59 protein-coding genes (2 of these 59 running past the window's edge) are annotated in these 53,957 nt (G+C 67.3%); 30 read left to right on the plus strand and 29 right to left on the minus strand.

Annotated elements, in window-relative coordinates:
• Positions 1-1,103, plus strand: partial view of an aminotransferase gene (locus M529_RS27130; RefSeq protein WP_021316414.1) — the 3' portion only. Its footprint begins 79 nt before the window's first position; only the last 1,103 of its 1,182 coding nucleotides appear in the window; the start codon falls outside the window, past its left edge; the stop codon is at positions 1,101-1,103.
• Here the strand turns inward: M529_RS27130 and M529_RS27135 are convergent.
• Genes M529_RS27135 through M529_RS27145 form a run of 3 tightly spaced genes read right to left on the minus strand, consistent with a single transcriptional unit; the run spans position 1,058 to position 3,292 of the window.
• Entirely contained in the window at positions 1,058-1,576 is a 519-nt protein-coding gene (locus M529_RS27135; protein ID WP_021316415.1) for a hypothetical protein, read from the minus strand. The two genes, M529_RS27130 and M529_RS27135, sit on opposite strands and share 46 nt — an antisense overlap.
• 31 nt (positions 1,577-1,607) lie before the next feature.
• Positions 1,608-2,402 carry an SDR family NAD(P)-dependent oxidoreductase gene (locus tag M529_RS27140; RefSeq protein WP_021316416.1) on the minus strand — a complete coding sequence of 265 codons (795 nt, stop codon included), beginning with the start codon at positions 2,400-2,402 and terminating at the stop codon, positions 1,608-1,610.
• Between the two features lie 59 nt (positions 2,403-2,461).
• A complete protein-coding gene (locus M529_RS27145; RefSeq protein WP_021316417.1) occupies positions 2,462-3,292 on the minus strand; it encodes an alpha/beta fold hydrolase in 831 nt (276 codons plus the stop codon).
• Positions 3,293-3,422: 130 nt separating this feature from the next.
• On the opposite strand from M529_RS27145, the gene M529_RS27150 reads away from it, so the two are divergent.
• Both M529_RS27150 and rmuC read left to right on the plus strand, forming a co-directional pair.
• Positions 3,423-4,406 (plus strand): GlxA family transcriptional regulator, encoded by a 984-nt coding sequence (locus M529_RS27150; RefSeq protein WP_021316418.1) that lies wholly within the window; start codon positions 3,423-3,425, stop codon positions 4,404-4,406.
• Between the two features lie 84 nt (positions 4,407-4,490).
• The gene (gene rmuC / locus M529_RS27155) at positions 4,491-5,954 is read left to right on the plus strand and encodes a DNA recombination protein RmuC (protein ID WP_021316419.1); all 1,464 of its coding nucleotides are present in this window, start codon (positions 4,491-4,493) and stop codon (positions 5,952-5,954) included.
• 12 nt (positions 5,955-5,966) lie between these two features.
• Here the strand turns inward: rmuC and metW are convergent, their stop codons facing one another.
• Positions 5,967-6,560, minus strand: a complete 594-nt coding sequence (metW, locus tag M529_RS27160; protein ID WP_021316420.1) for a methionine biosynthesis protein MetW — start codon at positions 6,558-6,560, stop codon at positions 5,967-5,969.
• Positions 6,557-7,693, minus strand: a complete 1,137-nt coding sequence (metX, locus tag M529_RS27165) for a homoserine O-acetyltransferase MetX (RefSeq protein ID WP_021316421.1) — start codon at positions 7,691-7,693, stop codon at positions 6,557-6,559. Before metX ends, metW begins: the two co-directional genes overlap by 4 nt.
• Positions 7,694-7,812: 119 nt before the next feature.
• Between metX and M529_RS27170 the strand changes: the two genes are divergently transcribed.
• A complete protein-coding gene (locus M529_RS27170) occupies positions 7,813-8,760 on the plus strand; it encodes a 2-hydroxyacid dehydrogenase (RefSeq protein ID WP_021316422.1) in 948 nt (315 codons plus the stop codon).
• Between the two features lie 266 nt (positions 8,761-9,026).
• Here M529_RS27170 and M529_RS50685 read toward each other — a convergent pair whose 3' ends face one another.
• Positions 9,027-9,350: an SEC-C metal-binding domain-containing protein gene (locus tag M529_RS50685; RefSeq protein ID WP_084490761.1), complete on the minus strand. Its 324-nt coding sequence runs from the start codon at positions 9,348-9,350 to the stop codon at positions 9,027-9,029.
• A 37-nt stretch (positions 9,351-9,387) separates the two neighbouring features.
• Here M529_RS50685 and M529_RS27175 point away from each other — a divergent pair, with 37 nt between their 5' ends.
• The 3 genes from M529_RS27175 (at position 9,388) to M529_RS27185 (ending at position 12,615) form a co-directional block, all read left to right on the plus strand.
• Positions 9,388-10,278, plus strand: a complete 891-nt coding sequence (locus tag M529_RS27175; RefSeq protein ID WP_021316423.1) for an AraC family transcriptional regulator — start codon at positions 9,388-9,390, stop codon at positions 10,276-10,278.
• A gap of 331 nt (positions 10,279-10,609) precedes the next feature.
• Positions 10,610-11,707: a histidinol-phosphate transaminase gene (gene hisC / locus M529_RS27180; protein WP_021316424.1), complete on the plus strand. Its 1,098-nt coding sequence runs from the start codon at positions 10,610-10,612 to the stop codon at positions 11,705-11,707.
• Positions 11,708-11,709: 2 nt separating this feature from the next.
• Positions 11,710-12,615: a prephenate/arogenate dehydrogenase family protein gene (locus M529_RS27185; RefSeq protein ID WP_021316425.1), complete on the plus strand. Its 906-nt coding sequence runs from the start codon at positions 11,710-11,712 to the stop codon at positions 12,613-12,615.
• On the opposite strand, the gene M529_RS27190 is transcribed toward M529_RS27185, so the two are convergent.
• From M529_RS27190 to ftsE, 4 genes are read right to left on the minus strand one after another with little or no spacing between them, the layout of a single operon-like run.
• Positions 12,612-13,307, minus strand: a complete 696-nt coding sequence (locus M529_RS27190; RefSeq protein WP_021316426.1) for a lysophospholipid acyltransferase family protein — start codon at positions 13,305-13,307, stop codon at positions 12,612-12,614. The two genes, M529_RS27185 and M529_RS27190, sit on opposite strands and share 4 nt — an antisense overlap.
• An 8-nt stretch (positions 13,308-13,315) precedes the next feature.
• On the minus strand, positions 13,316-13,846 hold the full coding sequence (locus M529_RS27195) for a YdcF family protein (RefSeq protein ID WP_021316427.1): 531 nt from the start codon (positions 13,844-13,846) through the stop codon (positions 13,316-13,318).
• Positions 13,843-14,745, minus strand: coding sequence for a cell division protein FtsX (locus M529_RS27200; protein WP_031294151.1), 903 nt, complete (start codon positions 14,743-14,745; stop codon positions 13,843-13,845). The genes M529_RS27195 and M529_RS27200 overlap by 4 nt, the downstream gene beginning before the upstream one ends.
• Positions 14,746-14,747: 2 nt before the next feature.
• Positions 14,748-15,458: a cell division ATP-binding protein FtsE gene (ftsE, locus tag M529_RS27205; protein ID WP_021316429.1), complete on the minus strand. Its 711-nt coding sequence runs from the start codon at positions 15,456-15,458 to the stop codon at positions 14,748-14,750.
• A gap of 154 nt (positions 15,459-15,612) precedes the next feature.
• Here ftsE and M529_RS27210 point away from each other — a divergent pair, with 154 nt between their 5' ends.
• Positions 15,613-16,446 carry an MJ0042-type zinc finger domain-containing protein gene (locus M529_RS27210; protein WP_021316430.1) on the plus strand — a complete coding sequence of 278 codons (834 nt, stop codon included), beginning with the start codon at positions 15,613-15,615 and terminating at the stop codon, positions 16,444-16,446.
• 22 nt (positions 16,447-16,468) lie between these two features.
• Here the strand turns inward: M529_RS27210 and M529_RS27215 are convergent, their stop codons facing one another.
• Positions 16,469-17,176 (minus strand): glutathione S-transferase, encoded by a 708-nt coding sequence (locus tag M529_RS27215; RefSeq protein WP_021316431.1) that lies wholly within the window; start codon positions 17,174-17,176, stop codon positions 16,469-16,471.
• A 47-nt stretch (positions 17,177-17,223) separates the two neighbouring features.
• Positions 17,224-17,511, minus strand: a complete 288-nt coding sequence (locus M529_RS27220) for a BolA family protein (protein ID WP_021316432.1) — start codon at positions 17,509-17,511, stop codon at positions 17,224-17,226.
• 44 nt (positions 17,512-17,555) lie between these two features.
• Here M529_RS27220 and M529_RS27225 point away from each other — a divergent pair, with 44 nt between their 5' ends.
• The 5 genes from M529_RS27225 to M529_RS27245 all read left to right on the plus strand — a co-directional run bounded on the left by M529_RS27225 (position 17,556) and on the right by M529_RS27245 (position 22,060).
• On the plus strand, positions 17,556-18,173 hold the full coding sequence (locus M529_RS27225; RefSeq protein WP_021316433.1) for a J domain-containing protein: 618 nt from the start codon (positions 17,556-17,558) through the stop codon (positions 18,171-18,173).
• An 86-nt stretch (positions 18,174-18,259) separates the two neighbouring features.
• Entirely contained in the window at positions 18,260-19,267 is a 1,008-nt protein-coding gene (gene cobS / locus M529_RS27230) for a cobaltochelatase subunit CobS (protein WP_021316434.1), read from the plus strand.
• Between the two features lie 36 nt (positions 19,268-19,303).
• On the plus strand, positions 19,304-19,723 hold the full coding sequence (locus M529_RS27235) for an OsmC family protein (protein WP_021316435.1): 420 nt from the start codon (positions 19,304-19,306) through the stop codon (positions 19,721-19,723).
• Entirely contained in the window at positions 19,720-21,546 is a 1,827-nt protein-coding gene (gene cobT, locus M529_RS27240; protein WP_021316436.1) for a cobaltochelatase subunit CobT, read from the plus strand. Before M529_RS27235 ends, cobT begins: the two co-directional genes overlap by 4 nt.
• Positions 21,547-21,589: 43 nt before the next feature.
• On the plus strand, positions 21,590-22,060 hold the full coding sequence (locus M529_RS27245; RefSeq protein WP_021316437.1) for a GreA/GreB family elongation factor: 471 nt from the start codon (positions 21,590-21,592) through the stop codon (positions 22,058-22,060).
• Between the two features lie 42 nt (positions 22,061-22,102).
• Here the strand turns inward: M529_RS27245 and M529_RS27250 are convergent, their stop codons facing one another.
• The 3 genes from M529_RS27250 to M529_RS27260 form a co-directional block, all read right to left on the minus strand.
• Positions 22,103-22,594 (minus strand): Dps family protein, encoded by a 492-nt coding sequence (locus tag M529_RS27250; protein ID WP_021316438.1) that lies wholly within the window; start codon positions 22,592-22,594, stop codon positions 22,103-22,105.
• A gap of 120 nt (positions 22,595-22,714) precedes the next feature.
• Positions 22,715-23,281, minus strand: a complete 567-nt coding sequence (locus tag M529_RS27255) for a TMEM165/GDT1 family protein (protein WP_021316439.1) — start codon at positions 23,279-23,281, stop codon at positions 22,715-22,717.
• Between the two features lie 14 nt (positions 23,282-23,295).
• A complete protein-coding gene (locus tag M529_RS27260) occupies positions 23,296-23,616 on the minus strand; it encodes a hypothetical protein (RefSeq protein WP_021316440.1) in 321 nt (106 codons plus the stop codon).
• 202 nt (positions 23,617-23,818) lie between these two features.
• Between M529_RS27260 and rpmG the strand changes: the two genes are divergently transcribed.
• Positions 23,819-23,986, plus strand: coding sequence for a 50S ribosomal protein L33 (rpmG, locus tag M529_RS27265; RefSeq protein WP_021226203.1), 168 nt, complete (start codon positions 23,819-23,821; stop codon positions 23,984-23,986).
• A 158-nt stretch (positions 23,987-24,144) separates the two neighbouring features.
• Here rpmG and M529_RS27270 read toward each other — a convergent pair whose 3' ends face one another.
• Together M529_RS27270 and M529_RS27275 are read right to left on the minus strand one after the other, a co-directional pair.
• Positions 24,145-26,013: a PhoX family protein gene (locus tag M529_RS27270; RefSeq protein WP_021316441.1), complete on the minus strand. Its 1,869-nt coding sequence runs from the start codon at positions 26,011-26,013 to the stop codon at positions 24,145-24,147.
• Positions 26,014-26,162: 149 nt separating this feature from the next.
• A complete protein-coding gene (locus M529_RS27275; protein ID WP_021316442.1) occupies positions 26,163-26,525 on the minus strand; it encodes a response regulator in 363 nt (120 codons plus the stop codon).
• Positions 26,526-26,587: 62 nt separating this feature from the next.
• On the opposite strand from M529_RS27275, the gene M529_RS27280 reads away from it, so the two are divergent.
• From M529_RS27280 to M529_RS27300, 5 genes are read left to right on the plus strand one after another with little or no spacing between them, the layout of a single operon-like run.
• Complete coding sequence (locus tag M529_RS27280) at positions 26,588-26,878, plus strand: DUF3572 family protein (RefSeq protein ID WP_021316443.1); 291 nt, start codon at positions 26,588-26,590, stop codon at positions 26,876-26,878.
• Positions 26,875-27,531: a hypothetical protein gene (locus tag M529_RS27285; protein ID WP_021316444.1), complete on the plus strand. Its 657-nt coding sequence runs from the start codon at positions 26,875-26,877 to the stop codon at positions 27,529-27,531. The genes M529_RS27280 and M529_RS27285 overlap by 4 nt, the downstream gene beginning before the upstream one ends.
• A complete protein-coding gene (locus M529_RS27290; RefSeq protein WP_021316445.1) occupies positions 27,528-27,992 on the plus strand; it encodes a RidA family protein in 465 nt (154 codons plus the stop codon). Before M529_RS27285 ends, M529_RS27290 begins: the two co-directional genes overlap by 4 nt.
• Positions 27,961-28,698 (plus strand): glycerophosphodiester phosphodiesterase family protein, encoded by a 738-nt coding sequence (locus M529_RS27295; RefSeq protein ID WP_021316446.1) that lies wholly within the window; start codon positions 27,961-27,963, stop codon positions 28,696-28,698. The genes M529_RS27290 and M529_RS27295 overlap by 32 nt, the downstream gene beginning before the upstream one ends.
• Positions 28,691-29,827, plus strand: a complete 1,137-nt coding sequence (locus tag M529_RS27300) for a GNAT family N-acetyltransferase (RefSeq protein ID WP_021316447.1) — start codon at positions 28,691-28,693, stop codon at positions 29,825-29,827. The genes M529_RS27295 and M529_RS27300 overlap by 8 nt, the downstream gene beginning before the upstream one ends.
• Before the next feature lie 7 nt (positions 29,828-29,834).
• Here the strand turns inward: M529_RS27300 and M529_RS27305 are convergent, their stop codons facing one another.
• Positions 29,835-30,131, minus strand: coding sequence for a hypothetical protein (locus tag M529_RS27305; RefSeq protein ID WP_031294155.1), 297 nt, complete (start codon positions 30,129-30,131; stop codon positions 29,835-29,837).
• A gap of 187 nt (positions 30,132-30,318) precedes the next feature.
• On the opposite strand from M529_RS27305, the gene M529_RS27310 reads away from it, so the two are divergent.
• Positions 30,319-31,587 (plus strand): multidrug effflux MFS transporter, encoded by a 1,269-nt coding sequence (locus tag M529_RS27310; RefSeq protein WP_021316449.1) that lies wholly within the window; start codon positions 30,319-30,321, stop codon positions 31,585-31,587.
• Positions 31,588-31,626: 39 nt separating this feature from the next.
• Here M529_RS27310 and M529_RS27315 read toward each other — a convergent pair whose 3' ends face one another.
• Positions 31,627-33,243 carry an amino acid permease gene (locus M529_RS27315; protein WP_021316450.1) on the minus strand — a complete coding sequence of 539 codons (1,617 nt, stop codon included), beginning with the start codon at positions 33,241-33,243 and terminating at the stop codon, positions 31,627-31,629.
• Positions 33,244-33,395: 152 nt separating this feature from the next.
• Here M529_RS27315 and pgeF point away from each other — a divergent pair, with 152 nt between their 5' ends.
• Positions 33,396-34,157, plus strand: a complete 762-nt coding sequence (gene pgeF, locus M529_RS27320) for a peptidoglycan editing factor PgeF (RefSeq protein WP_021316451.1) — start codon at positions 33,396-33,398, stop codon at positions 34,155-34,157.
• A gap of 3 nt (positions 34,158-34,160) precedes the next feature.
• Here the strand turns inward: pgeF and M529_RS27325 are convergent, their stop codons facing one another.
• The 5 genes from M529_RS27325 to M529_RS27345 all read right to left on the minus strand — a co-directional run bounded on the left by M529_RS27325 (position 34,161) and on the right by M529_RS27345 (position 39,045).
• Positions 34,161-34,946 carry a PhzF family phenazine biosynthesis protein gene (locus M529_RS27325; RefSeq protein ID WP_021316452.1) on the minus strand — a complete coding sequence of 262 codons (786 nt, stop codon included), beginning with the start codon at positions 34,944-34,946 and terminating at the stop codon, positions 34,161-34,163.
• A gap of 311 nt (positions 34,947-35,257) precedes the next feature.
• Positions 35,258-36,325, minus strand: coding sequence for a chorismate synthase (gene aroC / locus M529_RS27330; RefSeq protein WP_021316454.1), 1,068 nt, complete (start codon positions 36,323-36,325; stop codon positions 35,258-35,260).
• A gap of 9 nt (positions 36,326-36,334) precedes the next feature.
• Positions 36,335-37,144, minus strand: coding sequence for an enoyl-ACP reductase FabI (gene fabI, locus M529_RS27335; protein WP_021316455.1), 810 nt, complete (start codon positions 37,142-37,144; stop codon positions 36,335-36,337).
• Entirely contained in the window at positions 37,141-38,097 is a 957-nt protein-coding gene (locus M529_RS27340; protein WP_021316456.1) for a YihY/virulence factor BrkB family protein, read from the minus strand. Before M529_RS27340 ends, fabI begins: the two co-directional genes overlap by 4 nt.
• 15 nt (positions 38,098-38,112) lie before the next feature.
• Entirely contained in the window at positions 38,113-39,045 is a 933-nt protein-coding gene (locus M529_RS27345; RefSeq protein ID WP_021316457.1) for a DnaJ C-terminal domain-containing protein, read from the minus strand.
• Positions 39,046-39,176: 131 nt separating this feature from the next.
• Here M529_RS27345 and pdxH point away from each other — a divergent pair, with 131 nt between their 5' ends.
• The 3 genes from pdxH (at position 39,177) to M529_RS27360 (ending at position 42,722) form a co-directional block, all read left to right on the plus strand.
• On the plus strand, positions 39,177-39,752 hold the full coding sequence (gene pdxH, locus M529_RS27350; protein WP_021316458.1) for a pyridoxamine 5'-phosphate oxidase: 576 nt from the start codon (positions 39,177-39,179) through the stop codon (positions 39,750-39,752).
• Positions 39,753-39,939: 187 nt separating this feature from the next.
• Positions 39,940-41,271: a dicarboxylate/amino acid:cation symporter gene (locus M529_RS27355; protein WP_031294159.1), complete on the plus strand. Its 1,332-nt coding sequence runs from the start codon at positions 39,940-39,942 to the stop codon at positions 41,269-41,271.
• 140 nt (positions 41,272-41,411) lie between these two features.
• Entirely contained in the window at positions 41,412-42,722 is a 1,311-nt protein-coding gene (locus tag M529_RS27360) for a dicarboxylate/amino acid:cation symporter (RefSeq protein ID WP_031294160.1), read from the plus strand.
• On the opposite strand, the gene M529_RS27365 is transcribed toward M529_RS27360, so the two are convergent.
• On the minus strand, positions 42,715-42,897 hold the full coding sequence (locus M529_RS27365) for a Myb-like DNA-binding domain-containing protein (protein WP_021316461.1): 183 nt from the start codon (positions 42,895-42,897) through the stop codon (positions 42,715-42,717). The genes M529_RS27360 and M529_RS27365 overlap by 8 nt on opposite strands.
• Before the next feature lie 5 nt (positions 42,898-42,902).
• Entirely contained in the window at positions 42,903-44,192 is a 1,290-nt protein-coding gene (locus M529_RS27370) for an adenylosuccinate synthase (protein ID WP_021316462.1), read from the minus strand.
• Positions 44,193-44,403: 211 nt separating this feature from the next.
• Between M529_RS27370 and M529_RS27375 the strand changes: the two genes are divergently transcribed.
• A complete protein-coding gene (locus M529_RS27375) occupies positions 44,404-45,282 on the plus strand; it encodes an alpha/beta hydrolase (RefSeq protein WP_021316463.1) in 879 nt (292 codons plus the stop codon).
• Here the strand turns inward: M529_RS27375 and M529_RS27380 are convergent.
• From M529_RS27380 to M529_RS27390, 3 genes are all read right to left on the minus strand, one after another.
• Entirely contained in the window at positions 45,276-46,406 is a 1,131-nt protein-coding gene (locus M529_RS27380; RefSeq protein WP_021316464.1) for an ATP phosphoribosyltransferase regulatory subunit, read from the minus strand. The two genes, M529_RS27375 and M529_RS27380, sit on opposite strands and share 7 nt — an antisense overlap.
• A 54-nt stretch (positions 46,407-46,460) precedes the next feature.
• The gene (serA, locus tag M529_RS27385) at positions 46,461-48,044 is read right to left on the minus strand and encodes a phosphoglycerate dehydrogenase (protein ID WP_021316465.1); all 1,584 of its coding nucleotides are present in this window, start codon (positions 48,042-48,044) and stop codon (positions 46,461-46,463) included.
• Between the two features lie 113 nt (positions 48,045-48,157).
• Complete coding sequence (locus M529_RS27390; RefSeq protein WP_021316466.1) at positions 48,158-49,321, minus strand: phosphoserine transaminase; 1,164 nt, start codon at positions 49,319-49,321, stop codon at positions 48,158-48,160.
• Between the two features lie 160 nt (positions 49,322-49,481).
• On the opposite strand from M529_RS27390, the gene M529_RS27395 reads away from it, so the two are divergent.
• From M529_RS27395 to M529_RS27415, 5 genes are all read left to right on the plus strand, one after another.
• Positions 49,482-50,186 (plus strand): extensin family protein, encoded by a 705-nt coding sequence (locus M529_RS27395; RefSeq protein WP_031294163.1) that lies wholly within the window; start codon positions 49,482-49,484, stop codon positions 50,184-50,186.
• A 41-nt stretch (positions 50,187-50,227) separates the two neighbouring features.
• Positions 50,228-51,115 carry an LOG family protein gene (locus M529_RS27400; protein WP_021316468.1) on the plus strand — a complete coding sequence of 296 codons (888 nt, stop codon included), beginning with the start codon at positions 50,228-50,230 and terminating at the stop codon, positions 51,113-51,115.
• A gap of 65 nt (positions 51,116-51,180) precedes the next feature.
• On the plus strand, positions 51,181-51,852 hold the full coding sequence (locus tag M529_RS27405; RefSeq protein WP_021316469.1) for a pyrimidine 5'-nucleotidase: 672 nt from the start codon (positions 51,181-51,183) through the stop codon (positions 51,850-51,852).
• Positions 51,849-52,688, plus strand: coding sequence for a 2,3,4,5-tetrahydropyridine-2,6-dicarboxylate N-succinyltransferase (dapD, locus tag M529_RS27410; RefSeq protein ID WP_021316470.1), 840 nt, complete (start codon positions 51,849-51,851; stop codon positions 52,686-52,688). Before M529_RS27405 ends, dapD begins: the two co-directional genes overlap by 4 nt.
• 59 nt (positions 52,689-52,747) lie before the next feature.
• A protein-coding gene (locus M529_RS27415; protein WP_021316471.1) for an ABCB family ABC transporter ATP-binding protein/permease crosses the window boundary here: on the plus strand, positions 52,748-53,957 show its 5' portion. 635 nt of this gene lie beyond the right edge of the window; only the first 1,210 of its 1,845 coding nucleotides appear in the window; it begins with the start codon at positions 52,748-52,750; its stop codon lies beyond the right edge, outside the window.

Consider the following 53,957-nt stretch of genomic DNA (forward strand, 5'->3'; position numbering starts at 1 on the left):
CACGGGCGCGGGAAACCGGCGCGATCAACCTGGGCCAGGGCTTTCCCGAGGGGCCGGGCCCGCGCGAGATACTGGAGGCGGCGGCGGACGCCCTGCTCACCCGCTCCAGCCAATATGCGCCGATGGCCGGCCTTGCCGAGCTGCGCGCGGCGGTGGCGGCCCACTATGCCCATTTCCAGGGGCTGGACCTGACGCCGTCCGAGGTGATCGTCACCTCCGGCGCGACCGAGGCGCTGGCGGCAAGCCTGCTGGCGCTGGTGCGGCCGGGCGACGAGGTGCTGGTGCTCGCTCCGCTCTACGACGCCTATCTGCCGCTGATCGAGCGCGCGGGCGGGGTCGCGCGGATCGTGCGGCTGACGCCCCCCGACTGGCGCATCACGCGCCGGGCGCTGGAGGCGGCGATCACCGGCCGCACCCGCTTCCTGCTGATGAACAATCCCGTCAACCCGACCGGCGTCGTTCTGCGCGGGGAGGAGCTGGCGCTGCTGGCCGAACTGTGCGTCGCGCATGGGCTGATCGCGATCTGCGACGAGGTGTGGGAACAGGTGACCTTCGACGGCATCGACCACCAGCCGCTGATCGGCCTGCCCGGCATGCGCGACCGCACGGTCAAGATCGGGTCGGCAGGCAAGATCTTTTCCGTCACCGGCTGGAAGGTCGGCTGGATGTGCGCCGCCCCGCCGATCGCCACCCTGCTCGCCCGGGCGCACCAGTTCCTCACCTTTGCCACCCCGCCCGGCCTGCAATGGGCGGTGGCCGACGGGCTGGCCAGGCCCGACGCCTGGTTCGCGGCGCAGCGCGACGCCTATCAGGCGTCGCGCGACCGGCTGGCGCGTGGGCTGGAAGCGGCGGGCTATGCCGTCCATCCGGGCGGCGGCACCTGGTTCCTGACCATCGACCTGCCCGCATCGGGCATCGCCATGGACGACGTCACCTTCTGCGACCGCATCGTCGGCGAGGCGGGGGTGGCGGCGATCCCGATCTCCGCCTTCTACCCCGCCGACCCGATAACGCATCTGGTGCGCCTGTGCTTTTCCAAGAGCGACGCCACGCTGGATCAGGCGGTGGCGCGGCTCGCCGGGTTCAGGGCCTCGCTCGGCTGACGGCGCCGCACGATCGCGGCACCCAGCACCAGCATGGCGATCAGCAGCAATGCCTGCGCGGCCAGGAAGGGCGGCTCCGTCCCGGTCGGCGCCAGCACGTTGAGCGCCGGCACCTTCAGGAAGCCCTGCACCACCAGCACGAACAGGTTCAGCCACAGCGCCACCGTGGCGGTGACGGCATAGACGATCCGCGCCACGCCCCTGCGGGCGAAGCCGTAGAGCGCCGCCAGCGCGGCCACGAGGACGATGGTGGAGATCACCCCCACCCCGATCGCCGGTGTGAAGCCGCGGAAGGGAAAGAGGAAGCCGGTCAGGCTGGTGAGCAGCGTCGTCGCGAGGAACAGCGCGTGCATCCGGGGATGGAAGCGCCCAGCGGCAAGCGCGCCGAGGGCGAGGAGACCGCTCGCGATGCCGACCAGGCTGATGGCGACATGGAACGCGATGAACTGCGGAAGGCTGAGACCGAGGATCATGGGACTTCTCCTTGTGAAGCAGGACAGCGATTCATTCCGCTCCGGCGGCAAGGCCGTAGCGCGGCGCGGCATGGGCCAGCGACAGGTTGGGGCGCAGCGCGGCGCGGGCGGCCAGATAGGCGTCGAGCTGCGCGATGTCCGGCAGCGCCGGGATGGTGATGGCTTCGCCGAGGTCGAGGCCGGCCAGCGCGGCGTCGACCATCTCCTCGACGTCCATCACCATATGGGCGGGAATGCCGGCGAGCTGCTCTTCGGTCCAGATCGGCGTGCGGGTGATGCCCGGCAGCACCGCCTGGACGCGCACGCCCTGCGGCCCCAGCTCCGCCCGCAGCGCCTCGGTGAAGGCGAGGACGAAGGCCTTGCTTGCGGGATAGGTCGCGGTGAAGCCGTCGGGCATCAGCGCCGTGATCGACGTCATGTTGATGATCGTGCCCGCACCCCTCGCCGCAAGGCGCGGCGCGATGGCGGCGCTGAGGCGGGTGACGGCCAGGATGTTGAGGTTGATCAGCCCGGTGAGATAGGCCGGGTCCGCATCGACGAAGCGCCCTTCGCCGGCAATCCCGGCATTGTTGACCAGGCCTGTGATCGCCTCGTCCTCGCGCAGCCGCGCCTCGATCCGGGCGAGGTCGCCGGCATCGGCCAGGTCGGCCGCCAGCACCTCGACGCCGACTCCGGCTTCCGCCCGCAGCCGCTCGGCGAGCGCGGCGAGCTTTTCCGCGCGCCGGGCGACCAGGATCAGGTTGGCGCCGCGCCGCGCGAGGCGATCGGCATAGACCGCGCCGATGCCGTCCGAGGCGCCGGTGATGAGAATGGTGTCGTTGCTCATGGGAAATCTCCTCCAGTCCTTCTCCGTCCGGGCCCGGCCCGAACGGAGGCGAACAGCTTTCAGCCCTTGATGAAGTCCAGCAGGTCGGCGTTGAACCGGTCCTGGTGAGTCTGCGTCAGCCCATGGTCGGCGCCCTTGTACACCTTCAGCACCGCCTGCGTAACGATCTTGACGGTGGACAGGGCGGATGCGCCGATGGGGACGATCTGGTCGTCGTCGCCGTGCAGCACCAGCGTCGGCACGTCGACTTTCGCCAGGTCCGCATGGAAATCGCTTTCGGAAAAGGCGCGGATGCTGTCGAGCTGGCCTTTCAGGCCGCCCATCATCCCCTGCCGCCAGAATTCCTCGCGAATGCCCTCCGAAATCGTCGCGCCTTCGCGGTTGTAGCCGTAGAAGGGCAGGGTCAGGTCGCGAAAGAACTGGCTGCGATTGTCGAACGTGCCCTTGCGGATGCCGTCGAACGCGTCGATCGGCAGGCCGATCGGGTTCGCCTCGGTCTTCAGCATCAGCGGCGGCACCGCGCCGATCAGCGCCAGCTTCGCCACCCGCGCCGTGCCGTGGCGGCCGATATAGCGGGTCACCTCGCCGCCGCCGGTCGAATGGCCGACCAGGATCACGTCGTGCAGGTCCAGCGTCTCGATCAGTTCGGCCAGGTCGTCGGCATATTGGTCCATGGTGTTGTTGTCCCACACCTGGTCCGACCGCCCATGGCTGCGGCGGTCATGGGCGATGGTGCGGAAACCGGCATTGGCGAAGAACACCATCTGCGCGTCCCAGGCATCGGCCGTCAGCGGCCAGCCATGGGAAAACAGCACCGGCTGTGCATCCTTCGCACCCCAGGCCTTGTAGAAGATGCGGGTGCCGTCCTTGGTGGTGATGAAATTGCTCATGTGAAATTCCCTTCCCTTGTCCGAAAGGGCGTCCTTCACGCCCTGTGCTTGCGGAATTACGGCGTCTGGGCGAGGATCGGGATTGGGGAACCCGACATTAAGCGGGCCGATTCCGACAGGGAGCATGTCCATGGTCGCGACGGGCGAAATCAGGGCCGAAGTCGGCATCCTGCTCTATGCCGGATGCCAGGCCGCGATGGTGCACGGCATCACCGACCTGTTCGACATTGCCGGGCAGTTTTCCGCGCAGCGGGCCGGGCCGGTGCTGCGGACCAGCCATTGGGGAATGACCGATGACGGCGGTTTCGTCCGCACCTTCGACACCCATGATGGGCAGGGCGGCATGCCGGAAATCTGGCTGATCCCCGGCCGGCTGACGGGCGTGCCCGACGCGGTGGAGGCCGCGCCCTATGCCCGCTGGCTGCTGGACCGCCACGCGCAGGGCGCGACTCTCGCCTCCAATTGCGGCGGCGCCTTCCTGCTGGCGGCGACCGGCCTGCTCGCCGGGCGGCCGGCCACGACGCACTGGCTGTTCGCCGAACCCTTTCGCGACCGCTTCCCCGACGTCCGGCTCGACTGCGACCGGATCGTCATCGACGACGGCGACATCCTGACCGCCGGCGGCCTCATGGCCTGGACCGACCTCGGGCTGCGGGTCGTCGACCGGCTGCTGGGGCCGACGGTGATGATCGACACGGGCAAGTTCCTGCTGGTCGATCCGGCCGGCCGCGAGCAGAAGCATTATGCCCGCTTCATGCCGCGCATGACCCATGGCGACGAGCCGATCCTGAAGGTGCAGCACTGGCTCCAGGCGCGCGAGGCGAAGGCTGCCAGCGTGGGCGAGATGGCCGCGCAGGTGGGAATGGAGGAACGCACCTTCCAGCGCCGCTTCAAGGCGGCCACGGGTATGACCCCGATCGAATATGCCCAGCATCTGCGCGTCGGCAAGGCGCGCGAGCTGCTGGAATTCACGAAGCGCACGGTGGACCAGATCGCCTGGAGCGTCGGCTATGAGGACGCCGCCGCCTTCCGCAAGCTGTTCCACCGCATCGTCGGCCTGTCGCCCGGCGACTATCGCCAGCGCTTCGCCGCGCCGGCAGCGCGGGCCGCCTGACGCACGGCAAGGGGGCCGGCCCTTAACGCTTGCGGCGAAGAAGGGGGGCGGCTAAGTTCCCTTTTCGTTCTGCAAGGGATCATCATGGACAGTCTCGCCGCCCTTCTCATCGTCGTCGCGCTGCTCGCGGGCCTTGCCGCCGGCTGGCTGCTGCGCGGCCGGGCGCTCGCGCCGCTGGCGGCGGACAAGGCGGATCTGGCCGCGAAGCTCGACGTCGCCACCGCGCAGCGCAACGCGGCAATCGCGGAACTCGCCGTCGCGCAGGAGCGCGCGACCCAGGCGAACGCCCATGCCGACCGGCTGGAAGCGGCGCAGGCGGCGCTCGCGTCGCGGCTCGAGGGCGTGCAGGCCGAACGCGAGGGCGCGTTGCGCGATCTCGCCGCGCTCCGCTCCGATGCGCAGGCCCGCGCCGAGGCGTTCGAGGCGCAGATCGCCGCGCTGAAGGATGCCCGGGACCAGCTTTCGGCCCAGTTCAGCGAGATCGGCGGCCGCCTGCTCGAACATGCCAAGGCCGATTTCCTGACCCGCGCCGACCAGCGCTTCGCCCAGGCGAGCGAGAAGAGCGAGGCGCAGCTCAAGACCCTGCTCGCCCCGGTGGAAACCACGCTCCGGCGCTATGAGGAAGGGCTCGCCCGGGTCGAGAAGGACCGCGTCGGCAGCTATGCCGAGCTGCGCGAGGCCGTGGCGCAGATGCAGCAGGGCCAGGGCCAGGTGCGGGATGAGACCGCGAAACTGGTCAACGCGCTGCGCGCCGCGCCCAAGACCCGTGGCCGCTGGGGCGAACAGCAGTTCAAGAACCTGATCGAGACCGCGGGCCTCTCCCCCCATGTCGATTTCCGGGAGGAAGTGTCGGTCACCGTCGAGGCCAATGAAACCGAGACTCGGCTGCGCCCCGACTTCATCATTCGCCTGCCGGGCGGCCAGCAGCTGGTCGTCGACGTCAAATGCTCGCTGGAGGCCTATCTGAACGCGGTGGACCAGGTCGATCCCGCGCTGCGCGATCGCCACATGGCCGACCATGCCCGGGCGGTGCGCACCCATGCCGACGCGCTCGGGCGCAAGGCCTATTGGGAACAGTTCGAACGCGCGCCCGACTTCGTCATCATGTACGTGCCGGGCGACAATTTCGTCACCGCCGCGCTGGAGGCGGACATGGAGCTGTGGGAGCGCGCGGCGCGCAACCGCGTCATCATCTGCGGCCCCGCCACCTTCCTGCCACTCGCCCGCACGCTCGCCGGCCACTGGCGGCAGGCGAAGATGCAGGACCAGGCGCGCCAGGTCGGGCTGCTCGGCAAGGAACTGTACGAGCGGCTGTCGGTCGCCGCGACGCATCTCAAGCGCCTCGGATCCGGCCTCAATAGCGCCGTCGCCAACTATAACAGCTTCGTCGGCAGCTTCGAAACCCGCGTCCTTTCCACCGGCCGCAAGTTCCGTGACCTCGATATCGAGACCGGCGGCAAGGAGATCGAGTCGGTGGAGCCGCTCGACCTGCTGGCGCGCGAAAGCCAGGCGGACGAGGCCCGCGCGCTCCCAGACGCGGCGGAATAAGAGCCGGCCGCGTCAGCGGCGCAGCAGGAACACCGCATGCTCGGCGAACAGGTTGGCGTTCGCATGGGTCGTCTCGCGGTCGCCCTTCAGGAACCACTGGCCGTCGATATGCCAGCCCCGCTCCTTCACCAGCGCGCGGAAGTCGTCGATCGTCACATGGTGGATGTTGAGCGTGTCGTACCAGGTGTCGGGCAGCAGCCGCGTCACCGGCATCCGCCCGCCCAGCATCAGCGACAGCCGCCCGCGCCAGTGCGCGAAATTGGGGAAGGACACGAACGCCTGCCGCCCGATGCGCAGCAGCTCCTCCACCACCAGGTCGGGCCGCCGCGTCGTCTGCAGCGTCTGGCTCAGGATCGCATAGTCGAAACTGGCGTCGGGATAATAGCGCAGGTCGGAATCGGCATCGCCCTGCACCACCGACAGCCCGCGTCCTACCGCCGCCGCGACATTGCCGCCGTCGATCTCCAGCCCGCGCGCGTCCACCTGCTTGGCGTCGCGCAGCGCCGCCATCAGCGCCCCGTCGCCGCAGCCCACGTCCAGCACCCGCGCGCCGGCCTTCACCGTCCGCGCGATCAGGGCCAGGTCCGGCCGCAGCGCCTCGCTCACGCCCGCCCGCCCTTCAGGAAGCCGTCGACCACCCGGTTGAGCTCCGGGCATTCCAGCAGGAACGCGTCATGGCCGAACGGGCTCGACAGCTCGACGAAGCTCGCCTGCGCCCCTGCGGCGTTCAGCGCATGGACGATGATCCGCGATTCCGCCGTCGGATAGAGCCAGTCGGTATCGAAGCTGACGAGGCAGAAGCGCGCCCGCGTCCCGGCGAAAGCGCTCGCCAGGCTGCCGCCATGGTCCTCGGCGATGTCGTAATAGTCCATTGCCCGGGTGATGTAGAGATAGCTGTTGGCGTCGAACCGGTCGACGAAGCTCAGCCCCTGGTGGCGCAGATAGCTTTCCACCTGAAAATCGGCGTCGAAGCCGAAGGTCTTGGCCTCGCGCCCCTGCAGGCGGCGGCCGAACTTCTCGGTCAGCCCCGCCTCGGACAGATAGGTGATGTGCGCCGCCATGCGCGCCACCGCCAGCCCCGCGCTTGGCACCCTGCCATCGGCATAATAGTCGCCGCCGCGCCAGTGGGGATCGGCCATGATCGCCTGCCGCCCGACCTCGTGGAAGGCGATGTTCTGCGCGCTGTGCCGCGCGGTCGAGGCGATGACGACGCAGCTTTCCACCCGCTCGGGGAACAGCGTCGGCCAGGTCAGCGCCTGCATGCCGCCCATCGACCCGCCGATCACCGCCGCCAGCCGGTCGACGCCCAGATGGTCGAGCAGCATCGCCTGCGCCCGTACCATGTCCGCGATGGTCAGCACCGGGAAGCGCATCGCATAGGGCTCGCCCGTGGCGGGATCGGGGCTGGCCGGGCCGCTCGATCCCAGGCAGCTGCCGATGACGTTGGCGCACACGATGAAATGCCGCGCCGGATCGACCGGCTTGCCTTCGCCCACCATGCGCCACCACCAGCCGGGCTTGCCGGTGATGGGATGCTCCGACGCGACATATTGGTCGCCGGTCAGCGCATGGCAGATCAGGATGACGTTGGAGCGGTCCGCGTTCATCGCGCCATAGGTCTCATAGGCGATGTCGAGCGGCCCCAGGCGCGCCCCGCTGACGAGCGGCAGCGGGCCGGGAAGCCGGACCTGCCGGCGCAGCCCGAAGCGGCTGTCCTCCGTGATGGATATGGTCGCCATGGTGGAGCGGCGCTAGGACCGGCGACAAGCGCTGTCAATCGAGCGGCGCTTCTCCCCGCGCGCCGGAAAGCCGCGGAGGGGTGGTTCCCCCCGCGGCGGACAGCCTCTAAAGGAGCCCCATGACCGACCGCACCATCCCCGTCATCGCCTACGGCCCGCTCTCGCCCTATCTGCTGGAGGGCCTGGAAAGCCGCTTCGCTGTCCACCGCCTCGCCGCCGATGCCGCCCCCGATGCCCTGCCTGACGCAGTGCGCAATGCCCGCGCCCTCGTCTCCTTCGGCGCGCTCGGCGCCTCGGCCGCGGTCATGGATGCGCTCCCGGCGCTGGAGATCGTGTCGCTCTTCTCGGTCGGCTATGACAAGGTCGATGTCGACCATGCGCGGGCGAAGGGCATCCGCGTCACCAACACGCCCGACGTGCTGACCGACGACGTCGCCGACCTGGCGGTGGGGCTGCTTTTCGCCACGGTGCGCAACATCGCGGCGAACGACCGCATGGTGCGCGCGGGTGCCTGGGCGCGGGGCGAATCGCCCGCCCTCTCCGCCCGCGTCACCGGCCGCCGCATCGGCATATTGGGCCTCGGCCGCATCGGCCGCGCCATTGCCGCCCGGTTGGAGCCGGTGGCGGGCGAGATCGTCTATCACAACCGCCGCCCCGCGCCGGACACCGGTTATCGCTACATCGCCGATCCGATCGCCTTCGCGCGGGAAAGCGAGGCGATCATCGTCGCAACCTCGGGCGGGCCGGAAGCGGCGAAGCTGGTCGATGCCGCGATGCTCGACGCGCTGGGGCCGCAGGGCGTGATCGTCAACATCAGCCGCGGCAGCGTGATCGACGAGCCGGCGCTGGTCGCCGCGCTCGCCGAACGGCGCATCGCCGGCGCGGGGCTGGACGTCTTCGCCGACGAGCCGCATGTGCCCGAAGCGCTGCTCGCCATGGACCATGTCGTGCTCCAGCCGCACCAGGGCAGCGCCACCGTCCTCACCCGCCAGGCGATGGCCGACCTCGCCCTCGCCAATCTCGACGCGCACTTTGCAGGGAGGGAGTTGCTGACGCCGGTGGTGTAAGGCGGGGCCGGCCATCTCAACACGGAATGGCGGCCCGGGGTGGGGAGCTGCCGCTAGCTTCCCGCCGTCATCCCGGGCTTGACCCGGGATCCCGCTTCTTTCTTTGCGCGCCGCAAAAGAAAAGCGAGACCCCGGCTCAGGGCCGGGGTGACGGGGGAAATTGTGACCGCCTCCGGCCGTCCGCCCCCCAATGCGAACCCGGGACGAGCCACCCCCTCAATCCCGCCAATAGTCGTGCCGTTCGGCCCCATCGGAAGCGGCCCGATTCAAGGCAGCACCGCTTGAAATCTGAGCCCGGACCCGCACGGGCATGGATCGTTGCGGCCGAGTTTCTCGACCAGTTCCTTGTCGCCGTGGACGAAGCGCAGGCCGCGCTTCACGCTGGTTTCGGACGGATAGCCCCTGCGCCGCTTAGACGTGCGCTCGAAAGCAGGGCTGATCGAAGGGATCGCGATGATGTGCCATGGTCGCCTCCTGTCTTTTTGACGCGGGGCGGATAGCAGATTTCGGCTCCTTCGACACGCCCGTCCGGCGCGACGGGGCCGCCCCCATCCGCGCACCCCAACAACCGCAAGATCGGTCGAGCGCATCCAGGCCGCCCGCGATATCCTGCCCTCACAACAGCGGATGAAGATGATGACGGCGCCACTCGACCCCTATCATGCCCGGATGCGCAGGGTGCTGGATCATATCGACCGGCATCTCGACGGCGATCTCGACCTGGAGACCGTCAGCAGCGTCGCAGCCTTTTCGAAGTTCCATTTCCACCGGCAGTTCAAGGCGACCTTCGGCCTGTCCCTGCACCGCTATGTACAGCTCGCCCGGATGCAGCGGGCGTCGAAATCGCTGGCAGGCGGGGAGGAGGCGAGCGTCACCGCCATCGCCATGGACGCCGGATACGAAACGCCCGACGCCTTCGCCCGCGCCTTCCGCCAGCGGCTGGGGCAATCGCCGTCCGACTTCCGCAAATCTCCCGACTGGGAACCGTGGCTTGCGGCTTTCAGGCCCCTCAACGCCGCCAGGAGCAGGATCATGCAGACCATCTTCACCCCCGACCAAGTGACCCTTCGCGATGTCGCCCCGGCCCGCGTGGCGATCTTCGAGCATCGCGGCGACCCGGCCACCCTCGACGCCACGATCCAGCGGTTCATCGCCTGGCGGAAGGCCGCCGGGCTATCGCCCCGGACCAACCCCACCTTCAACATCTGGCATTCGGAGCGCCGCCCCGCCGATCCCGCCGACTATGCCATGGACCTGTGCGTCGGCCTGCGCCCGGACGATGCGTTGCACGCGGGGGAGGAGGCGGTCAAACTGGGAGAAATCCCCGGCGGTCGCTGCGCCGTGCTGCGCGTGACCGGCGACACCCATAATCTGGAGCCGGCGGCGCTCTACCTCTACCGCGACTGGCTCCCTGCCAGCGGCGAGGAGATGCGCGACTTTCCCATCTACTGCCAGCGCTTCTTCCTGGATCAGCCGGAACGGGGCACGGCGGCGGACCTCTTCCTGCCGCTGAAATAGGCGGGCGAAGAAGCGGGCGATAAGGAGAGACTTCCAAAATAGGATTTGCTCTGTTCTACCCTGTCCGATGGACCGGCTCTTCCCCCCTCGCATCTCCCGCATCGCGTGTCGCGTCGGTGGCGCGTCGCTGTCGCCTCGCTGTCGCGTGGGTGTGACCTTGGAGGCGCTTCGGTGTGACCCGACTGTCGCGTCGGTGTCGCGTCGCCGTGACCTTTCCGTTACTTTAGCGCCCAGATCGGCGCGGAATGCCCGACAACGGTGTGAACTTCGGCGGTGGCGCGTCGGTGCAGCCGCTTTGCCTTTGGCGCGGAAGCCGCTAAAGCCCGCCTCCATGACAAAACCGCTTCCCAAGGACTGGATCCTCGGCATCTCTCCCTATGTGCCGGGCAAGTCGGCGGCCGACGACGGCCGTCCCCTCATCAAGCTGTCGGCGAACGAAAATCCGCTCGGCACCGGCCAGGCGGCGCGCGCCGCCTTCCTCGCGGCGACGGCCGACATGGCGACCTATCCCGACCCGTCGGCCAGCCTTCTGCGCGAGGCGATCGCCGCGCATCACGGGCTCGATCCGGCGCGGGTAATCTACGGCACCGGCTCGGACGAGCTGCTGCACCTCGCCGCCAGCGCCTATGCGGGGCCGGGTGACGAAATCCTCTACGTCCGCTACGGCTTTTCGGTCTATGACATCGCCGCCCGCCGCGTCGGCGCGACGCCGGTGGTGGCGCCCGACGCCGACTATGCGACCGATGTCGACGCGCTGCTCGCCAGCGTGACGGAGAAGACGAGGGTCGTTTTCCTCGCCAATCCCAACAACCCCACCGGCACCATGACCCCACGGGCCGAGATCGCCCGGCTGCATGCGGGCCTGCGCCCCGACATCCTGTTCGTGCTCGACCAGGCCTATGCCGAATATCTGGAGGCGGACGAGGATGACGGCGGGCTGGATCTTGCCCGGAACGCCGCCAATGTGCTGGTGACCCGCACCTTTTCCAAGATCTACGGCCTCGCTGCCGAGCGCATCGGCTGGGGCTATGCCAGCGCCGAGGTAATCGACGTGCTGCACCGCATCCGCGCGCCGTTCAACGTGACCACGGCGGGGCAGGCGGCGGCCATCGCGGCGATCGACGACACCGCCTGGGTCGACGCCAGCCGCGCGCACAATGCCCAATGGCGCGACTGGCTGGCGGGCGAGGTCGCCTCACTCTCCAACCATGGCCTGCGCGCCGTGCCGAGCAAGGCCAATTTCCTGCTCATCCTGTTCGAGGGCGCGCTGACCGCCGAGGCGGCGATGAAGGGGCTGTGGGACGAAGGCTATGCCACCCGCTGGCTGCCGGGCCAGGGCCTGCCCAACGGCCTGCGCATCACCATCGGCACGGAGGAACAGACCCGCGCCGTTGCGGCGAAGCTGCGGGCGATGGCGGAAGCCGCCTGACGATGCTGCCCTTCGCCCGCGTCACCATCATCGGCCTCGGCCTCATCGGCTCGTCGCTCGCCCGCGCCATCCGCGAAACGATGCCGACCGTGCGAGTCACGGGCTATGACGCCGACGCGGAAGTGCGGCTGGTCGCCCGTGCCATCGACCTGTGCGATGACATCACCGACACGGCCGGCGCTTCGGTGACGGACGCGGACCTGGTCGTGTTGTGCGTGCCGGTGCGGGCGATGGGCGCGGCGGCGGCGGAGTTCGTGGACGACCTGCCGGCCGATGCCATCGTCAGTGACGTCGGCTCGTGCAAGGCGGACGTGCTGGCACAGCTCAGCGCCGCGCTGCCCGGCCGCACCGTCATCCCGGCGCATCCCGTGGCAGGCACCGAGAACAGCGGACCGGAAGCCGGCTTCGCCAGCCTGTTCCGCGGCCGCTGGTGCATCGTGACGCCGCCCGCCGACGCCGATCCGACGGCAGTGGAGCGCATCGCCGAACTGTGGCGGCGCGTCGGGGCGGAGGTGGATATGATGGACCCGGCGCATCACGACCTGGTGCTGGCGGTGACCAGCCACCTGCCGCACCTGATCGCCTACACCATCGTCGGCACGGCCAGCGACCTGGAGAGCGTCACCCAGTCGGAAGTCATCAAATATTCGGCGGGCGGCTTCCGCGACTTCACCCGGATCGCCGCCTCCGACCCGACCATGTGGCGCGACGTCTTCCTCGCCAACAAGGATGCGGTGCTGGAAATGCTGCAACGTTTTTCGGAGGACTTGTCGGCCTTGCAGCGGGCGATCCGCTGGAACGACGGCGACACGCTGTTCAACCTCTTCACCCGCACCCGCGCCATCCGCCGGTCGATCATCGAACAGGGCCAGGACGATCCCAAGCCCGATTTCGGGCGGCGGCACTAGGCTGGCGGGTTCAGCGCGTTGATCGCGGCATGGACCCGCGCCTCGGCCTCCTTGCGGTCGAGGCCTGTGGGCACGATCTCCCCCACCCGGTAGGTGATGGTGCCCGCCCGCTTGAGGAAGCTGCCGCGCGGAGACAGGCGCCCGCTGTCCACCGCCACCGGCACGACCGGCAGCCTGAGCAGCGCATAGAGGCCGGCGAAGCCGGACTGGAGCCGGGGCCGCTCGCCATGCGGCACCCGCGTTCCTTCCGGAAAGAGGCAGATCGCCCGCCCCTCCGCCGTCGCCTCCGCCGCCGCCTGCCGCAGGGCGCGCAGCGCCTTGGCCCCCGCGCTGCGCTCGACCGGGATCAGGCCATAGCGTCTTGCGATGCCGCCCCAGAGCGGAATGTCCAGCAGTTCCCGCTTGGCGACGATCGCCGGCCGGTCGAACAGGCACAGCAGGTCCAGCGTCTCGAACATGGATTCATGCTTGAAGATGTAAAGATAATGGCCTTGCGGCAGCACGCCCTCCACCCGCACCTTCTGCCCCAGCAGCCAGCGCGCGCACGCGCGATGGAAATGGCTCCAGCGGGTTGCGATCCAGCGGATATAGCCGCGCCCGAATAGGGGGAACAGCAACGCCGCCAGAACGAACAGCACCGACCCGCCATAGAAGACCAGCAGGAACAGGAACGAGCGGAGAGCGGTGAGCATGAACCCCGTCAGATGCCGATCAGCGCGGCGGCGCGCCGCAGCAGATATTTGTTATACTCGCGCGCCAGCATGGTCAGGCTGGGGCGGCTGGGAACGGCGTCGTAGACCAGCGTCACCCGCGAAGGCAATGCCTGCCGCAGCTCCAGCGCGGCGCGGCGCATGTGCCAGTCGGTCGTGATCAGCCGCACGGTCGCATAGTTGCGCCGCTCCAGCCAGTGCGCCGTCTCGATCGCGTTGGATCGAGTGTCGATCGCCTCCCGGCCCAGCGTGATGCAGCAGGTGAACAATTCCTCCGGCGCCTTGTACTGCACAGCAAGTTCGGAGGGACGAACGGAACGGTCGACGCCCGAGATCAGCATGCGCTTCGCGGCGCCCTCGCGCAGCAGGGCGATCCCGCGATCGATCCGGCCGGCCCCGCCGGTCAGCACGACGATCGCGTCGGTCGCCCGGCCATCGAGCGGCTGGGGCAGGAAAATCGCGAACCAGGCGAAACCCAGCATCCAGCCGAGCACCGCCAGGGCAAGAAAGCGGACGATCACAGCGATCGCCCCAGGGCGCGCAGCACCGTCCAGCGCGCCGCGAAGGTCGCGAGCAGCACGCCGCCGACCGGCAGCACCACCAGCAGCGCCCAGCCGGCCCACGGCAGGTCGATAGCGCTGATCAGTTCCGATCCCGTGGCCGAGAGGCGCGTGCCGACAAGCAGCACCACCGCGACAGCCACGGAGAATCCCGCGGCACTGCCGAGCGCCGCGTCCAGGCCGATCCGGCGCTGGAACAGGCGGGCGATCTGCGCGTCGGTGGCGCCCATCAGGTGCAGCACCTCGATCGTGCCGCGATGGCTGTCATGCGCGCCGCGCGCGGCAAGCACGACGACGGCGCCGGTCGCTAGCGCCATCAGCAGCACGATCGCGGCGGAAAGCCAACCAAGCGCGGAGAGCAGCCCTGCGAGGGGCAGCAGGAAGGCCGCATGCGGCTCGATCCGGAGCTTGGAGGACAGGCCGAGAAGCAGGTTGCGCACCCGCCCGACCTTCGCCGCCGCATCGCCGGGAGTCAGCTCGACATCGATCAGCGCGGGAATGGGAAGGTCGCCGCTCACCGCATCCTCGCCCAGCCAGGGCCGCAGCTGGTCGGCAAGGCGCTGGGGATCGACGGGCTGGACGGCGCGCACGTCATCCGACCCGCGAAGAGCCTGCGCCACCCGGGTACTCAATTCCGCGCGCGCCTGCGGATCGGCCTCCACCACCTGCACCGTGGCCCGTCCGGCGAGGTCGGCGCTCATCGCTCGGACGGCGGTGCCAAGTCCCAGGCCCGCGGCGGCGGCGAGGACCGTCAGGAACATCATGATCGCAATGATCCAGGGCATGGGGCCGGCCACCCGACCCTCGGGCAGCAGCCGGTGCCGGGCGGCGTTGGCGGCGCGGCGATCCGCCCTGCGCATGCTCATGCCGTGCCCTGCGGCCGGGGCGGGTAGCGCAGCGACCCGGTCGGATCGGCCAACCGTCCCCGGTCCAGCCGCATCATCTGCCCGCCTGCCACCTGCGCCATCAGCGGCAGGTCGTGGGTCGCGACGACGATGGTGGTGCCCAGGCGGTTGAGCGCCTCGAACAGCGTCATCAGGCGGCGGGCCATGTCGGCGTCCACATTGCCCGTCGGCTCGTCGGCGACCAGTATCTCGGGCCGGGCGATCACGGCGCGGGCGATCGCCACGCGCTGCTGCTCTCCGCCCGACAGGGTGGCGGGGCGCGCCTGGCCCCGGTCGCCCAGACCCACCCAGTTCAGCATTTCGGCGACCGGCGCATCGACCTCGCCCTCCTCCATGCCGGCGACGCGCAGCGGCAGGGCGATATTGTCATAGGCCGACAGGTGGGGGACGAGGCGAAAATCCTGGAACACCACGCCGATACGGCGGCGAAAGCCGGGCAGCCGCTTGCGCGGCAGCGTCACGACATCCTCACCGAACAGGCGGATGACGCCGCGGCTGGGCCGCTGAGCCAGGTACAGCAGCTTCAGCAGCGACGTCTTGCCCGCGCCGGAGGCACCGGTGAGGAAGTAGAAGCCGCCCGCATGCAGCGAAAAGCTGATGTCGGACAGGGTCTCGCTGTCCAGGCCGTAGCGCAGGCCCACATTCTCGAACTGGACGATGGCGGACATGATGGCGATCCGGCTGCTTCCCCGTGTGAAGAGCCATGGCACAGGGCGCGGGCGGGCGTAAAGCCCAAGCCCGCAATCAGGCTGAGCGCGGGTCCGGCGCCTACCCCGTCGTTGACCGCTTGCCCTTGAGTCAAAGCCATGCCTATGAAGCGAAATGATCCTGCTGTGCCCCAATTGCGCGACGCGCTATATCGTGCCGGACAGCGCCGTCGGCCCGAACGGGCGCCAGGTTCGCTGCGCCGCCTGCAAGCATAGCTGGTTCCAGGAGCCGGCCGCGATGCCGGAGCGGGAAACGGTCATCGAGCCCGCTGTCGCCGCGCCGCCTCCCCCTCCACCCCCCTCTCCTCCGCCACCGCCCGAGCCGCCTCTCCCTGTTGAGCGGGCGGCCGACGCCGTCGAAGCGCCGCCCGTGGGGGAAGAGGCGCAGGCGACGGAGAGCGAACCGGACACTGCCCTTCCTGCGGTCCCAGTCACCCAGCCCGACCACCGCTTCGACGACATCTATGCCGACGCGCCCGGCTTGGGCGAAGAAGCCCCGGCCGCGCCCGACGCGCCAGCGAAGCCGCGCCGCAACCGCCTGAAGCTGCTGACCTATGGGGCGGCGGGGTTCTTCCTCGCGGTCGCCGCGGCGGGCGGAGCGCTCTATTATCTCGGGCCGCCGGGATGGGCCGTGAACCTCGGCATCGTTCCCGACGAGGGCGACCCGGACCTGCTCTTCTATCTCGCCAAGCCGGCCGAGCGCCGCAAGCTGCCGACGGGAGAGGAATATTTCGCTTTCGGCGCGCGGATCGTGAACAGCGGGCAGACGACGTTGCCGGTGCCCCCTGTCCTGGTGCAGTTGCGCGACCGGCAGAACCGGCTGGTGTTCAGCTGGACGACCAAGGCGGACAAGAGCCGGCTCAAGCCCGGCGAGGAAGCGTCGATCAACGAGAGCCGGATCGACATCCCCAAAAATGCCGAGAATCTGTCGCTGACCTTCGTGCAATAGACCGCGCCCGCGAACCCACCGATCAGGGCGCATCCAGCTCCGGATAGTGCCGGAAGATGTCCTCCTCGCTGAAGGAAAGGCGGCGTGAGCTGGCGAGATAGTCGGAGAGTTCGGGCAGGGCTGCGACCCGGTCCTGAAGCGCGGCCAGCGCCCGATAACGGTCATGCAGGGCCGCCATGCGCAGGGGGAAGGCATAGCGCAGCCCCGCGAGGAGGTGGAAAAGCGAGAGGTCGGCATAGCTCCAGCGCGTTCCCCCCAGCCAATCCCCCGGCTGCGCGGCCAGGGCGCGACTGAAATAGTTGAGGAACTTGGGGATGCGCTGCTCGCGAAAGGCAAGGGCGCGGCGCTCCGCCTCTGGCTTCTGATCCTCGAAATAAAGATCGACGGCAATCGGGTGGTGGACGTCGTGCGCCTCCGCGACCATGTCCATCATCGTGAGCTGCAGCTGGGCGATCCAGTGGCGCTGACGGATACCGCCGGGAGCGCAATCGTGTCGGTCGCCGAGATAGAGCAGGATGTTGGCCGTCTGGGCGATGGTGCCGCCGTCCGTGACCAGATAGGGCGGGGCGAAGGCGGGCCCTGCGTCGTGACCCGTCATGTCGGCGATCAGCGCGTCCTCTCCCTCCTCCCGCGCGCGGTCTCGATAGGGGATACCGCCCGCCTCCAGCGCCAGTCGCACGAACTCGCCGCGGCCCGGGATAGTCGGCCAATACCAGAGATCATAGGGCATGCACGCCTCCTTCCTGGGGAGATAACGCGCAGCGCGGATCGAAGGGCTCAGGCTTCTTCCGGCGCGCGGGCCCGGATGGCAAGAGCGTGCACCTTGTCACGCAGCAGGTCGGCCAGCGCGGCGTTGACCATCCGCTGCCGGGCGACACGGCTCTGGCCCGTGAAGCGGCCGGACACGATCTCCACCGTGAAATGGCTTTCGCCCGCTCCGTCATGGCCGGCATGGCCGCGATGCTTCTCGCTGTCGTCGATCACGGCGAGCCGTTCGGGTGACAGGGCGGCGGTCAGGCGGGATTCGATTTCGGCGGCCACAGGGCCTTTGGCATGGTCGGTCATGCCGCCTATATAGAGCCTTTGCCCGCGGTTGCATCAGGACAGTCTTGGCCAACGATTCCTTCTCGACCCGTCGTTTCAACCGATTCCACGGCCGCGTGGAAAGCGATCGCCCGTGCTCGGTCGAAGGCTGCCCGGAACCCGGCGAGTTCCGCGCGCCGCCGCTGGAAGGCCAGGGATCGGGCGCCGACGGGCCGCGCTGGCGCTGGCTGTGCCTGGATCATGTGCGGGAGTTCAACCAGGGCTATAATTTCTTCACCGGCATGAGCCCGGAGGAGATCGCTGCGGCGCAGCGCCCCTATGCCGGCTGGGAGCGGGAGACGCGTGCCTTCTCCTCCAACGCGGCCAGCCCACCACCGCGCTGGTCCGACTTCGCCGATCCGCTCGACGCAATCGGCGCCAAGTTTCGCGAGCGGGTGGCGAAAGCCCGCGCCGACAGCCAGATGCGGCAGGACGGCAAGTTCCTGTCGAACGAGGACCGCCGGCAGCTGGCCGTCATGGGCCTGCCCATCGATGCCGACCGCAAGGCGCTGCGCACCCGCTATACCGAACTGCTGCGCCGCTATCATCCCGACCATAATGGCGGCGACCGCAGCCACGAAAGCGCGTTGCAGGGCGTGATCGAGGCCTATGGACATCTTCGCAAGGCCGAAGCGTTCGCCTGAACGCCATGGCCTCCGCCAGACCACTGGCCCCTCGACACCGGCCTCGGCGATGGATTAGGGCGGAAGGGACTCAAAGGAAGAAGAGCATGACCGATATTCCGAACGTCCAGCCCGACACGCGCGCGGAGACGCTGCTTGCGGCGCCCGACCGCGAGGCGGACGCGCGCGAGCTGTTCGGCGTCGACGTCGACATGAAGGTGCCGGCCTTCTCCGAAGCCGACGAGCGGGTGCCCGATCTCGACCCCGCCTATGTGTTCGATCCGGACACCACGCTCGCGATCCTGGCGGGCTTCGCCTATAATCGCCGTGTGATGGTGCAGGGCTATCACGGCACCGGCAAGTCCAGCCATATCGAGCAGGTAGCGGCGCGATTGAACTGGCCGTGCATCCGCATCAACCTCGACGCGCATATCAGCCGCATCGACCTGGTCGGGCGCGACGCCATCGTGTTGAAGGATGGCCAGCAGGTCACCGAGTTCCGCGAAGGTCTGCTCCCCTGGGCGCTGCAGCGTCCGGTCGCACTGGTGTTCGACGAATATGACGCCGGTAGGCCCGACGTGATGTTCGTGATCCAGCGCGTGCTCGAGACCGACGGCAAGATGACCTTGCTGGACCAGAACCGGGTCATCCGCCCCAATCCCTGGTTCCGCCTGTTCGCCACGGCCAACACCGTTGGCCTGGGCGACACCACCGGCCTTTATCATGGCACGCAGCAGATCAATCAGGGCCAGATGGACCGCTGGAACCTGGTGGTGACGCTGAACTACCTGCCCGCCGCGACGGAGGCACAGATCGTCCTCGCCAAGTCGGGCGAGTATGATCATGAAGGCGGCCGCAAGGAAGTGGAGAACATGATCAAGGTGGCGGAACTGACCCGCCAGGGCTTCATCAACGGCGACATATCGACCGTGATGAGCCCGCGCACCGTGATCAGCTGGGCGCAGAACGCGCTGATCTTCAAGAATGTCGGTTTCGCCTTCCGCCTCTCCTTCCTCAACAAGTGCGACGAGGCGGAGCGGCCGCTGGTGGCGGAATATTATCAACGCGTGTTCGGCAAGGACCTGCCGGAAAGCATCGCTCACCGCGCCGCCTGAACGCGCGGGCGGATCGCGGCAGGAGGAGGACAGCCGATGATCGTCGTGGAACGGATCGCCCCTGACGGCACGCCGCACCGGATCAGCATCCGCGCGCACGAACTGGTCGCCGACATGTCAGCGCCGGACGGCGTCGATGCTGGCCCCGATCCGCATGATCTCTACGATTCCGCGCTCGGCGCCTGCAAGGCGCTGACCATGCTCTGGTATGCGCAGCGCAATGGCATTCCGGTGGACGACATCCGCGTATCCGTGGTCCGCGACGCCAGCGCCGAACGGCAGGGCGTCTATCGCCTCTCCACCCGCGTCGCCGTCGAAGGGCCGATGAGCGACGAGCAGCATGCGAAGCTGGTCGCCGTCGCGGCGAAATGCCCGGTGCACAAGCTGATGACGGAAGTGGAGACTGAGATCGACACCATCGCCGTGCCGCGTGGCGAGGATCCCGAAGCGCGATGACCGAGCGCTCGCTCCTCGATGCGTTCAAGGACGTGCTGTCCGGCACGGCGCGCTCCATCGCGCGCGACGGGGAGGTCGAGGTCGGCTTCACCGCCGATGCGCCGCACATGGCAGGCAAGGCGATCAAGGTGCCGACGCCCTCTCGCGCTCTGCCCGCCGAACAGGTGGCACTGGCGCGCGGATTCGCCGACGCCAATGCGTTGAAGCTGCGCCATCACAACTCGAAGATGCACGCGGGGGCCGCGCCGGCCGACGCCGTGGCGCGTGCGGTCTATGATGCGGTGGAGCAGGCGCGGGTCGAGGCGATCGGATCGCGGGCGATGGAAGGCGTGCGCGTCAATCTGAACCAGGCGCTGGACATGCGGCTCAAGTCAGATCCCATCCGCCGGGCGCGCTCGGCTGACGAGGTGCCGTTGTCGACCGCACTGGCGCTCAAGGTGCGTGAGCGGCTGACGGGGCAGGCGGCGCCACGCGACGTGGCGCCCGCCATGGCGATGGTCGACCAATGGATCGAGGACAAGGCGGGCAGCGACCTGGACGCTTTGTCGATGGCGATCGACGACCAGCGCGCCTTCCAGAAGCTTGCCAATGCGATGCTGGAGCATCTGCAGCTGGTCGATAGCGACGTCCCGCCGGAAACCGACGAGAACGAGCCCGAGGACCAGGGCGAGGACGAGGAGGAACAGCAGGAAGAAGGCGACAGCGGCGAGGATCAGGCCGGCGACAGCGACATGAACGCGCAGGCCCGCGCCGAGGATCAGGGCGGCGAGACCGAGGAAGGCGAAACCGACTATAGCGAGGAGTTCGACGCCGACGCGGATGACGGCGCGGACGAGATGGGCGAGGACGGCATGATGCCGGTGCGGCCCAACCGTCCCATGTCCGACCTGCCGCCCGGTTTCGACTACAAGGCCTATACGGTGAAGCATGATGAGGTGGTGACCGCCACCGACCTATGCGACGAGGACGAGCTGAACCGGCTGCGCGGCTTCCTCGACCAGCAGCTGGTCAGCCTCCAGGGCGCCGTCACCAAGCTCGCCAACCGGCTGCAGCGGCGGCTGATGGCGCAGCAGTCGCGCAGCTGGGACTTCGATCAGGAGGAAGGGCTGCTGGACGCCGCGCGACTGGCACGGATCGTGATCGATCCCGCGCGTTCGCTGTCCTACAAGATTGAGCGCGATACCGAGTTCCGCGATACGGTGGTCACCCTGCTGATCGACAATTCGGGGTCGATGCGCGGGCGGCCGATCAGCATCGCGGCGATCAGCGCCGACATCATGGCCCGCACGCTGGAACGATGCGGCGTCAAGACCGAGATCCTGGGCTTCACCACCCGAGCATGGAAGGGCGGGCAGAGCCGCGAGGACTGGCTGGCGGCGGGTCGGCCGCCGATGCCGGGGCGCCTGAACGACCTGCGCCACATCATCTACAAGAAGGCCGACGAGCCGTGGCGGCGGGCGCGCCGGAATCTCGGCCTGATGATGCGCGAGGGGCTGCTCAAGGAAAATATCGACGGCGAGGCGCTGCTCTGGGCACACCAGCGGCTGATCGCGCGCAATGAGGAGCGGCGCATCCTGATGGTGATCTCCGATGGTGCGCCAGTGGACGATTCGACTTTGTCAGTCAACAGCGGCACCTATCTGGAGCGGCATCTTCGCCAGGTGATCGAATGGATCGAGAACCGCTCGCCCGTACAGCTGGTGGCGATCGGCATCGGCCATGACGTCACCCGCTATTACCGCCGCGCCGTCACCATCATGGACGCTGAACAGCTCGGCGGAACCATGGTAGAGCAGCTTGCGGGATTGTTCGACGACGATTGAAGCGCCCGAGCGTTTCGTCCCGGATCATTTCAGGAGAGGATGGATGAGTGTCGCCTTTCGTCGCGAAAGCGACGATGAGCATATGGAGCCGAAGTTCGAGCTGCCTATCCCGCCCGGCCCGAACTGGGTGACGGCGCGCGGCTATCGGCTGACCCGGGAGAAGGTGGAGGCCCTGGAAGCGGTCGATCTGTCTGCCTTGGAGGAGGGACCGGCGAAAAAGCTGCGGCGCGAGTTGCGCTATTGGCGCACCCGCTTGGCGACGGCGGAGGTACGACCGGTGCCATCGGGCGATGCCGTGGCGTTCGGTACGCGTGTCACCTATGAACTGAACGGCAGGAAGAACAGCGTCGCCATCACCGGCGACGACGAAGCCGATCCGAACGAAGGCCGGATCAGCTTCACATCCCCGCTCGCTCGCGCGATGATGGAGGCGGAGCCCGGCGAGAAGATCGACTTCGCCGGCAGGATCGGCGCGATCGAGATTCTGGCGATCGAGGCGGTCGACGAAGCATAGCCATCGCCCCCGCACTGGCGGAGGCGATGGCGCCAAGACCGGTTACGCGCCCCGGCTGGCTTCGAACAGGAACCACGCGCGTTCTTCCGCCTGGTCCGTCCAGTCGTCGATAATGCCCTCGGTCGCGTTATCGCCCGCTTCGGTTGCGGCGGCCTTGGCTACGCGCAGCGACTCGACCAGCTTCAGATTGTCCTCGCGCAGTTCCTTCAGCATGTCGGCGGGGCTGACATAATCGGCGTCATTGTCCACCACCGACTGGTGGCGCGCGATGTCGCCGATCGACCGGAGCGTCGTGTTGCCGGTCTTGCGCACGCGTTCGGCGATCAGGTCGGTGGTCGCCAGGATCTGCGTCGCCTGGTCGTCGAACATCAGGTGATAGTCGCGGAAATGCGGGCCGGACACGTGCCAGTGGAAATTCTTGGTCTTGAAGTAGAGCGCATAGCTGTCCGCCAGCACGCCGTTCAGCGCCTCCGCGACGCTCTTGGTCGCGTTGCTCTTGAGGTCGGTGGGGGTCTTGAGTTCGGGGGCGGTCATGGATGTCCTCCTGTTTGGCGGCATGGTTTCGGATATATAATGACCCGCCGTCAATAAGGTGCCATGCCCCACAGCAAATCGGCAGCCGAAAATATCTGTCAGAGTGATGGACGGGGCCGATCAGAAGAGTCCGAGCGCAGACAGTGCCGTCATGCCACCCGAAAGCAGAAAAATACCAGCGCCAACCAGCCTTATCGCGCGCACGGGCAGGAGCGCGAGAAAGCGACCGCGCAGCAGGACGACAGGGATCGATGCGGCGATAATGCCGGCCACGCCGCCGACTGCCGCCAGCACCGGTTCGCCCGTCCGGGTGGCGAGGCCCAGGATGAGGAACTGCGGACCATCGCCGAACCCCAATATGAACAGCCCCAGCGTCGTCGTGAGGAACGCGCCCAGCGGCCAGCCATCGAGCGGGTCGGGCGCCTTCACCCGCCACACCAGCCCCGCGCCGAGGAAAAGCAGCGCGAGCGCCAGGAAGAGCAGCCGGGCATCGCCACTCAGCATCGGGCCGAGTAAGGCACCGGCCGTCGCCGAGAGGGCCGCATTCGCGACCGTGGCGGCGATGAGCCCTGCGATGACCGCTGCGTTCCGGTCATAACGGGCCGCCAGCGCGAGCAGGAGCAGCTGCCCCTGTCCGCCGATTTCGCCCAGCAGGCAACCGAGCAGCGCGATCAGCAGGGCATCCATCGCTGGCTGGGTGTTCAGCCGTGCGCGGTAGCGGCGGGGCCGCGCACGGCCGGCAGGGGAAGGATGGTGGCGGAGGGCATGCCGTCGGCGATCCTCTCCCGCATCAGGTCCAGATAGGAAAGGATCACCGGCCCCTGGCCGTGCAGCGACAGCGCGGACTGGAGCGTGCCGGCGATCTGCTCGACGCCATCGAGGCGATAGGCGCGGGCGATGTGGCGGATGCAGTCCACCTCGTCCTGAAGGCGGGGCGGGGAGAGGTGGCCGCGTTCGCCCGCGATCCCGTCCACGCGGCGGAGCAGGTCCGCCAGGATCGCCAGCTTCGGATCATGTCGCATCGAACGGACTCCCTGTTGCCGGCCTGCCCCTGCCCGGAAAATCCATGATGCACATATCTGGTAAAGGCCGCGTAAAGGCCGGCGCGTTGCGGACCGAGCCTTGACATCACCCCGAATCTGACGCATGGGCCGCTGCTGAAACGGGGCGGTCCCACGGGGCCGCTTTTCTTTTTCACGAGATTCGAACAGGACTTCAAGGGCCATGGCCAAGCCAGCAACCGTCAAGATCCGCCTCGTCAGCTCCGCTGACACAGGCTTCTTCTACGTCACCAAGAAGAATCCGCGCACCAAGACCGAGAAGCTGAGCTTCCGCAAGTACGATCCGGTCGCGCGCAAGCATGTCGAGTTCAAGGAAGCCAAGATCAAGTGATCCGGCCGGGCGGCTGAGGCCGTCCGCGATCGCCTGACTTCCGGCTGCTCGTACAAGGAAAGGCCCGTCCCCATCAGGGAACGGGCCTTTCCTTGTTGGCCGATCCTGCATTGCGTTTCCGGATGAGAAGGGGCGCCTTGCAGCGCCCCTTCTCTCTGTCAGTTGCCGACCGGCTGGCCGTCGGTGCGGCGCACCACGATCGTGGACGAGCGCGGCTGCTGGCCCGCGACCGGCCAGTTGTCGGTCGGGTGCTGGATGTTGATGAAGAAGTTCTTCAGGTCCGGGGTATAGGCGATGCCGGTGATCTCGCAGCCGGTGGGTCCGACCAGGAAGCGCTTCGACTGCTTGCTGGTCTGGTCGATGTAGAACATCGCATTGTGACCGAAGACCTGCTCGATCGACGTGCTCGGCTTGCCCGACGTGCCGGGGACGCTGTGGTCCGTCTGGACCCACAGGCGCCCCTTGGGATCGATGCGGATGCCGTCGGGGCTGGAGAAAGTGTCGCCCTTGATGTCGCCTTCCAGCTTGTCGCCGAAGCCCGCCAGTGCGGGATCGCCCGCCAGCAGGAAGATTTCCCAGGTGAAGGTCGTCGCCAGCGGCGAATTGTCCTTCTCCTTGAACTTGATGATGTGCCCATGCAGGTTGCGGGTGCGCGGGTTCGCCTTGTCCGCGGTCTGGCGGCCGCTGTTGTTGGTCAGCGTGACGAAGATCGCGCTGTTATCGGGGGCGACCGTGATCCATTCCGGCCGGTCCATGACGGTGCCGCCGGCGACGCGAGCGGCGACGATGGTATCGACCAGCACTTCGGCCTGGTTGCGGAAGGCGACGGTCTTGGGGGCCGGCGGCGTCACGCTCTGGCTGACATTGCCCGGATCGGTCGCGGTTTCCGTCAGGCCGTTCTGGCCGTGGACGAGCGCGCGCCATTCGCCGGTGCCATCCGCATTGAAGCGGGCGACATAGAGCGTGCCATGGTCGAGGAAGTCGATGTTCGACGCGCGGTTGGTCGTGCTGAACGAACGATCGCCGACGAACTTGTAGATGCAGCCCGGCGTGCCATCATGGCCCATGTAGAAGGCAACGCGGTTGTTGCTGTCCGCCATGAAGGCCACGTTTTCATGGTCGAAACGGCCCAGCGCGGTACGCTTGGTCGCAGGCGCCAGTTCCTGATAGGGGTCGATCTCGACCACCCAGCCATAGTTGCGCTCCGGCTGCGTCGGATCGATATAGTTGTTGGTCGTTTCCTCGCAGGTCAGATAGGTGCCCCAGGGGGTCCGGCCGGACGCACAGTTGTTGAGCGTGCCCTTGATGGTAGCCGACAGCAGGCCGGACGCTGGGCCGCTGGCCTTGTAGCTGCTGTTACCGGTGTAGCGCTTGTTGAACTTCGAACCAGCCTTCACCGCCCATTTACCGTCCGATCCCTTGGTGATCTCGACGACGCCCACGCCGACGGCGGAAAGCGCCAGCGCCTTCTGGTCGGCGGTCGCCTTCGCCGGGTCATAATCCCCGCTCATCAGGATGTTGAGGTCGGGCGCCTCGAAATTGATCGCGAGCAGGCCACCGGCATTGGCATCCGTGCCTGACAGCTCGAAATATTCCATGCCGTCATGGTTGCCGCCCGACCATTTCTCCGCATCGGCCGGGGTAGGAAAGCCACCCGAATAAGGGGTGCCAGGCTCGATCGAATCGCCAGCCTTCAGCAGCACGTCGACGGTGTAGCCGTTGGGCACCGTGACTGTGTTCTGCTCGTTCGCCGCCACCGGCGCGAAGTTGATGGCATAGCTGGGCGGCGGGGTCGGGGTGGGTGTCGGCGTCGGGGTGGGCGTCGGCGAGCCTTCGTCATCGTCATCGCCGCAAGCGGCGAGCGCGCCCAGCATCGGCAGCACGGAGAGACCCAGCAGGCCGTTCTTCAGGACAGTGCGGCGCGCGGGATTGGCAGCGACGATGGCTTCCAGGCTGCCTTCGCCGCCGGAAATGACGGGCTGCGCGTCGCGATAAGGCGCGCGCATCTTGTCGGTCAGATGAGACATGGTTGTACCCCTGTGCAGACGGGACTGTCGGCCGGATGCCGCGTCCTTTGCGCCGGGGGGCGTGGCAGACCCGCGTGAAGTTTCGGCGGCGGAACCGTGACCGCCGCATGAAGATCGAATGACGGACAGATGACGCCCGTCGCAGAGGGTCAGAGCAGGGCGTTAACCTGCTCGATGAAACGCAGCACCGATATGGGCTTGGACACATAGGCTTCCGCGCCCGCCTCACGGATGCGCTCCTCGTCGCCCTTGCCGGCATAGGCGGTCACGGCCATGATGGGCACGGCCGACAGCCGTGCATCCCCCTTCAGCGAGATGATCAGGTCCACGCCGCTGACGCCGGGCAGGTGGATGTCGGTGATGACCAGATCCGGCTCGAACGTACGCGCCTGGGCCAGCACGTCACGCCCGTCGCATAGCGGCAGAACCTCATGACCATGGGCGCGCAGAAGATCGCAAAAAAGTTTGAGATTGAGTTCGTTGTCCTCGACAACGAGCACGCGCTTTGCCACCAGTCACCTGCGATCCACATATTGGACGGCGCGCGTACTCGCGCTTTTCCGTCGAGGACACCATGCGACCCGAGGTTCCGAATGGCAAGCAGGATAGTCGCGGCGGGGATGCCGCGACGCTGGCGCTGCTGGCATTGGCCTGGACCCTGGCCGACGACCGGCGGGCGGACCGGCTTCTGGCGCTGACCGGTCTCGACGGGGCGGCCCTGCGCGCGGGCGTGGGCGATCCGGCGGTGCTGGGCGCCCTACTCGGCTTCCTCGCGGATCACGAACCCAACCTGATCGCCTGCGCCGAGGCGATCGACTGCACGCCCGAGGCACTGATCGCCGCACGGGAGACATTGAGCCAATGAACCGACCGCTGATCATCACCGATTGCGACGAGGTGCTGCTGCACATGGTCGTACCCTTCCGCCAGTGGCTGGAGGAAAAGCATGACGTGCATTTCGACATGCGCGAGCAGGGTTTTACCGAAGCGCTGCGCCACAAGGACAGCGGCGAGCCCCTGGAACGGGAACTGGTCTGGGCGCTGCTGATCGGCTTCTTCGACAGCGAGATGCATCGCCAGGCCCCCATTGCCGGCGCGGTCCAGGCGCTGCGCCGGCTATCGGAAGTCGCGGATATCGTCGTCCTTACCAATATTGGCGAGCGGCATCACGAGCTTCGCGTCGCGCAGCTCGCAGGCCACGGCCTCCCCTTTCCGGTCTTCTGGAACCAGGGCGGCAAGGGTCGCCCGCTGGCGCGGATCGTCGCCGAGCGCAGGCCGCGCGCGGCCCTGTTCATCGACGACCTGGCGGAGCATCATCATTCGGTGGCGAAGCATGCGCCGCAGGTCTGGCGGCTGCACATGGTGGGGGAGCCGGAGATTGCCGGCGGCGTGCCAGCCGCCTCCCATGCCCATGCACGCATCGACGATTGGGCGACGGCGGAAGCCTGGATCGCCGCGCGGCTGGCGGACGGCCACGCTCCCTTCAACCCCGCAGAAACCACGGAGTCCCTTTCATGAGCATCGAAGCCCGGATCGCCGAGCTCGGCATCGTCCTGCCACAACCGGCCGCGCCGGTTGCGGCCTATGTGTCCTTCGTCGAGGCGAACGGACTGCTGCACATCTCCGGCCAGATCGCGCTGGCGCCGGACGGCCTGATGACCGGGCGGCTGGGCGAGGACCGCGACCTGGAATTCGGCGTCCTTGCGGCGCGCGTCTGCGGCCTCAATCTCGTCGCGCAGATGAAGGCCGCGCTGGGCAGCCTCGACCGCGTCGAACGGATCGTGAAGCTCGGTGCCTTCGTCACCAGCGCGCCCGGCTTCACCGACCAGCCCAAGGTCGCCAACGGCGCGTCGGAACTGATGGTCGAGATCTTCGGTGAAGCGGGCAAACATGCGCGCAGCGCGGTGGGCGTTCCAGCGCTGCCGCTGAATGCCGCGGTCGAGATCGATGCCGTCGTCCTCGTACGGCCGGCTGTCTGACGTCGGCTTCCTGACCGCGCGCCCCTTCGCCCATCGTGGGCTGCACGGCGCGCATGTCAGCGAGAACGGACTTGCCGCTTTCGATGCCGCCATCGCCGCCGGCGTTGGGATCGAATGCGATGTGCGGCCGAGCCGCGACGGCGTGGCGATGGTCTTCCACGACGCAGCGCTGACGCGCCTCACCGGCGCCGACGGCTTGGTCGCCGACCGGACCGCGCAGGAACTGGAAGAACTTTCGCTCGCCGACGGCGGAAGGATCCCGCGGCTCGCCTCCCTGCTGGAGCGATGCGCAGCGGGCACGCCGCTGCTGATCGAGGTCAAGATCGACGGGTGGGCGGTAGCGCCAGCCTGCGCGCCGGTCGCGGACGCGCTGGCGCAGCACTGCGGCGCGTCCTTCGCCGTCATGTCCTTCAACCCCTTCGCATTGCGCTGGTTCGCACGCCGGGGCTCGGCCTTCCCACGCGGGCTGGTCGTGACCGGGCAGGGCAAGGGCCGGTGGCGGGGCAGGATCGAAAGAGCCCTTGCAATGACACTGGCTAGGCCCGACTTTATCGCCTGTGACATCCGCGACCTGCCATCCCGCTTTGCGGCGCGTGCCCGTGCTCGGGGACTGCCCGTGCTGACATGGACCGTGCGCACCGATGCGCAGCGCGCCGTCGCAGCCATTCATGCCGACCAGATCATCTTCGAGGACATGCATGGCTGATGTGATCGCGCGCGTGGCGGGCGGCGTCGCAGAGCTGCCGCGCGACCAGTGGGATGCCTGCGCTGGATCGGCCAATCCCTTCGTTTCCTGGGATTTCCTTACGGCACTTGAGCGCTCGGGCAGCGTCGGGGAGGGAACGGGCTGGCAGCCGCTGCCGGTCGTTATCGAGGATGGCGACGGGCGCATCGCTGCGGCGGCGCCCGCCTATGCCAAGACCCACAGCCAGGGCGAATATGTGTTCGACCATGGCTGGGCCGATGCCTGGGAGCGTGTGGGCGGGCAATATTATCCCAAGATCCAGATCGCCGCGCCCTTCTCTCCTGTGCCCGGCCCCCGCCTGCTGCTACGCGATCCGCAGAGCGGCCCGGCGCTGATCGCGGCGCTGGAGACCTTGGTCGAGCGTAACGGCCTCTCCTCCGCCCACGCCACTTTCGTCGATCCGGGCCAGGTTCCGCTGTTCGAACAGACCGGCTGGCTGATACGAGAGGACAGCCAGTTCCATTGGACCAACCAGGGCTATCGCGAGTTCGAGGACTTCCTGGCCGGCCTGTCGAGCGCCAAGCGCAAGAACATCCGCAAGGAACGAGCACGTGCGGTCGAAGGGCTGGAGATCGTCCACCTGACCGGTAGCGACCTTACCAAGGCGCATTGGGACGCCTTCTGGACCTTCTATCAGGATACGGGCGCGCGGAAATGGGGGCGGCCCTATCTGACCCGCTCCTTCTTCTCCATCCTGGGGGAGACGATGGCGGACAGGGTGCTGCTGATGCTGGCGCTGCGCGACGGGCAACCCGTGGCGGGCGCGCTGAACCTGATCGGCGCGGATACGCTCTACGGCCGCTACTGGGGCTGCACGCAGGACATTCCCAACCTGCATTTCGAACTGTGCTATTATCAGGCGATCGACGTCGCCATTGCGCGCGGGCTGCGGCGCGTGGAGGCGGGCGCGCAGGGATCGCACAAGCTGGCGCGCGGCTATGCGCCCGAGCCGACCTATTCAGCGCATTTCATTCCCAACGCCAGCTTTCGCCGCGCGGTGGCGGATTTCCTGGAGGCGGAGCGGCTGGGCGTGCGGCGCGACCGCGAATGGTTGGCGCAGCACATGCCGTTCCGCAAGTCCGGCGACTGACCGCCGGTCAGGCGGCGCGCAGCTGCGTCGCGGCGATCACGGCGCGGGCCTGGCGCTGTGCTTCTGCGATCTCGCGCGCGGTCATCTCCTCGGCCACTTCGGCGCGCATCGCCTGCCCTTCCTCGCTGCCCTTGAGCGCGGCGAGATTGAACCATTTATGCGCCTCGATGAGGTCGATGGGCATGCCGCCCGTTCCGCAGCTGTGCGCCACGCCGCGATTGAAACATTCCTCCGCCGTCAGAGAAATCCCCTGCGGCATCCGACTTTCCATGAGAAAACGCGCACTGTTGAAACTGTTCGCCACGACCGAATTCCCCCTGATGGATTTCGACGCACACAGACATGCAGTGTCACGCGATAAAAAATGGTTAACGGCATCAGCCCGATCATCACGTCGGTGCCGGTGCCAGGGCGGGCCGTAAAGGTTAACCCAAGTCGGCGCGGGTGCTTTTGGGGTGGCGTGGCGCCGCCATAACCAGCATAGGCCCTGCATGCCTACGCCTCCGCGCCCGTCCCCGCCCGTTCGCGACATCGGCTTCCGCGAGTTCGTCCTTCTCTGCGCATGCCTGATGTCGATGAACGCGCTGTCGATCGATCCCATGCTGCCGGCTCTGCCGGACATCGGCCGCGACCTGCGCATTCCTCATCCCAATGATCGGCAGCTCATCATCGGCGTCTATTTCATGGGGATGGGTATCGGCTCGCTGTTCTTCGGAGTTCTGTCGGACCGGTTCGGGCGCAAGCCCGTACTAGCCGTGACGATCGCCCTGTTCGCCATCGCCTCCGCCTCCTGCGCGGGCGCGCACAGCTTCGCGATGATCCTGATCGCCCGCGCCTGCGCCGGATTCTTCGCCGGCGCGAGCCGAGTGGTCACCATCAGCATCATCCGGGACCGTTTCCGCGGCGACGCCATGGCAAGGGTCATGTCGCTGATCTTCGCTGTGTTCATGCTGATCCCTGTCGTGGCGCCCAGCTTCGGCCAAGCCATTTTGTGGCTCGCGCCATGGCGCTGGATCTTCTGGGCTCTGACGATCCTGGCCGCGTTGCTGTGGTTCTGGGTGATAACGCGCCTGCCTGAAACGCTCCGTCCGGAAAATCGGCTCGGGATCAGCCTGTCCTCGATCATCGCCACTGTCGCCATCGTGCTCCGCACCCGGGGCTCGATCGGCTATATGGCGGCGAGCGGCGTGATGATGGGCGGCCTCGTCGGCTTCATCATGTCGATCCAGCAGATCTTCTTCGACGCATTCGACGCCGCCGCGGTCTTCCCCCTCGGCTTCGCCGCCATCGCCGGCAGCATGGGAATCGGCAGTCTGCTCAACAGCCGGCTGGTCTCGCGCTTCGGCGCGCGGCGGCTGAGTCAGGGCGCTCTGATGGTCGTCATGGCGATTGCCGCCGTGCACTGCAGCGTCATCCTGCTGGGGTTGGAAGGCTTCTGGAGCTTCCTCTTCCTCCAGGCGCTGTCGATGCTGACGATCGCCTTCGTCGCATCCAACTTCAGCGCCATATCGATGGAGCCCTTTGCCAGGGGGGCGGGCGTTGCCTCGTCCTTCCAGGCATTCCTGACGACCGCGCTCTCCAGCGTGCTGGGCAGCATCGTGGGCCAGTCCTTCAACGGAACGCCGCTGCCGCTGGCTCTCGGTTTTCTGGTCTACGGCGCCTTTGCCCTGCTGATCGTCTTCTGGGCCGAGCGTGGCCGGCTGTTCACCCGGCCCGACAACAGCGCACTGCGCGATCCAGAGTTCAAAACGGTGCACTGAAAGAAAAGGGGCGATCGCTCGCCCCTTTTTCCACGGCTTTCAGGCGTCCTGCCCGCCCGGCGTATGCGCGCCCGGCATCGGCGGCACGGGCTGGGGCGGAATGCCGGCATCCTGCTCATGCGTTTCGATCAAGCCGCGGCCGACATGACTCTTGCGATAGCCATAGAGGAAATAGAGCACCAGCCCGACCCCGCCCCACACCGGCAGGACGAGCTGCGCATCGACCGGCAGGTTGAAGAACAGCCCGATGCAGCCCAGGGCGGCGGTCGGTGCGATCACCCAGACGATGGGCGTGCGGAACGGCCGCACGCGCGTGGGATCCTTCACCCGCAGCACCAGCACCGCGATCGACACCATGAAGAAGGCGAAGAGCGTGCCGGAGTTGGAGATGTCGGCGAGCTGGCCGACGGGCAGCAGCGCCGCGCCGATCGCGACGAAGATGCCGGTGACGATGGTCACGACGTGCGGCGTCTTGAAGCGGGGATGGATGCTGGCGAGCTTTTCCGGCAACAGGCCGTCGCGCGCCATCACGAAGAAGATGCGGGTCTGGCCGAACATCATCATCAGGATGACCGACGGCAGCGCCAGGTTGGCGGCGAGGCCAAGGGCATTGCCGACCACCGTCCAGTTGATCGAGCGCAGCACATGGGCGAGCGCCTCATTCGAGCAGACGAGGTCGCTCGCATGGGCGGCGGTGGCGCAGGCGGCCACGAAGCCCTGGCTGCCCGGCGCGACGACCGATCCGTCGGGTCCCAACACCGGCTGCGCACCGATCGCGCCGATCGCGCCGGCGGCGACCAGAAGGTAGAAGATGGTGCAGATCATCAGGCTGCCGATCAGTCCGATCGGCACGTTGCGCTGCGGGTTCTTGGTTTCCTCGGCAGCGGTCGAGACGGCGTCGAAACCGACATAGGCGAAGAAGATGGAGGCAGCGGCGCCGACCACGCCCATGCCGCTCGTCCCGGCGGGGCCGAACCAGCCATTGGGCGCGAAGGGCGAGAAATTGCCGGTGTCGAGCACCGGAAGGGTGAGCGCGATGAACACCGTGAGCGCCGTCACCTTGATCGCGACCAGTACGGCGTTGACGCGCGCGCTTTCCGTGGTGCCGATCACCAGCAGGGCGGTGACAGCCAGCGCCACGACGATCGCGGGAATGTTGATGATTCCGTGGGTGAAGTCGGCATGCGGCAGGAAACCGTTCATCGTCCAGACCGGCCCGGCCGACAGCGCCTGTGGTAACTGGAGCCCCGTCACGCTTTTGAGCAGGCCCATGAAATAGCCCGACCATCCCACCGATACCGCGCTGGCCGCCACGGCATATTCGAGGATCAGGGCCCAGCCGACCATCCAGGCCAGCAGTTCGCCCACCACGGCGTAGGTATAGGTGTAGGCAGAGCCCGACACTGGCACCATCGAGGCGATTTCCGAGTAGCAGAGCGCGGCGAAGGCACAGACGGCACCCGCGATCACGAAGCTCCACATCATGCCCGGTCCGGCCTTCTGCGCGGCAGCGGCGGTCAGAACGAAAATGCCGGTGCCGATGATGGCCCCGACGCCCAGCAGCGTCAGCTGGACCGGACCCAGCGTGCGGACGAGAGATTTCTTTTCCGCCGTGGCCAATATGGCGTCCAGAGGCTTGATGCGCCCGAATATCATGTATGGAGCCCTTTGTGCTTGATGTCTTTTGCCCGGACGGCCGTTCGCCCGTCCCCTTTTTGCTATGGGGGCGGAGACTATCGCCTATTCCGCCGCGCGCAAGTATGTTGCGCTCGGGAGACATGAGCTTCGCGCATCAAAGAAGGAACAGGATGATCGAATTGCTGCGATCGGACGCATTGCGCGACCTACCGCACGGCTTTGCCGGACGGCGCGGGGGCGTGTCCGGCGGAATCCACGCGGGGCTGAATGTGGGTTTGGGGTCGGAGGACGACCGGGAAGCGGTGCTGCGCAACCGCGACCTGGTGCGCGATGCGCTGCTCCCCGGCGCGACGCTGGTGACCGTGCGGCAGGTGCATTCGCCCGATGTCGTCACCGTCACCGAATCGATCGCGGAGGACGAGCGTCCGGCGGCCGATGCCATGGTGACGGATCGCCCCGGCCTGATCCTGGGCATATTGACGGCCGACTGCGTGCCGGTCCTGTTTGCCGACCCGCAGGCCGGAGTCGTGGGCGCGGCTCATGCCGGGTGGAAGGGCGCGCTTGCTGGCGTGACGGACAACACGCTTGCGGCGATGGAGGCGCTGGGCGCGTCGCGCGATCGCATCGTCTGCGCGATCGGCCCCTGCATAGGCCGCGCCTCCTATGAGGTCGGGACCGATTTCGCCTCGCGGTTCGCGGCCGAGGACGAGGAGAACGCGCGCTTCTTCAGCGAAGGACGCGAAGGGCATTGCCAGTTCGACATCGCCGGCTATGTCGCCGCCCGGTTGGCGAAGGTGGGCGTCGGCCGGATCGAGATGCTGGACGAGGACACCTACAGCCAGCCCGATCGCTTCTACAGCTACCGGCGCTCCTGCCACCGGGGTGAGCCGGATTATGGGCGACAGATCTCGCTGATCGCCCTGTCCGGCTGATACTCAGAGCAGGAACGTCCCCTCGATCACCGTGCGGCAGGCGCCGGTGAGCACGACGCGGTCGCCCTCCAGCCGACAGCCGATCCGTCCGCCGCGCGCCGATGCCTGAAAGGCGGTGAGACTGGTCTTCCCCAGGCGCCCGGCCCAGAAGAGGGTGAGCAGGCAGTGGGCCGATCCCGTCACCGGATCCTCGTCGATCCCGCTGCCGGGCACGAAGACGCGGCTGACAATGTCGCTGTCCTCGCCCGGGGCCGTGGCGATCAGCATGAGGCTGCCTTGCGTGCGCAGCGCTGCGAAATCCGGCGTCAGCGCGCGCACTGCCGCTTCGTCGGGATAGAGGAACAGGCTGTAGCCGCCATCCCGCCAGTGCGATTCGATCGGCGCGCCGCCAAGGCCGGCGGCCAGTTCGGGCAGCGCCCGCGGCGCCATCGACAAGGCTGGGAGCGAGAGCGCATATCCCTCGCCATCGCGCGCCACGGTCAGGATGCCGGCCTGGCGGGTGCGAAAGCGGATCGCATCCCCCTTCATCAGGACATGGCCGCTCGCCAGCGTCGCATGACCGCACAGCTTCACCTCTACGCCGGGCGTGAACCAGCGCAGCGCATAATCCGCCTCCGGATCATCGGGCGTGGGGACCAGGAAAGCGGTTTCCGACAGGTTGTTCTCCGCCGCGATGGCCTGGAGCACGGCATCGTCCAGCCAGGCGTCGAGCGGCATCACGGCGGCCGGGTTGCCGGTAAAGGGCGCATCGGCGAAAGCATCGACCTGGGTGAAGGGAAGGCTGGGCATGGCGGTCCTCGACAAGGGGATGGCGGCCCTAATGCGCCGAAGCGAGGAGAGGCGGGAGGGCCGGCCGCGTACAAATGGCCGTCCCGCTACGAAAGAGGCCAGCCATGTCGCCATGGCTGGCCTCGTGTCGCGGCGTGAGGGGACGCTTTGACCGTCAGTTCACGCCTGGCGTGATGACGCTCCCCTTGCTTTCGCGTTGCCGCTCACCCTCCCGCGGGTGACATGAGGGAAGCTACCCCTTTTCGAGCGAGTCGTCTCTAAACTTTCACATTTTCGGCGCGCGGTCGGGGCGATTCGGCGCGAATCCCTCGCTAGCCGCATTGAGCGCGGTGCAGCAGCTTCTGGTCGGCCAGCACGAGGGCCATCATCGCCTCCACCACCGGGACGCCGCGAATGCCGACGCAAGGGTCGTGGCGACCCCTCGTCACGATATCGGACGCCTCGCCCTCCCGCGTCACGGTTTCCACCGGGATCAGGATGGAACTGGTCGGCTTGAAGGCGACCCGGACCTTCACTGGCTGGCCCGTGGAGATGCCGCCGGCAATGCCGCCCGCATGATTGGCCAGGAAGACCGGTCCCTCATTGCCCGGGCGCATGGGATCGGCATTCTGCTCGCCGCGCAGCCGTGCCGCCGCGAATCCGTCGCCGATCTCGACGCCCTTGACCGCGTTGATGCTCATCATCGCGGCGGCCAATTCGCTGTCGAGCTTGGCGTACAGGGGCGCACCCCAGCCGGCCGGAACGCCCGAGGCCACGCACTCCACGACCGCGCCGAGCGACGATCCGTCGAGCCGGGCGTCGTCGACCAGCTTTTCCCACCGATTCGCCGCCACCGGATCGGGGCAGAAGAAGGGGTTGTTGGCGATCTCAGCCGGATCAAACTGCGCGGGATCGATGGCGTCGCCGCCGATCTCGCTCACCCAGGCGAAGATGTCGACCTCGGGCACCACCAACCGGGCGACGGCGCCCGCCGCGACCCGGCTCGCCGTCTCCCGCGCGGAGGAGCGCCCGCCGCCACGGTAATCCCGGAAGCCATATTTAGCGTCATAGGCATAGTCTGCATGGCCTGGGCGATAGGCCTTGGCCACGTCCGAATAATCCTTCGACCGCTGGTCGACATTCTCGATCATCAGGCTGATCGGCGTGCCGGTCGTCTTCCCTTCGAATACGCCGGACAGAATGCGCACTGCGTCCGGCTCGCGCCGCTGGGTGGTGAACTTCGACGTGCCCGGCCTGCGCTGGTCGAGAAAGGGCTGGATGTCCGCCTCGCTCAGCGCCAGGCCGGGAGGGCAGCCATCCACGACCGCACCGATGGCGGGGCCATGGCTTTCCCCCCAGGTCGAAAAGCGCAGGACGCGACCGAACGTGTTGAAGCTCATGCCCCGCGCTTACGGCCGGTCGAGCGCGATGTCAGGCGCGTCCTCGGCCTTCATGCCGATGACGTTATAGCCCGCATCGACATGATGGATCTCGCCCGTCACGCCGGACGCGAGATCGGACAGCAGGTAGAGTCCCGCCCCGCCCACATCCTCGATCGTGACGTTGCGCCGCAACGGCGAATTCAGCTCGTTCCACTTCATGATGTAGCGGAAGTCGCCGATGCCGCTCGCCGCCAGCGTCTTGATCGGCCCTGCGGAAATGGCGTTGACGCGGATATTTTCCGGCCCCAGGTCCATCGCCAGATATTTGACGCTGGTTTCCAGCGCCGCCTTCGCCACGCCCATCACGTTGTAGTGGGGGATGACCTTCTCCGCTCCATAATAGCTGAGCGTCAGCAAGCTGCCGCCGTCTGGCATCAGGTCGCGCGCGCGCTTCGCCACGGCGACGAAGCTGTAGGCGGAGATGTTCATCGTCAGCAGGAAGTTTTCGAGGCTGGTGTCGACATATTTGCCGCGCAGCTCGTTCTTGTCGGAAAAGCCGATGGCGTGGACGACGAAGTCCAGCGTGCCCCAGCGGCTTTGGATCTGGTCGAACGCCGCGTCGAGCTTCGCCATGTCCGAAACGTCGCAATCGATCAGGAAGTCGGAACCGAGCTCCTCGGCGAGCGGCCGCACCCGCTTCGCCAGGGCATCGCCCTGATAGGCGAAGGCCAGTTCCGCACCCTGCGCGTGCAGCGCCTTGGAGATGCCCCAGGCCAGCGACTTGTCGTTGGCGAGGCCCATGATGAGGCCACGCTTTCCTGTCATCAAGCCGTTCATGTGGTCGTTCCGTTCCCTTGATGCGGCAGCGCCGGCTCCGGTTCCTCTTCGGGGAATTCCGCCAGCGCCGCGTTGAGTTCGGCGCCAATTACCACGCCAAGCCCGACGAAAAAGAAAAAAATGAGGGTGATCATGACGCCGGCCAGGCTGCCATAGGTCCGGTCGTAGCCGCCGAGCAGCGACAGGGTGGGCGGCAGCAGCAGCGTCACGCCATACCACCAGAGCGTCGTCGCCACCGCGCCAGGCCATTTGGGAAAGCGCGGATCCTTGTAGGCGCTCGGCGTTAGCGTCACGTACAGATAATAGAGCGCGATACCCAGGATCGCCATCGGCAGCAGCTTGGTGAGAGACACGATCCGCATCGCGTCGTCGGCGAAGGGAAACAGCCTCTGCACGAGCTGCTCGACGCCGGTGAGGGCGATCTGGAGCGAGAAGGCGAACATGACGGCGAAGACGCTGACCAGCGTGATGCCGATCGCCGTCAGCCGATAATGCCAGAAGGGCTTGGTGCTCTTCGTCCCATAGGCGCGGCGCAGGATGTCGCGGACCGTTTCTATGAGGCTTCCGACGGTCCACAGCCCCACCAGGCCACCCAGCCACAGCAGCGGCCCGCTGCGCGCGTGCAGCACGTCCAGGATCGGCTGGCGCACAACCTGCGCCACGCCGCGCGGCACGGTGGCGAGGAAGGCGGCGACCGCCGAGAGGCCATCCTGCGTCCGCCCGAAGATGCTGGCCACCGCCGCCGCCACGATGAAGAAGGGGAAGAGCGTGATGAGCGAGAGATAAGCGAGGTTCCCCGCATGGATGAACCCGTCGTTATAGGTTCCGACCAGCACTCGCTTGGCGATCTCCAGCGTCTTTGGCGTGGGCCGAACGCGTTCGATTCGGGCGCGGGCGCGAAGCGCCATGCGCTGGCGGCGCGACTCGGGGGAATGGGGCGAAGGCTGCGGCATCCGCCCCGAAACGCCTCAGACGCCCAGATGGGCGCGCACCGCGCGTTGGTCCTGCCAGCTTTCGACCAGTGCCCGGATCGCCGGATCGTCGGCCGGAACGTCGATCAGCAACGTCACGAGCTGGTCGCCGCGGTCGCCGTCCTTGCCGACGAAGCCCCTGCCGCGCAGGCGCAGCACCTTGCCCGACTTGGCGCCCGCCGGGACGCCCAGCATCACCGGTCCGTCGACGGTCGGCACCTTGACCTTGGCCCCCTTCACCGCCTCGTCCAGCGTGATGGGCAGGTCGAGCAGCACATTATCGCCGTCGCGGCGGAAGAAGGGGTGCGGCTTCACCTCTATGGTGACGATCGCATCGCCCGCGCCGCCCGGCCCCGGCTGTCCCTTGCCCGACAGGCGCATCTGCGTGCCCGTCTCGACGCCGGCGGGAAGCTTCAGGTCGATGGTCTTTCCATCCTGAAGGGTGATACGCTGGGGCGCCAGCGTCGCCGCGTCGGTAAACGCGACCGCCAGGCGATAGGCAACGTTGGCGCCCCGCTGCGGCGGCGCTTGCCGCCCGAAACCGCCGAAGCCCCCACCGGCGCGGCGTCCCGCGCCACCGAACAGCCCTTCGAAAATGTCGCCGAAGTCGGCGCCTTCGTTGAACTCGAACCCGGCGGCATGGCCACCGCCCGGAGAACCGCGGAAACCGCCGCCGCCACCGCCGCCGAAGCCGAAGGGCGCGGTCGGGTTGCCGTCGCCGTCGATCTCCCCCCGGTCGAAACGGGCCCGCTTGTCCTTGTCGGACAGCAAGTCATAGGCGTTGGTGACCGCGGAGAAGCGCTCGGCTGCCTTGGGATTGTCCTTGTTCCGGTCGGGGTGCAGCTCCTTCGCCAGCTTGCGATAGGCCGACTTGATGTCCGCCTCGCTGGCGCCGCGCGCCACGCCCAGGGTGGAGTAGGGATCTGCCATCGATGCTCTGTGACCTGTATTGATGTCGGTGGAAAGAAGGATTTGCCAGATATGTGGCGAAAGCCCGCGCCGCGTTCAAGTTGCGGCTTGCCCGTATCGACAGGCGGGCGCGCCAGGCATAAGGCGGGACAATGACCGATCCCTTCTCCCTTTTCGACAAGTGGTATGCGCAGGCGCGCGACAGCGAGATCAACGACAGCAACGCCATGGCGCTCGCCACGGCTGATGCACGCGGCCGGCCATCGGTGCGCATGGTGCTGCTGAAGGGACACGGGCCGGACGGCTTCGTCTTCTACACCAATTTCGAGGGGCGCAAGGCCGGCGAGCTGCTCGAAAACCCCCATGCCGCGCTACTGTTTCACTGGAAGTCGGTGCGGCGCCAGATCCGGATCGAAGGACCAGTCGCGCCAGTCGACGAAGCGACCGCCGACGCCTATTTCGCCAGCCGCAGCCGCGACAGCCAGCTGGGCGCCTGGGCTTCCGACCAATCACGGTCACTGCCGTCACGCGATCTTTTCATGGAACGCTACGCTGCGGCGCAGGCGCGGTTCGAAGGCGTGCCGGTGCCCCGCCCCCCGCACTGGTCCGGCTTCCGCGTCGCGCCCGAGCGCATCGAATTCTGGCAGGATCGCGAGCATCGTCTGCACGAACGGCGGCTGTTCCAGCGGGACGGCGACGGCTGGCGCGAGGGGCTTCTCTATCCCTGAACCGATCGCGCCCGAACGGTTCGTCCGGAACAGACCGGCCGGGGCGCGGAAACGTCGCCCTCGTTCGTCTATCCTTTCCGCAGCCCGGCGCGGCCCGATTGCGGGTCGCCCATGCGCCTGTTAGGTGTGTCCGCCTGACAGAACCGGAACGAGAACGGGGCGCGCCCGCGCGGTCCAGAGGGAATCAATGCGAAACAGACTGACGGCGTTCATCCTTGCAGGCATGATTCTGGGGGTGATCGTGGGCTTTGCCGCCAACCTCTGGGTCGGCGGCGACGAAGCGACGGCCAAGGATGTCGCGGGCTATTTCCACCTGCTGGCCGACATCTTCCTGCACCTCATCAAGATGATCATCGCACCGCTGGTCTTCTCGACCCTGGTGGCCGGCGTTGCGCACATGGGCGACAGCGCTGCGCTTGGCCGGATCGGCGGCCGTGCGCTCGCCTGGTTCATCATCGCCAGCCTCATCTCGCTGACGCTGGGCCTCATCTTCGTCAATTTCTTCGCACCGGGCGAGGGGCTGAACCTCGTGCGCAGCGGCGCGGAATCCGGCGTCAACACCGAGGCACTGAACTTCCGCGACTTCATCCTGCACGTCTTCCCCACCTCCATGGTCGGGGCGATGGCGGAAAATTCGATCCTGCAGATCGTCGTGTTCTCGCTGTTCGTCGGCGTGGCGCTGACCGCCATCGGCGAAAAGGGCAAGCCGATCGTCACCGTCATCGAAGCGATGGTGGAACTGATGCTGCAGGTCACCGGCTATGTCATGCGCATGGCCCCCTTCGCAGTGTTCGGCGCGCTGGCGTCCGTGGTGACGACCGAGGGGCTGGGCGTGCTCAAGACCTTCGGCGAACTGGTCGGCGAATTCTACCTGGCGCTGATCGCCCTGTGGCTGCTGCTGTTCGCCGCCGGCTCCGTCTTCCTGGGCAAGCGGATGTTCAAGCTGGTCCGCTATGTCCGCGAACCACTGCTGATCGCCTTCTCAACCGCCTCGTCCGAAGCCGCCTATCCCAAGATGCTGGAGCAACTCGACCGCTTCGGCGTGCCGCGGCGGATATACAGCTTCGTGCTGCCGCTCGGCTACAGCTTCAATCTCGACGGGTCGATGATGTATTCGACCTTTGCCACCATCTTCATCGCCCAGGCCTATGGCATCGACCTGCCGATCGCGACGCAGATCACCATCCTGCTGGTGTTGATGGTGACCAGCAAGGGGATTGCCGCCGTGCCTCGCGCCTCGCTGGTGGTGGTCGCGGCGACGCTGGGCCAGTTCGACCTGCCGGTGGAAGGCGTTGCCTTCATTCTCGCGGTCGATCATTTCATGGACATGGGCCGCACCGCGACCAACGTGCTGGGCAACGCCATCGCCACCTCCGTCATCACCAAATGGGAAGGGATGCTGGAGGTCGAGGAGCCAGACTATGTGCCCCACCCAAAGGCGCCGGCGCATACGGCCGCGCACGGCCGGGCCGGGCTGGAGCTGGCGAGCGACATGGTGGAGGAGGATCAGCGGTCCTGAGCGGTCGCTTCCCCATCCCCTCTCCCCATCGGTAACTCTTCTCCTCCCGCGCTGGAGTAGGAGAACGGGAATCCGCAACGATCACAGCGGATACACGGTGCCGCCGGATGGTTGATGACGGCATCCATCGGGGAGAGTCCATGAGTGCAGATGCCAGCAGCCCTGAAACCGCGCGAACGCCGCTGAACCTGCAATGGCGAATGCTGGCCGGGTTCCTGGTCGGCTTGGTCCTGGGCCTCGCCATCCACCTCACCGCGCCGGACGCCGCTTGGGTGGACGCGGTCACGACCTATGTTACCGCGCCGGTCGGCGAGATCTTCCTGCGGCTGCTCTTCATGCTGGTCATCCCGCTCCTGGTGTCGGCGCTGATTGTCGGCGTCGCGGAGATGGGAGAGCTCCGGTCGCTGCGGCGCGTCGGGGTCCGCACGCTGATCTACACGCTGGTCGTGTCGGGCATCGCGGTCGCGCTGAGCATCGTCCTGGTCAACCTGCTGCAGCCTGGTGCGGGCGTCGATCCCGTACAGGCCCGCGCCATGCTGGCGGACGCGGGCCAGGGCGCGAAGGCGATATTGGCCCGCGAAGGCGATGCGCCGACCGGCGTTGCGGCGGTGCTGGCGATCGTGCCCGACAATGTGATCGCGGCGATGGCTGGCAACGACATTCTTGCCGTCATGGTCTTCGCCCTCTTCTTCGGCATCGGCCTGCTGCTGGTGCGCACGGAGCAGTCGCGGGTGCTGCTGAGCGCTATGGAAGGCCTGTTCGAGGTGTCGATGCGCCTCATAGGGCTTGTCATCCGGCTCGCGCCGATCGCCATCGCCTGCTTCATGTTCAACCTCGCGGCGCAGTTCGGGTGGGAATTACTCGTGCGGCTGTCCGCCTATGCCGGCGTCGTGCTGCTGGCGCTGCTGATCCAGATGTTCGCCGTCTATCCGCTGTTGATCGCCATGCTGGCGCGGCGGTCACCGCTGCGCTTCTTCGCCGCCGCGCAGGAAGCAACGCTGATGGCCTTCGCCACCGCCTCCTCCAACGCGACCCTGCCCACGGCCATCCGTGTCGCGGAGGACCGGTTGCACCTCCCCCGCCGGATCGCCCGTTTCGTGCTGACGATCGGCGCGACGGCGAATCAGAACGGAACCGCGATCTTCGAGGGAATCACCGTTCTGTTCCTTGCGCAATTTTTCGGCGTCGACCTGACGCTGTCGCAGCAGCTGATGGTGATGCTGGTGTGCATCCTGGGCGGCGTCGGCACGGCCGGCGTGCCGGCTGGATCGCTGCCGGTTGTCGCGATGATCCTGGGCATGGTGAACGTACCGCCCGAAGGGATCGGGCTGGTGCTGGGGATAGACCGCTTCCTCGACATGTGCCGTACCGCGCTCAACGTCACCGGCGATCTGGTCGCGGCGACGGTGATCTCGGCAGGGGAGGAAGATCGCTCGCCTTCCGCTACCTGAGCTTCGCGATCGACAGCCCATCCTGCTTGGCGCGCGCCTTGACCGACTCCTCGCTCCGCGTCAGCGCCTTGGCGATGGCCTTGAGCGCCGTGCCCTTCTTCGCGAGCGTATGCAGTTTCTGGATCTCGTCCGGCGTCCAGGGCTGCTTGTGCCGTTCGAAGCGATCGCCTGCCATGCCGGTCAGTCCGCGAAGGGATCGCGCACCAGGATCGTGTCCTCGCGCTCCGGGCTAGTGGAGACGAGCGTGACCGGGCAGCCGATCAGTTCCTCGATCCGTCGGATATATTTGATCGCCTGCGCTGGGAGGTCGGCCCAGCTGCGCGCACCGGCCGTGGTGTCGCTCCAGCCGCCGATCGTCTCGTAAATGGGTTCCGCCTTTGCCTGATCCTGCGCATGGGCCGGCAGATAATCGAACGTCCTGTCGCCGATGCGGTAACCGACGCAGATCTTCAGTTCCTCAAAGCCGTCGAGCACGTCCAGCTTGGTGAGCGCGATGCCGGTCACGCCCGACACCGCGACCGACTGGCGGACCAGCACCGCGTCGAACCAGCCGCAACGGCGCTTGCGACCGGTGACCGTGCCGAATTCATGCCCCCGTTCGCCGAGGCGCTGGCCGATCTCATTCTCCTGCTCGGTCGGGAAGGGGCCGGAACCGACGCGGGTGGTATAGGCCTTGACGATGCCCAGCACGAACCCCGCGCCATTGGGCCCCAGCCCCGTCCCGCTCGCCGCCGTGCCCGCCACCGTATTGGAGGAGGTGACGAAAGGATAGGTGCCATGGTCGATGTCGAGCAAGGTGCCCTGGGCGCCCTCGAACAGGATGCGCTTGCCCTTCGCCTTGGCCTGGTTGAGCGTCAGCCAGACCGGCTTCACGAAGGGCAGGATGAAGCCAGCAATGTCGCGCAGCTCCGCCATCAGCGCATCGCGATCGATCGGCGGTTCGCCGAAGCCGGCGCGCAGCGCGTCGTGATGCGCCGTCAGCCGGTCAAGCTGCGGCCCGAGATCATCGAGATGGGCAAGGTCGCACACGCGGATCGCGCGGCGGCCGACCTTGTCTTCATAGGCCGGACCGATGCCGCGACGGGTGGTACCGATCTTGCCTGCGCCGCTCGCATCTTCGCGCAGGCCATCGAGGTCGCGATGGAAGGGCAGGATGAGCGGGCAAGTCTCCGCGATCTGCAGATTGTCGGGCGTGATCTCCACGCCCTGGCCGCGCAGCTTGGCGACTTCGTCGCGGAAATGCCAGGGGTCGAGCACCACGCCATTGCCGATGACGCTGAGCGTGCCGCGCACGATGCCGGAGGGAAGCAGCGAGAGCTTGTAGACCTTGTCCCCCACGACCAGCGTGTGGCCCGCATTGTGACCGCCCTGGAAGCGGGCGACGACGTCGGCGCGCTCGGACAGCCAGTCGACGATCTTGCCCTTGCCCTCATCGCCCCACTGGGCGCCGATCACGGTGACATTTGCCATGGATACACTCCTCCGCCCCGCCGTGCGAACCGGCCATGCCCTTCGACGGGACTCGGCATGCCGGTGGGATGGAGCGGGCGCCTCGGCACCCGGATGCCGGCGCGCGGTAGCGGCGCGAAGGGGCCGCTGTCAAGGCGGACGGCTTGAAACGCTTACACTTTGTCACGCTTTGACGCTTTGTCCCGCAGGCGATCGGCGGGATAAGCAAACCATGAAGAATACCTGGCCCGCCATCCTCGCCGCGCTGATGTTGCCGCCCACCCTGCTGCTCCCCGCTCTGATCGTCGCGCGGGCGCAGACCGCGGCAGACCCCGCGGCGGAACAATTGCGCTATGGCGACGATCCGCTGCAGGCCATCGACTATTGGCGCGCGGAGAAGCCGGGAGCGCCGCTGGTCGTCTTCGTCCATGGCGGCGGGTGGAAGCGGGGCGACAAGTCCAACGCGACCGGCCGTGCCAAGATCGCGCATTATCATGCGCTCGGTTACGCCTTCGCCTCGATCAACTATCGGCTGGTGCCGGAAGCAACGGTGGAAGAGCAGGCAAAGGACGTGGCCGACGCCCTCGCCGCGCTGCGCCGGCAGGCCGGGGCGCTGGGCTTCGACCCAAAGCGCATCGTGCTGATGGGCCACAGCGCGGGCGCGCATCTGGTCGCCCTGGTCGGCACGGACATGCGTTATTTCGAGCGCGCCGGCCTGAAGCCCGATGCGGTGCGCGGCATCGTTCCGCTCGACGGCGCCGCCTATGACGTGGCGCAGCAGATGACGCAGGCCGGGCCGCTCATGACCCGCACTTATGCGCAGGCCTTCGGAACCGATCCGGCGCGACAGCGGGCCCTGTCACCGACCCTGAACGCGGCCAAGCCCAATGCACCTGGCTTCCTGATCCTGCATGTCGACCGAGCCGACGGGAAAGAACAGGCGGAAGCGCTGGCCGCAGCGTTGCGCAAGGCGGGCACGCCGACCGAGATCGCCGCGCTGGAAGGCAAGGGCCTGCGCGGGCATATGCAGATCAACCGGTCGATGGGCAATCCCGACTATCCGGGCACCCCCATCGTCGATCGCTATCTGGCCCGGCTGTTTGCTCAATAGGCCGTGGGATCGGCTCCGTTCAGCCAGTGCGAGCAGCGTTGGGCCGCGCCATCCTCTCCTTCCGAAAGGGCGGCGACGGTCTGCCACCCCTCGCGCCGTAGGTCCGCCGCCCGGACGGGATCGTGCCCCAGCGGCAGAAACAGCCGCTTCGGGCTTTCGCCGCCAAAGCCAGCGTCGATCAGCGGATCGGGATAGAGGGAAAAGCCCATGGCCGGCTCGTCCGTCCCGTCGGCACGGGCGATCGCATAGCTGCCGCCGCGGCCGATCTCGCCAATGAAACCCTCCGCGAAAATCGAGAAGCCGAACCAGTTCTGATATTCGAAGCCATGGCGCTCGGTCGGATCGAGCGTCAGGGTGATATCCCAGCCTATCGGCTTGGCGATCGCGCGCAAGCCGGCGATGCGGCTGTCGATCGCGCCGCCGATCCGGGCATTGAATGCCTCGAGCCGGTCCATCGCCGCGTGGAAGGGGCCGGTCGCCTCGATCAGCGGCAGATAGGCGGCGGCATCCGGGCCAAGGGCCGTCAGCGCCCCCGCATCCTTCGCATCGAGCTCGGTGCGGACCGCCTCGATGATGTCCGGCGCGAGCGGCAGGGGACCGGCCGCCAGGCTGTCGATCAGATCGGGCAGCGTGAAGTCGATGGTGATTCCGGTGACGCCTGCCGCCTGAAGCGCCTCGATCGCGACGTTCACGATCTCGACCGCGGCCGCAACGCTGTCGCTGCCGATCAGCTCGGCGCCTACCTGCAGCCGCTCCCGCTCCGGACGCAGCTGGTTGGCGCGCAGCCGGATGACCGGGCCGGCATAGGATAGGCGCAACGGGCGCGGCGCGTTCGCCAGGCGCGTCGCCGCGATCCGGCCGGCCTGCGCGGTCATGTCGGGGCGAAAGGCCAAGGTCCGCTGCGACACTGGATCGACGACGCGCAACAGGTCCTGCGCGCGCATCGACTTCAGCCTCTGGGTCAGCGTCTCCTCGAACTCGGCGAGCGGCGGCATCACGCGCTCATAACCGTGGGTCGCCACGGTATCGAGCACGCGCCGCGCGAGCCGCGCCGACGCCTCGGCCTGGGGCGGCAGGCGGTCGGACAATCCTTCGGGAAGAAGACCGGGCGGGAATATCGTCATGGGCTGGCCCTTTACCGGATTATCGGATGAAGGCCAGCCCGGACTTGCAGTGGTTCAGGCCGCGAAGCGCAGCAGCTTGACGGTCTTGACGCCGGTCAGCTTGCAGATCGCGTCCAGTACCTGCTGCGTCACCGTGCCGTCGACCGACAGCAGCAGCACCGCCTCGCCACCCTGGTTACGGCGACCGAGGTGGAAGGTGCCGATGTTCACCTGCGCCTCACCCAGCGTGCTGCCCAGACGGCCGATGAAGCCGGGCGCATCTTGGTTGACGATGTAGAGCATCGTGCCGTCCAGGTCCGCCTCCACCTTGATGCCGAACAGCTCGACCAGGCGCGGCTGGGCGTGGCCGAACAGCGTGCCCGCGACCGACTTGTCGCCGTTCGCGGTGGTGATGGTGACGCGCAGCAGCGTCTGGTAGTCGCCCTCGCGGTCATGGCGCACCTCGCGCACGTCAAGGCCGCGCTCCTTCGCGAGGAAGGGCGCGTTCACCATGTTCACCGTGTCGGAATAGACGCGCATCAGGCCCGCCAGCACGGCGGCCGTGATCGGCTTCGGGTTCAGCTCGGCGGCATGACCCTCCACCTCGACCGCGACGCCGGTGATGGCGTCGCCGCCCAGTTGGCCGACCAGCGAGCCGAGCTTTTCCGCCAGCGCCATATAGGGCTTGAGCTTGGGCGCCTCCTCGGCCGACAGGCTTGGCATGTTGAGCGCATTGGTGACGCCGCCCGATACGAGGAAGTCCGCCATCTGCTCGGCGACCTGCAGGGCGACATTGACCTGCGCCTCATTGGTCGACGCGCCCAGATGCGGGGTGCAGATGAAGTTCGGCGTGCCGAAGAGGGGCGATGCCTTGGCCGGCTCTGTCTCGAACACGTCGAGCGCGGCGCCCGCGACCTGGCCGCTGTCGAGGGCGTCCTTGAGCGCCGCCTCGTCGATCAAGCCGCCGCGCGCGCAGTTGATGATCCGCACGCCCTTCTTCGTCTTCGCCAGGTTCTCGCGGCTCAGGATGTTGCGGGTCTGGTCGGTCAGCGGCGTATGCAGGGTGATGAAGTCGGCCTTCGCCAGCAGCGTGTCGAGATCCGCCTTCTCCACGCCCATCTCGACGGCGCGTTCCGGCGTGAGGAAAGGATCGAAGGCAACGACCTTCATCTTGAGGCCAAGCGCACGGCTGGCCACGATCGATCCGATATTGCCCGCGCCGATCAGGCCCAGCGTCTTGCCGGTGACCTCGACGCCCATGAAGCCGTTCTTCGGCCACAAGCCCTGTTGCGTCTGGGCATTGGCTTCGGGCAACTGGCGGGCAAGTGCGAACATGAGGGCGATGGCGTGCTCGGCTGTGGTGATCGAATTGCCAAACGGGGTGTTCATGACGACCACGCCCTTGGCCGAGGCGGCGGGGATGTCGACATTGTCGACGCCGATGCCGGCACGGCCCACGACCTTCAGGTTGGTCGCGGCGTCGAGGATGTCCTTCGTCACCTTGGTCGAAGAACGGATGGCGAGACCGTCATACTGGCCGATGATGGCCTTGAGCTCGTCCGGGGTCTTGCCGGTGATTTCGTCGACCTCGACGCCGCGCTCGCGGAAGATCGCGGCGGCATTGGGGTCCATCTTGTCGGAAATGAGGACTTTGGGCATGGGAGTTTCCTATAGTGCATCGTCACCCCGGACTTGATCCGGGGTCCCGCTTTTATGCGGGCGGACGGAAGAAGAAGCGGGACCCCGGCTCAAGGCCGGGGTGACGTAGAGAATTACGCGGCCTTCGCCGTGGCGTAGGCCCAGTCGAGCCAGGGCCCGAGCGCCTGGATATCGGCCGTGTCCACGGTCGCACCGCACCAGATGCGCAGCCCCGCCGGCGCGTCTCGATAGCCCGCCACGTCATAGGCGGCGCCTTCCTTCTCCAGCAGGCCGGCAAAGACCTTGATGAAGGCTTCGTCGGCGCCCTCTACGGTCAGGCAGACGCTGGTCTTCGACCGCGAGGCCGGATCGGCCGCGAGATGGCCGAGCCAGTCGCGTTCCTGCACCAGCCGGTCGAGCGCGGCGGCATTGGCGTCGCTGCGGGCGATGAGGCCGGCGGAGCCGCCGATCGACTGGCCCCATTCCAGCGCGAAGATCGCATCCTCGACCGCCAGCATCGACGGGGTGTTGATGGTCTCGCCCTTGAATACGCCTTCGGCGAGCTTGCCCTTGGAGATCAGGCGGAACACCTTGGGCAGCGGCCAGGCCGGAGTGTAGTTCTCCAGCCGCTCGACCGCGCGCGGCCCAAGGATCAGCACGCCATGGCCGCCCTCGCCGCCCAGCACCTTCTGCCAGGAGAAGGTGGCGACGTCGATCTTCGCCCAGTCGATGTCATAGGCGAAGACGGCGCTGGTCGCGTCGGCGAAGGTCAACCCCTCGCGGTCCGCCGGGATCCAGTCCGCGTTCGGCACGCGCACGCCGGACGTCGTGCCGTTCCAGGTGAACAGCACGTCGTTAGAGAAGTCGACCTGCGTCAGGTCGGGCAGCTGGCCATAGTCGGCGCGGATCACCTTCGGGTCGAGCTTCAGCTGCTTGGCGGCGTCTGTCACCCAGCCTTCGCCGAAGCTTTCCCAGGCGAGCGTCGTCACTGGACGTGCGCCCAGCATCGTCCACATCGCCATTTCGAAGGCGCCGGTGTCGGACCCCGGAACGATGCCGATGCGGTGCGTGTCGGGAAGGTTCAGCAGCTCGCGCATCAGGTCGATGCAATAGGCTAGGCGGGTCTTGCCGATCTTCGAGCGGTGCGAGCGGCCTAGGGAATCGGCGCTCAGCCTGTCGGCACTCCAGCCCGGGGGCTTGGCGCAGGGACCGGAAGAGAAATAGGGGCGAGCCGGCTTGATGGCAGGCTTCTCGGCGGCAGGCGCAAGGGTTGCGCCGGCGGCGGTGGTAGCAGTCATGTAATGCTTCTCCTTGCAGAGAGCACGCGCGGCGTTGGGACCGCGTGGCCCGTCGGCCGCCCTAAAGAGATCGGCGAAAGAGTCAAGAGCACGCGCAAATGCGACGAACCGAGTCGGCCGTTAACCCATGGCCGCTTTTCGGGTGATAAACCCTTGATTCATGGAAGAGCGGGCGATGGGAACGACGGTTCTGCGCGGCGTGGGCCTGGCCGTGCTGCTGACGGCGGTGATGGCGCTGGCGGCGTGCGGCGGCGATCTGGTGCCGCGCGGCCGCGTGGCGAGCGCGTCCAAGGGCGGCAGCAAGGCGAGCCCGGCCCGCCCCTCCGCTCCGCCGCCGCTGGAGGTGAAGCAGTGCATGGCAAAACTGCAATCGCAGGCGGTCGCCTTCACCCCACTTCCCGACCGGAGCTTTGGCGGCGGATGCAGCGCCTTGGGCAGCGTCAAGCTGCTCGACATCGGCGTGCCGGCTACCAACCTCGGCGCGATGACGTGCAATCTCGCAGCCAATTTCACGGCCTGGGCGCGTTACGGCGTGCAACCCGCCGCACGGCTGATCCTGGGCGCGGAAATCGAAAGGATCGAAACCTTCGGCACATACAGCTGCCGCCCGATCGCGGGCAGCGGCAAGCTGAGTGAGCATGCCCACAGCAACGCGATCGACGTGTCGGCCTTCGTCCTGTCAGATGGCCGACGGATCACGGTGGAACAGGGCTGGAACGGCGACAAGCGGACCCGGCAGTTCCTGGAAATCATCCACGCCAGCGCTTGCAAGCGGTTCAACACAGTGCTGAGCCCCGACTATAATGCGGCGCATCACGATCATCTGCATTTCGACATGGGCGGCAAGGGCGGATTCTGTCGCTGACCGGTCTTGGCATTGCCGCCGACGCCCCCTAGGTGATGCCGATGACAAGAAAAGAAATTGAAGAACGCAAATTCCGCCCGGCCCGCGAAGAGGCCGTCGAAGCCCGCAAGAATGTCGAGAATGTCAGCACCCCGCAGACGAGCAGCGCCGCCTATCGCCTGGCCTTCCAGGATACCGAGTTCCTGCTGCGCGAGGACCTGCGTCCCGTGCGGTTCCAACTGGAGCTGCTGAAGCCTCAGCTGCTGATGGACGAGGCGCGGATCGAATCCACCTTCGTCTTCTACGGTTCCGCCCGCATCCCCGAGCCCGAGCAGGTGCAGGCGCGGATCGATGCCGCGACCACGCCCGAGCAGAAGCGGATCGCGGAGAATCTGGGCCACAAGGCGCATTATTATGAGGAAGCGCGCAAGCTGGCACGGATCGCGGCGCAATATCCGGTGAACGATGCCGGGTGCCGCCACTTCGTAGTGTGCTCGGGCGGCGGCCCCTCGATCATGGAGGCAGCCAATCGCGGCGCGGCCGATGTCGGGCAGACGACCATCGGCATGAACATCGTCCTGCCGCACGAGCAGGCGCCCAATCGCTTCGTCACGCCGGAGCTGAGTTTCCAGTTCCACTATTTCGCGCTGCGCAAGATGCATTTCCTGCTGCGCGCGCGGGCGCTGGCCGTGTTCCCCGGCGGTTTCGGCACGTTCGACGAGATGTTCGAACTGCTGACACTGATCCAGACCGGCAAGATGAAGCCGATCCCCATCCTGCTTTATGGCCGCGACTTCTGGAAACGCGTCGTCGATTTCGAAGCTCTGGCGGACGAAGGCGTGATTTCGCCCGCAGACCTCAAGCTGCTGACCTGGGTCGAGACCGCCGAGGAGGGCTGGGCCGCGGTCCAGGCCTTCTATCAGGACAGCGAGGCGCCGGGTTGCAATTAAGCCGGCCGCTGGTGACACCGGCCGACGCCCTTGCCCTCGCCTTTGCAGCGGACTAGGGCGCGGCCATGCTGCCTGCGCTCGCCCATGTAGATTGCTGGATCTTCGATCTGGACAACACGCTCTATCCGTCGAAGGCGGACCTGTTCGCGCTGATCGACGTGAAAATGGGCGAGTTCATCCAGGGCCTGCTGGGCTGCGACCCGGTGGAGGCGCGCGCGGTGCAGAAGCGCTATTTCCTGGAACATGGCACCACCCTGTCCGGGCTGATGCGCCATCACGGCATCGCGCCGCGCGACTTCCTCGACTATGTGCACGACATCTCAATGGACCGGCTGGAGGTGGATCCGGCGCTCAACGCCGCCATCGTCGCGTTGCCGGGACGGCGGCTGATCTTCACCAATGGCGATGCAGCCTATGCCGGACGCGTGCTTGACAAGCTCGGGCTGTCCGGCGTGTTCGAGCTGATCCACGACATCCACGCCTGCCAATATGTGCCCAAGCCCGACCCTTCGGGCTATGCGGCGCTCTGCTCGGCCTATGCCGTCGACCCGGCCCGCGCCGTCTTCTTCGAGGACATGGCGCGTAACCTGCGCCCTGCCAAGGCGATCGGCATGACGACCGTCTGGGTCAACAACGGTTCGGAAAGCGGCGCGCATGAGCATCATCCCGATTTCATCGACTTCGAGACCGACCATCTGACGCCATTCCTGGCCGACATCCTTGGGGGAAGAGCATGACCACCGACCTTATCGCCACCATCGACGCTGCCTGGGAGGACCGGGCCAATGTGAACCTGACCACGCAGGGGTCGGTGCGGCAGGCGGTCGACAAGGCGCTCGCCCTGCTCGACCGCGGCGAGGCCCGCGTCGCGGAGCCGGCCGACGGAGGCTGGCAGGTCAACCAGTGGCTGAAGAAGGCGGTGCTGCTGTCCTTCCGCCTCAACGACAATGTGCTGGTGGAGAATGGTCCGGGCGCGGGCCATTGGTGGGACAAGGTGCCCAGCAAGTTCGCCGGCTGGGACGAGGCGGCGTTCCGCGCCGCCGGCTTCCGCGCCGTGCCGGGCAGTTTCGCGCGCGCCGGGTCGCATATCGCGAAGAATGTCATCCTGATGCCCAGCTTCGTCAATATCGGCGCCTTCGTGGATGAAGGCACGATGGTCGACACCTGGGTGACGGTGGGCAGCTGCGCGCAGATCGGCAGGAACGTCCACCTGTCGGGCGGCGTCGGCATCGGCGGCGTGCTGGAACCGCTGCAGGCCGACCCCGTGATCATCGAGGATGACTGCTTCATCGGTGCCCGCTCCGAAGTGGTCGAGGGTGTGCGCATCGGCAAGGGATCGGTGCTGTCGATGGGCGTCTTCATCGGCCAGTCGACCAAGATCGTCGACCGCACGACCGGCGAGGTCTTCATGGGCGAAGTGCCGCCCTATTCGGTCGTGGTGCCCGGATCGCTGCCCGGCAAGCCGCTGCCGGACGGTACGCCTGGCCCCAGCCTCTATTGCGCGGTGATCGTGAAGCGCGTGGACGCGCAGACCCGATCCAAGACCGGGATCAACGACCTGCTGCGGGATTGATCCCCGTCCTGTCCGGTGGGGGGTTATAAGGGCGGCGGGATCGGCCTACATTGGCGTCCATGCCTCCCTCCTCCCCCGACGCCACACCCGTTCCGCCCGCCTGGGCGACGCTCCGGCGCTTCATTCCCTATCTCTGGCCGGCCGACGCCCCCGCCCTGCGGCGGCGCGTCACCGTGGCGCTGTTGCTGGTGCTGGCGGCCAAGGTCGTCAGCCTCGCCATGCCCTTTGCCTACAAGGCGGCGATCGACCGCATGGCGCCGGGCATGGAGCCCGCCGTCGCGCTCGCGGTCGCGCTGGTGGTCGCCTATGCCGGCGCGCGCTTCGGATCGGTGCTGTTCGACAATCTGCGCAACGCGGTGTTCGAGCGCGTCGGGCAGGAAGCCGGACGCCGGCTGTCGGACGATGTGTTCGTCCATCTCCACCGCCTGTCGCTGCGCTTCCACCTCGACCGGCGCACGGGCGCGGTCACCAAGATCGTCGAGCGCGGGACCAAGAGCATCGACACGATGCTCTATTTCCTGCTGTTCAACATCGCGCCGACGGTGCTGGAACTGGCAGCGGTCTGCATCATCTTCTTCGTGAAGTTCGGCGCCGGGCTGGTCGCCGCGACACTGGCGATGGTCGGGCTGTACATCTGGTTCACCCGCACCGTCACCGAATGGCGCAACCAGCTGCGGCGCGACATGGTCGACCTCGACACCAACGCCGTCGCCCATGCGGTCGACAGCCTGCTGAATTTCGAGACGGTCAAATATTTCGGCGCGGAAGAGCGCGAGGCCCGGCGCTACGCCCGGGCGATGCGGCGCTATGCCGAAGCGGCGGTCAAGAGCGAGAACAGCCTCGCCTGGCTCAATGTCGGCCAGTCGCTGATCACCAACCTGATGATGGCGGGGGCCATGGGCTATACCGTCTGGGGCTGGAGCAAGGGCCAGTTCACGACCGGCGACGTCGTGCTGGTCAACACGCTGCTGGCACAGCTCTTCCGCCCGCTCGATCTCCTGGGCATGGTCTATCGCACCATCCGCCAGGGCCTGATCGACATGGAGGCGATGTACAAGCTGATCGACACGCAGACGGAGGTCGCCGATGCACCCGACGCACCGGCACTCCACGTCACCGCTGGCGAAGTGCGGTTCGACCAGGTGCATTTCGGGTACGATCCGGAGCGTGAGATCCTGCACGGGATCAGCTTCACGGTGCCGGCGGGGCATACGCTGGCGATCGTCGGGCCTTCGGGCGCGGGCAAGTCCACCATCGCCCGCATCCTCT

It is taken from the genome of Sphingobium ummariense RL-3 (genome assembly GCF_000447205.1).
GTDB classification, from domain to species: domain Bacteria; phylum Pseudomonadota; class Alphaproteobacteria; order Sphingomonadales; family Sphingomonadaceae; genus Sphingobium; species Sphingobium ummariense.

What these genes read in the sequence shown, in the direction of transcription:
- M529_RS27135 (WP_021316415.1), bottom strand. Translation starts at nt 1,576, where the DNA reads ATGATCCTCGGTCTCAGCCTTCCGCAGTTCATCGCGTTCCATGTCGCC.
- M529_RS27140 (WP_021316416.1), bottom strand. Translation starts at nt 2,402, where the DNA reads ATGAGCAACGACACCATTCTCATCACCGGCGCCTCGGACGGCATCGGC.
- M529_RS27145 (WP_021316417.1), bottom strand. Translation starts at nt 3,292, where the DNA reads ATGAGCAATTTCATCACCACCAAGGACGGCACCCGCATCTTCTACAAG.
- M529_RS27150 (WP_021316418.1), top strand. Translation starts at nt 3,423, where the DNA reads ATGGTCGCGACGGGCGAAATCAGGGCCGAAGTCGGCATCCTGCTCTAT.
- rmuC (WP_021316419.1), top strand. Translation starts at nt 4,491, where the DNA reads ATGGACAGTCTCGCCGCCCTTCTCATCGTCGTCGCGCTGCTCGCGGGC.
- metX (WP_021316421.1), bottom strand. Translation starts at nt 7,693, where the DNA reads ATGGCGACCATATCCATCACGGAGGACAGCCGCTTCGGGCTGCGCCGG.
- M529_RS27170 (WP_021316422.1), top strand. Translation starts at nt 7,813, where the DNA reads ATGACCGACCGCACCATCCCCGTCATCGCCTACGGCCCGCTCTCGCCC.
- M529_RS50685 (WP_084490761.1), bottom strand. Translation starts at nt 9,350, where the DNA reads ATGCGCTCGACCGATCTTGCGGTTGTTGGGGTGCGCGGATGGGGGCGG.
- M529_RS27175 (WP_021316423.1), top strand. Translation starts at nt 9,388, where the DNA reads ATGAAGATGATGACGGCGCCACTCGACCCCTATCATGCCCGGATGCGC.
- hisC (WP_021316424.1), top strand. Translation starts at nt 10,610, where the DNA reads ATGACAAAACCGCTTCCCAAGGACTGGATCCTCGGCATCTCTCCCTAT.
- M529_RS27185 (WP_021316425.1), top strand. Translation starts at nt 11,710, where the DNA reads ATGCTGCCCTTCGCCCGCGTCACCATCATCGGCCTCGGCCTCATCGGC.
- M529_RS27190 (WP_021316426.1), bottom strand. Translation starts at nt 13,307, where the DNA reads ATGCTCACCGCTCTCCGCTCGTTCCTGTTCCTGCTGGTCTTCTATGGC.
- M529_RS27200 (WP_031294151.1), bottom strand. Translation starts at nt 14,745, where the DNA reads ATGCGCAGGGCGGATCGCCGCGCCGCCAACGCCGCCCGGCACCGGCTG.
- ftsE (WP_021316429.1), bottom strand. Translation starts at nt 15,458, where the DNA reads ATGTCCGCCATCGTCCAGTTCGAGAATGTGGGCCTGCGCTACGGCCTG.
- M529_RS27210 (WP_021316430.1), top strand. Translation starts at nt 15,613, where the DNA reads ATGATCCTGCTGTGCCCCAATTGCGCGACGCGCTATATCGTGCCGGAC.
- M529_RS27215 (WP_021316431.1), bottom strand. Translation starts at nt 17,176, where the DNA reads ATGCCCTATGATCTCTGGTATTGGCCGACTATCCCGGGCCGCGGCGAG.
- M529_RS27220 (WP_021316432.1), bottom strand. Translation starts at nt 17,511, where the DNA reads ATGACCGACCATGCCAAAGGCCCTGTGGCCGCCGAAATCGAATCCCGC.
- cobS (WP_021316434.1), top strand. Translation starts at nt 18,260, where the DNA reads ATGACCGATATTCCGAACGTCCAGCCCGACACGCGCGCGGAGACGCTG.
- M529_RS27235 (WP_021316435.1), top strand. Translation starts at nt 19,304, where the DNA reads ATGATCGTCGTGGAACGGATCGCCCCTGACGGCACGCCGCACCGGATC.
- cobT (WP_021316436.1), top strand. Translation starts at nt 19,720, where the DNA reads ATGACCGAGCGCTCGCTCCTCGATGCGTTCAAGGACGTGCTGTCCGGC.
- M529_RS27245 (WP_021316437.1), top strand. Translation starts at nt 21,590, where the DNA reads ATGAGTGTCGCCTTTCGTCGCGAAAGCGACGATGAGCATATGGAGCCG.
- M529_RS27250 (WP_021316438.1), bottom strand. Translation starts at nt 22,594, where the DNA reads ATGACCGCCCCCGAACTCAAGACCCCCACCGACCTCAAGAGCAACGCG.
- M529_RS27255 (WP_021316439.1), bottom strand. Translation starts at nt 23,281, where the DNA reads ATGGATGCCCTGCTGATCGCGCTGCTCGGTTGCCTGCTGGGCGAAATC.
- M529_RS27260 (WP_021316440.1), bottom strand. Translation starts at nt 23,616, where the DNA reads ATGCGACATGATCCGAAGCTGGCGATCCTGGCGGACCTGCTCCGCCGC.
- rpmG (WP_021226203.1), top strand. Translation starts at nt 23,819, where the DNA reads ATGGCCAAGCCAGCAACCGTCAAGATCCGCCTCGTCAGCTCCGCTGAC.
- M529_RS27270 (WP_021316441.1), bottom strand. Translation starts at nt 26,013, where the DNA reads ATGTCTCATCTGACCGACAAGATGCGCGCGCCTTATCGCGACGCGCAG.
- M529_RS27280 (WP_021316443.1), top strand. Translation starts at nt 26,588, where the DNA reads ATGCGACCCGAGGTTCCGAATGGCAAGCAGGATAGTCGCGGCGGGGAT.
- M529_RS27285 (WP_021316444.1), top strand. Translation starts at nt 26,875, where the DNA reads ATGAACCGACCGCTGATCATCACCGATTGCGACGAGGTGCTGCTGCAC.
- M529_RS27290 (WP_021316445.1), top strand. Translation starts at nt 27,528, where the DNA reads ATGAGCATCGAAGCCCGGATCGCCGAGCTCGGCATCGTCCTGCCACAA.
- M529_RS27295 (WP_021316446.1), top strand. Translation starts at nt 27,961, where the DNA reads ATGCCGTCGTCCTCGTACGGCCGGCTGTCTGACGTCGGCTTCCTGACC.
- M529_RS27300 (WP_021316447.1), top strand. Translation starts at nt 28,691, where the DNA reads ATGGCTGATGTGATCGCGCGCGTGGCGGGCGGCGTCGCAGAGCTGCCG.
- M529_RS27310 (WP_021316449.1), top strand. Translation starts at nt 30,319, where the DNA reads ATGCCTACGCCTCCGCGCCCGTCCCCGCCCGTTCGCGACATCGGCTTC.
- M529_RS27315 (WP_021316450.1), bottom strand. Translation starts at nt 33,243, where the DNA reads ATGATATTCGGGCGCATCAAGCCTCTGGACGCCATATTGGCCACGGCG.
- pgeF (WP_021316451.1), top strand. Translation starts at nt 33,396, where the DNA reads ATGATCGAATTGCTGCGATCGGACGCATTGCGCGACCTACCGCACGGC.
- M529_RS27325 (WP_021316452.1), bottom strand. Translation starts at nt 34,946, where the DNA reads ATGCCCAGCCTTCCCTTCACCCAGGTCGATGCTTTCGCCGATGCGCCC.
- aroC (WP_021316454.1), bottom strand. Translation starts at nt 36,325, where the DNA reads ATGAGCTTCAACACGTTCGGTCGCGTCCTGCGCTTTTCGACCTGGGGG.
- fabI (WP_021316455.1), bottom strand. Translation starts at nt 37,144, where the DNA reads ATGAACGGCTTGATGACAGGAAAGCGTGGCCTCATCATGGGCCTCGCC.
- M529_RS27340 (WP_021316456.1), bottom strand. Translation starts at nt 38,097, where the DNA reads ATGCCGCAGCCTTCGCCCCATTCCCCCGAGTCGCGCCGCCAGCGCATG.
- M529_RS27345 (WP_021316457.1), bottom strand. Translation starts at nt 39,045, where the DNA reads ATGGCAGATCCCTACTCCACCCTGGGCGTGGCGCGCGGCGCCAGCGAG.
- pdxH (WP_021316458.1), top strand. Translation starts at nt 39,177, where the DNA reads ATGACCGATCCCTTCTCCCTTTTCGACAAGTGGTATGCGCAGGCGCGC.
- M529_RS27355 (WP_031294159.1), top strand. Translation starts at nt 39,940, where the DNA reads ATGCGAAACAGACTGACGGCGTTCATCCTTGCAGGCATGATTCTGGGG.
- M529_RS27360 (WP_031294160.1), top strand. Translation starts at nt 41,412, where the DNA reads ATGAGTGCAGATGCCAGCAGCCCTGAAACCGCGCGAACGCCGCTGAAC.
- M529_RS27365 (WP_021316461.1), bottom strand. Translation starts at nt 42,897, where the DNA reads ATGGCAGGCGATCGCTTCGAACGGCACAAGCAGCCCTGGACGCCGGAC.
- M529_RS27370 (WP_021316462.1), bottom strand. Translation starts at nt 44,192, where the DNA reads ATGGCAAATGTCACCGTGATCGGCGCCCAGTGGGGCGATGAGGGCAAG.
- M529_RS27375 (WP_021316463.1), top strand. Translation starts at nt 44,404, where the DNA reads ATGAAGAATACCTGGCCCGCCATCCTCGCCGCGCTGATGTTGCCGCCC.
- M529_RS27380 (WP_021316464.1), bottom strand. Translation starts at nt 46,406, where the DNA reads ATGACGATATTCCCGCCCGGTCTTCTTCCCGAAGGATTGTCCGACCGC.
- serA (WP_021316465.1), bottom strand. Translation starts at nt 48,044, where the DNA reads ATGCCCAAAGTCCTCATTTCCGACAAGATGGACCCCAATGCCGCCGCG.
- M529_RS27390 (WP_021316466.1), bottom strand. Translation starts at nt 49,321, where the DNA reads ATGACTGCTACCACCGCCGCCGGCGCAACCCTTGCGCCTGCCGCCGAG.
- M529_RS27395 (WP_031294163.1), top strand. Translation starts at nt 49,482, where the DNA reads ATGGAAGAGCGGGCGATGGGAACGACGGTTCTGCGCGGCGTGGGCCTG.
- M529_RS27400 (WP_021316468.1), top strand. Translation starts at nt 50,228, where the DNA reads ATGACAAGAAAAGAAATTGAAGAACGCAAATTCCGCCCGGCCCGCGAA.
- M529_RS27405 (WP_021316469.1), top strand. Translation starts at nt 51,181, where the DNA reads ATGCTGCCTGCGCTCGCCCATGTAGATTGCTGGATCTTCGATCTGGAC.
- dapD (WP_021316470.1), top strand. Translation starts at nt 51,849, where the DNA reads ATGACCACCGACCTTATCGCCACCATCGACGCTGCCTGGGAGGACCGG.